At 72.7% G+C, this 55,529-nt stretch carries 53 protein-coding genes and 4 tRNA genes (2 of these 57 cut by a window edge); 20 read left to right on the forward strand and 37 right to left on the reverse strand.

What is annotated here, in order from left to right:
- Together JQT67_RS01405 and JQT67_RS01410 are read left to right on the forward strand one after the other, a co-directional pair.
- A protein-coding gene (locus tag JQT67_RS01405) for a peptidylprolyl isomerase (RefSeq protein ID WP_021009271.1) crosses the window boundary here: on the forward strand, positions 1-508 show its 3' portion. Its footprint begins 251 nt before the window's first position; only the last 508 of its 759 coding nucleotides appear in the window; the start codon falls outside the window, past its left edge; it ends in the stop codon at positions 506-508.
- A gap of 60 nt (positions 509-568) precedes the next feature.
- Positions 569-2,134, forward strand: coding sequence for a DUF349 domain-containing protein (locus tag JQT67_RS01410; RefSeq protein WP_243755494.1), 1,566 nt, complete (start codon positions 569-571; stop codon positions 2,132-2,134).
- 69 nt (positions 2,135-2,203) lie between these two features.
- Here JQT67_RS01410 and JQT67_RS01415 read toward each other — a convergent pair whose 3' ends face one another.
- The 7 genes from JQT67_RS01415 to JQT67_RS01445 form a co-directional block, all read right to left on the reverse strand.
- Positions 2,204-3,205: a sugar phosphate isomerase/epimerase gene (locus JQT67_RS01415; protein WP_208063172.1), complete on the reverse strand. Its 1,002-nt coding sequence runs from the start codon at positions 3,203-3,205 to the stop codon at positions 2,204-2,206.
- Positions 3,202-4,371: a Gfo/Idh/MocA family protein gene (locus JQT67_RS01420; protein ID WP_208063173.1), complete on the reverse strand. Its 1,170-nt coding sequence runs from the start codon at positions 4,369-4,371 to the stop codon at positions 3,202-3,204. Before JQT67_RS01420 ends, JQT67_RS01415 begins: the two co-directional genes overlap by 4 nt.
- Positions 4,368-5,222, reverse strand: a complete 855-nt coding sequence (locus tag JQT67_RS01425; RefSeq protein ID WP_208063174.1) for a sugar phosphate isomerase/epimerase — start codon at positions 5,220-5,222, stop codon at positions 4,368-4,370. Before JQT67_RS01425 ends, JQT67_RS01420 begins: the two co-directional genes overlap by 4 nt.
- Positions 5,223-5,298: 76 nt before the next feature.
- Positions 5,299-6,516 (reverse strand): substrate-binding domain-containing protein, encoded by a 1,218-nt coding sequence (locus tag JQT67_RS01430; protein ID WP_374222105.1) that lies wholly within the window; start codon positions 6,514-6,516, stop codon positions 5,299-5,301.
- Positions 6,513-7,571: an ABC transporter permease gene (locus JQT67_RS01435; protein ID WP_307864146.1), complete on the reverse strand. Its 1,059-nt coding sequence runs from the start codon at positions 7,569-7,571 to the stop codon at positions 6,513-6,515. The genes JQT67_RS01430 and JQT67_RS01435 overlap by 4 nt, the downstream gene beginning before the upstream one ends.
- Complete coding sequence (locus JQT67_RS01440; RefSeq protein ID WP_208063176.1) at positions 7,568-8,584, reverse strand: ABC transporter permease; 1,017 nt, start codon at positions 8,582-8,584, stop codon at positions 7,568-7,570. The genes JQT67_RS01435 and JQT67_RS01440 overlap by 4 nt, the downstream gene beginning before the upstream one ends.
- A complete protein-coding gene (locus tag JQT67_RS01445; protein ID WP_374222106.1) occupies positions 8,581-10,110 on the reverse strand; it encodes a sugar ABC transporter ATP-binding protein in 1,530 nt (509 codons plus the stop codon). The genes JQT67_RS01440 and JQT67_RS01445 overlap by 4 nt, the downstream gene beginning before the upstream one ends.
- A gap of 95 nt (positions 10,111-10,205) precedes the next feature.
- Here JQT67_RS01445 and JQT67_RS01450 point away from each other — a divergent pair, with 95 nt between their 5' ends.
- Entirely contained in the window at positions 10,206-11,360 is a 1,155-nt protein-coding gene (locus tag JQT67_RS01450) for an ROK family transcriptional regulator (RefSeq protein WP_243755495.1), read from the forward strand.
- 4 nt (positions 11,361-11,364) lie between these two features.
- Here JQT67_RS01450 and JQT67_RS01455 read toward each other — a convergent pair whose 3' ends face one another.
- From JQT67_RS01455 to ruvA, 6 genes are all read right to left on the reverse strand, one after another.
- On the reverse strand, positions 11,365-13,596 hold the full coding sequence (locus JQT67_RS01455; protein WP_208063178.1) for a bifunctional (p)ppGpp synthetase/guanosine-3',5'-bis(diphosphate) 3'-pyrophosphohydrolase: 2,232 nt from the start codon (positions 13,594-13,596) through the stop codon (positions 11,365-11,367).
- 18 nt (positions 13,597-13,614) lie between these two features.
- A complete protein-coding gene (gene secF / locus JQT67_RS01460) occupies positions 13,615-14,589 on the reverse strand; it encodes a protein translocase subunit SecF (protein WP_208063179.1) in 975 nt (324 codons plus the stop codon).
- Positions 14,589-16,250 (reverse strand): protein translocase subunit SecD, encoded by a 1,662-nt coding sequence (gene secD, locus JQT67_RS01465; RefSeq protein WP_208063180.1) that lies wholly within the window; start codon positions 16,248-16,250, stop codon positions 14,589-14,591. The genes secF and secD overlap by 1 nt, the downstream gene beginning before the upstream one ends.
- Positions 16,251-16,253: 3 nt before the next feature.
- Positions 16,254-16,628, reverse strand: coding sequence for a preprotein translocase subunit YajC (gene yajC, locus JQT67_RS01470; RefSeq protein ID WP_208063181.1), 375 nt, complete (start codon positions 16,626-16,628; stop codon positions 16,254-16,256).
- 63 nt (positions 16,629-16,691) lie between these two features.
- Positions 16,692-17,705, reverse strand: coding sequence for a Holliday junction branch migration DNA helicase RuvB (ruvB, locus tag JQT67_RS01475; RefSeq protein ID WP_021009283.1), 1,014 nt, complete (start codon positions 17,703-17,705; stop codon positions 16,692-16,694).
- A complete protein-coding gene (gene ruvA / locus JQT67_RS01480) occupies positions 17,702-18,301 on the reverse strand; it encodes a Holliday junction branch migration protein RuvA (protein ID WP_208063182.1) in 600 nt (199 codons plus the stop codon). Before ruvA ends, ruvB begins: the two co-directional genes overlap by 4 nt.
- A 98-nt stretch (positions 18,302-18,399) precedes the next feature.
- On the opposite strand from ruvA, the gene JQT67_RS01485 reads away from it, so the two are divergent.
- Complete coding sequence (locus JQT67_RS01485; protein ID WP_021009285.1) at positions 18,400-18,579, forward strand: hypothetical protein; 180 nt, start codon at positions 18,400-18,402, stop codon at positions 18,577-18,579.
- Here JQT67_RS01485 and ruvC read toward each other — a convergent pair.
- From ruvC to thrS, 8 genes are all read right to left on the reverse strand, one after another.
- The gene (ruvC, locus tag JQT67_RS01490) at positions 18,576-19,127 is read right to left on the reverse strand and encodes a crossover junction endodeoxyribonuclease RuvC (protein WP_208063404.1); all 552 of its coding nucleotides are present in this window, start codon (positions 19,125-19,127) and stop codon (positions 18,576-18,578) included. The two genes, JQT67_RS01485 and ruvC, sit on opposite strands and share 4 nt — an antisense overlap.
- A gap of 18 nt (positions 19,128-19,145) precedes the next feature.
- Positions 19,146-19,907 (reverse strand): YebC/PmpR family DNA-binding transcriptional regulator, encoded by a 762-nt coding sequence (locus JQT67_RS01495; RefSeq protein ID WP_021009287.1) that lies wholly within the window; start codon positions 19,905-19,907, stop codon positions 19,146-19,148.
- A gap of 70 nt (positions 19,908-19,977) precedes the next feature.
- Positions 19,978-20,586, reverse strand: a complete 609-nt coding sequence (locus tag JQT67_RS01500) for a hypothetical protein (protein ID WP_208063183.1) — start codon at positions 20,584-20,586, stop codon at positions 19,978-19,980.
- A gap of 26 nt (positions 20,587-20,612) precedes the next feature.
- Complete coding sequence (locus JQT67_RS01505) at positions 20,613-21,569, reverse strand: DMT family transporter (RefSeq protein WP_307864147.1); 957 nt, start codon at positions 21,567-21,569, stop codon at positions 20,613-20,615.
- A gap of 12 nt (positions 21,570-21,581) precedes the next feature.
- Positions 21,582-22,187 (reverse strand): pyridoxal 5'-phosphate synthase glutaminase subunit PdxT, encoded by a 606-nt coding sequence (pdxT, locus tag JQT67_RS01510; protein ID WP_208063405.1) that lies wholly within the window; start codon positions 22,185-22,187, stop codon positions 21,582-21,584.
- Positions 22,181-23,095, reverse strand: a complete 915-nt coding sequence (gene pdxS, locus JQT67_RS01515; RefSeq protein WP_307864148.1) for a pyridoxal 5'-phosphate synthase lyase subunit PdxS — start codon at positions 23,093-23,095, stop codon at positions 22,181-22,183. Before pdxS ends, pdxT begins: the two co-directional genes overlap by 7 nt.
- 59 nt (positions 23,096-23,154) lie before the next feature.
- Complete coding sequence (locus JQT67_RS01520; RefSeq protein WP_208063406.1) at positions 23,155-23,673, reverse strand: HIT domain-containing protein; 519 nt, start codon at positions 23,671-23,673, stop codon at positions 23,155-23,157.
- Positions 23,674-23,804: 131 nt separating this feature from the next.
- On the reverse strand, positions 23,805-25,715 hold the full coding sequence (gene thrS, locus JQT67_RS01525) for a threonine--tRNA ligase (RefSeq protein WP_243755556.1): 1,911 nt from the start codon (positions 25,713-25,715) through the stop codon (positions 23,805-23,807).
- A gap of 112 nt (positions 25,716-25,827) precedes the next feature.
- Between thrS and JQT67_RS13600 the strand changes: the two genes are divergently transcribed.
- Entirely contained in the window at positions 25,828-25,962 is a 135-nt protein-coding gene (locus JQT67_RS13600; protein ID WP_279537636.1) for a hypothetical protein, read from the forward strand.
- A 15-nt stretch (positions 25,963-25,977) separates the two neighbouring features.
- Here the strand turns inward: JQT67_RS13600 and JQT67_RS01530 are convergent, their stop codons facing one another.
- Positions 25,978-27,444 carry a YdiU family protein gene (locus JQT67_RS01530; RefSeq protein ID WP_208063186.1) on the reverse strand — a complete coding sequence of 489 codons (1,467 nt, stop codon included), beginning with the start codon at positions 27,442-27,444 and terminating at the stop codon, positions 25,978-25,980.
- A 126-nt stretch (positions 27,445-27,570) separates the two neighbouring features.
- On the opposite strand from JQT67_RS01530, the gene JQT67_RS01535 reads away from it, so the two are divergent.
- The gene (locus JQT67_RS01535) at positions 27,571-27,813 is read left to right on the forward strand and encodes a hypothetical protein (protein ID WP_208063187.1); all 243 of its coding nucleotides are present in this window, start codon (positions 27,571-27,573) and stop codon (positions 27,811-27,813) included.
- A gap of 70 nt (positions 27,814-27,883) precedes the next feature.
- Here the strand turns inward: JQT67_RS01535 and JQT67_RS01540 are convergent.
- The 3 genes from JQT67_RS01540 to JQT67_RS01550 all read right to left on the reverse strand — a co-directional run bounded on the left by JQT67_RS01540 (position 27,884) and on the right by JQT67_RS01550 (position 28,152).
- Positions 27,884-27,958: transfer RNA gene (locus JQT67_RS01540), tRNA-Val, on the reverse strand.
- A 14-nt stretch (positions 27,959-27,972) separates the two neighbouring features.
- A tRNA-Cys gene (locus JQT67_RS01545) sits at positions 27,973-28,043 on the reverse strand.
- Positions 28,044-28,080: 37 nt separating this feature from the next.
- Positions 28,081-28,152 (reverse strand) — tRNA-Gly (locus tag JQT67_RS01550).
- 159 nt (positions 28,153-28,311) lie between these two features.
- Between JQT67_RS01550 and JQT67_RS01555 the strand changes: the two genes are divergently transcribed.
- A tRNA-Val gene (locus tag JQT67_RS01555) sits at positions 28,312-28,384 on the forward strand.
- Positions 28,385-28,437: 53 nt separating this feature from the next.
- On the opposite strand, the gene JQT67_RS01560 is transcribed toward JQT67_RS01555, so the two are convergent.
- Positions 28,438-28,839: a four-helix bundle copper-binding protein gene (locus JQT67_RS01560; RefSeq protein WP_208063188.1), complete on the reverse strand. Its 402-nt coding sequence runs from the start codon at positions 28,837-28,839 to the stop codon at positions 28,438-28,440.
- Between the two features lie 93 nt (positions 28,840-28,932).
- Here JQT67_RS01560 and JQT67_RS01565 point away from each other — a divergent pair, with 93 nt between their 5' ends.
- The gene (locus JQT67_RS01565; protein ID WP_208063189.1) at positions 28,933-29,610 is read left to right on the forward strand and encodes an SDR family NAD(P)-dependent oxidoreductase; all 678 of its coding nucleotides are present in this window, start codon (positions 28,933-28,935) and stop codon (positions 29,608-29,610) included.
- Between the two features lie 149 nt (positions 29,611-29,759).
- On the forward strand, positions 29,760-31,316 hold the full coding sequence (locus JQT67_RS01570; RefSeq protein WP_208063190.1) for an HNH endonuclease signature motif containing protein: 1,557 nt from the start codon (positions 29,760-29,762) through the stop codon (positions 31,314-31,316).
- A gap of 81 nt (positions 31,317-31,397) precedes the next feature.
- Here the strand turns inward: JQT67_RS01570 and JQT67_RS01575 are convergent, their stop codons facing one another.
- Positions 31,398-32,630: an ammonium transporter gene (locus JQT67_RS01575; protein WP_021011777.1), complete on the reverse strand. Its 1,233-nt coding sequence runs from the start codon at positions 32,628-32,630 to the stop codon at positions 31,398-31,400.
- A 162-nt stretch (positions 32,631-32,792) separates the two neighbouring features.
- Between JQT67_RS01575 and JQT67_RS01580 the strand changes: the two genes are divergently transcribed.
- The gene (locus tag JQT67_RS01580) at positions 32,793-33,998 is read left to right on the forward strand and encodes a Na+/H+ antiporter NhaA (protein ID WP_208063191.1); all 1,206 of its coding nucleotides are present in this window, start codon (positions 32,793-32,795) and stop codon (positions 33,996-33,998) included.
- Positions 33,999-34,003: 5 nt separating this feature from the next.
- On the opposite strand, the gene zapE is transcribed toward JQT67_RS01580, so the two are convergent.
- Positions 34,004-35,005 (reverse strand): cell division protein ZapE, encoded by a 1,002-nt coding sequence (gene zapE, locus JQT67_RS01585; protein WP_021011775.1) that lies wholly within the window; start codon positions 35,003-35,005, stop codon positions 34,004-34,006.
- A 131-nt stretch (positions 35,006-35,136) separates the two neighbouring features.
- On the opposite strand from zapE, the gene JQT67_RS01590 reads away from it, so the two are divergent.
- A complete protein-coding gene (locus JQT67_RS01590; RefSeq protein WP_208063192.1) occupies positions 35,137-36,027 on the forward strand; it encodes a sulfurtransferase in 891 nt (296 codons plus the stop codon).
- Positions 36,024-36,449 (forward strand): SufE family protein, encoded by a 426-nt coding sequence (locus JQT67_RS01595; protein ID WP_208063193.1) that lies wholly within the window; start codon positions 36,024-36,026, stop codon positions 36,447-36,449. Before JQT67_RS01590 ends, JQT67_RS01595 begins: the two co-directional genes overlap by 4 nt.
- A 13-nt stretch (positions 36,450-36,462) precedes the next feature.
- Here JQT67_RS01595 and JQT67_RS13700 read toward each other — a convergent pair whose 3' ends face one another.
- On the reverse strand, positions 36,463-37,641 hold the full coding sequence (locus JQT67_RS13700; protein WP_208063194.1) for a S9 family peptidase: 1,179 nt from the start codon (positions 37,639-37,641) through the stop codon (positions 36,463-36,465).
- A 22-nt stretch (positions 37,642-37,663) separates the two neighbouring features.
- Between JQT67_RS13700 and JQT67_RS01605 the strand changes: the two genes are divergently transcribed.
- From JQT67_RS01605 to JQT67_RS01625, 5 genes are all read left to right on the forward strand, one after another.
- Positions 37,664-38,260 carry a DUF3000 domain-containing protein gene (locus tag JQT67_RS01605; RefSeq protein ID WP_021011771.1) on the forward strand — a complete coding sequence of 199 codons (597 nt, stop codon included), beginning with the start codon at positions 37,664-37,666 and terminating at the stop codon, positions 38,258-38,260.
- A gap of 43 nt (positions 38,261-38,303) precedes the next feature.
- Positions 38,304-39,503 (forward strand): HRDC domain-containing protein, encoded by a 1,200-nt coding sequence (locus JQT67_RS01610; RefSeq protein WP_208063407.1) that lies wholly within the window; start codon positions 38,304-38,306, stop codon positions 39,501-39,503.
- A gap of 93 nt (positions 39,504-39,596) precedes the next feature.
- Positions 39,597-40,781, forward strand: a complete 1,185-nt coding sequence (locus JQT67_RS01615) for a thiolase family protein (protein WP_208063408.1) — start codon at positions 39,597-39,599, stop codon at positions 40,779-40,781.
- On the forward strand, positions 40,781-42,922 hold the full coding sequence (locus JQT67_RS01620; protein WP_208063195.1) for a 3-hydroxyacyl-CoA dehydrogenase NAD-binding domain-containing protein: 2,142 nt from the start codon (positions 40,781-40,783) through the stop codon (positions 42,920-42,922). The genes JQT67_RS01615 and JQT67_RS01620 overlap by 1 nt, the downstream gene beginning before the upstream one ends.
- Positions 42,923-42,948: 26 nt before the next feature.
- Complete coding sequence (locus JQT67_RS01625; RefSeq protein WP_208063196.1) at positions 42,949-44,475, forward strand: methyltransferase; 1,527 nt, start codon at positions 42,949-42,951, stop codon at positions 44,473-44,475.
- A 16-nt stretch (positions 44,476-44,491) separates the two neighbouring features.
- Here the strand turns inward: JQT67_RS01625 and JQT67_RS01630 are convergent, their stop codons facing one another.
- From JQT67_RS01630 to dut, 7 genes are all read right to left on the reverse strand, one after another.
- Positions 44,492-45,292, reverse strand: coding sequence for an ADP/ATP-dependent (S)-NAD(P)H-hydrate dehydratase (locus tag JQT67_RS01630; protein ID WP_021011766.1), 801 nt, complete (start codon positions 45,290-45,292; stop codon positions 44,492-44,494).
- 57 nt (positions 45,293-45,349) lie between these two features.
- On the reverse strand, positions 45,350-45,760 hold the full coding sequence (locus tag JQT67_RS01635) for a hypothetical protein (protein WP_208063197.1): 411 nt from the start codon (positions 45,758-45,760) through the stop codon (positions 45,350-45,352).
- 63 nt (positions 45,761-45,823) lie between these two features.
- Positions 45,824-47,800 (reverse strand): 1-deoxy-D-xylulose-5-phosphate synthase, encoded by a 1,977-nt coding sequence (gene dxs, locus JQT67_RS01640; RefSeq protein WP_208063198.1) that lies wholly within the window; start codon positions 47,798-47,800, stop codon positions 45,824-45,826.
- Positions 47,801-47,876: 76 nt separating this feature from the next.
- On the reverse strand, positions 47,877-50,693 hold the full coding sequence (locus JQT67_RS01645) for an aconitate hydratase (protein WP_208063199.1): 2,817 nt from the start codon (positions 50,691-50,693) through the stop codon (positions 47,877-47,879).
- A gap of 107 nt (positions 50,694-50,800) precedes the next feature.
- Positions 50,801-51,541: a DUF3159 domain-containing protein gene (locus JQT67_RS01650; protein ID WP_208063200.1), complete on the reverse strand. Its 741-nt coding sequence runs from the start codon at positions 51,539-51,541 to the stop codon at positions 50,801-50,803.
- 2 nt (positions 51,542-51,543) lie between these two features.
- Entirely contained in the window at positions 51,544-52,146 is a 603-nt protein-coding gene (locus JQT67_RS01655) for a DUF3710 domain-containing protein (protein ID WP_021011761.1), read from the reverse strand.
- Positions 52,143-52,595: a dUTP diphosphatase gene (gene dut, locus JQT67_RS01660; protein ID WP_021011760.1), complete on the reverse strand. Its 453-nt coding sequence runs from the start codon at positions 52,593-52,595 to the stop codon at positions 52,143-52,145. The genes JQT67_RS01655 and dut overlap by 4 nt, the downstream gene beginning before the upstream one ends.
- 69 nt (positions 52,596-52,664) lie before the next feature.
- Here dut and JQT67_RS01665 point away from each other — a divergent pair, with 69 nt between their 5' ends.
- Positions 52,665-53,111, forward strand: coding sequence for a DUF3093 domain-containing protein (locus tag JQT67_RS01665; protein WP_021065146.1), 447 nt, complete (start codon positions 52,665-52,667; stop codon positions 53,109-53,111).
- Position 53,112: 1 nt separating this feature from the next.
- Here JQT67_RS01665 and JQT67_RS01670 read toward each other — a convergent pair whose 3' ends face one another.
- Positions 53,113-53,397 carry a DUF4193 domain-containing protein gene (locus tag JQT67_RS01670; RefSeq protein WP_021011759.1) on the reverse strand — a complete coding sequence of 95 codons (285 nt, stop codon included), beginning with the start codon at positions 53,395-53,397 and terminating at the stop codon, positions 53,113-53,115.
- 233 nt (positions 53,398-53,630) lie between these two features.
- Between JQT67_RS01670 and sepH the strand changes: the two genes are divergently transcribed.
- Positions 53,631-54,872 carry a septation protein SepH gene (gene sepH / locus JQT67_RS01675; RefSeq protein WP_208063201.1) on the forward strand — a complete coding sequence of 414 codons (1,242 nt, stop codon included), beginning with the start codon at positions 53,631-53,633 and terminating at the stop codon, positions 54,870-54,872.
- Between the two features lie 138 nt (positions 54,873-55,010).
- A protein-coding gene (locus JQT67_RS01680) for an MFS transporter (protein WP_208063202.1) crosses the window boundary here: on the forward strand, positions 55,011-55,529 show its 5' end (the start). 849 nt of this gene lie beyond the right edge of the window; only the first 519 of its 1,368 coding nucleotides appear in the window; the start codon lies at positions 55,011-55,013; its stop codon lies off the right edge, out of view.

Genomic DNA, 55,529 nt, shown 5'->3' on the forward strand with positions numbered 1-55,529 from the left:
CGAGGAGCGCACCTGGACGGGGTCGATGACGCTGAACGGCGTCGAGCTCGGCGTCGAGCTCGACGGCGCAGCGGCGCCGCAGGCCGTCTCGGCGGTGCTCTTCGACACGCAGCGCGACTACTACGACGGCTCGACGTGCCACCGCCTCACGACGAGCGAGGGCTTCTCGGTGCTGCAGTGCGGCTCGATCGACGGGCAGGGCGGCGGCGACCCGTCGTTCATGTACGGGCCGATCGAGAACGCGCCCGCCGACGACCTCTACGTCGAGGGCACGATCGCCATGGCGCGCCAGGGCAACAACGCCGAGTCGAACGGCCACCAGTTCTTCATCGTCTACGGCGACACGACGATCCCCTCCGACAGCGCCGGCGGCTACTCCGTCATCGGCCGCGTGACCTCGGGGCTCGACGCGCTCCGCGACGAGGTGATCGCGAAGGGCACCGAGGGCGGCGTGCCCGACGGACCGCCCGCCGAGCCGGTCACGATCGACGACTTCACGCTCGAGTAGCCGCCGCCGCGCATCGCGGTACGCTCGATGCGCCCCTCCCCTCGTCTGAGAGATCCCGTCATGACCGACTCCACCCAGCCCACCGACTCCGCCCCCGCGGAGGAGACCACCGTCGCCGCCGACAGCGCCGTCGCCGAGCAGCCGACGCCCGCCCCCGAGCCGCTCGACGACGCGCAGCCCGACGCCGAGGCAGGCGCCGCCGAGATGGCGGCGGCCGCCGACGCTGCGACGGGGATCCCGGTCGAGCACGCCGTCGCCGAGCTGTCGGCCGACGAGGCGCCGGTCGAGGCCGCGCCCGCCGACGAGGCGCCCGCGGCAGCCGCCGACGAGCCCTCGACCGACGCGGCGCCCGCCGCCGAGGCGGAGCAGCCCGCCGCGGAGGACGAGCCGCAGATGGGCGAGCCCGTCATCGAGCGCGGCCTCGGCCGCGTCGACGCCACCGGCACCGTCGCGGTGCAGGAGGGCGAGCGGTGGCGCATCGTCGGCCAGTTCCCCGACGTCGAGGCCACCGAGGCGCTCGCGTACTTCGAGCGCAAGTTCGCCGACCTCGAGGGCCAGGTGCGCCTGCTCGAGCAGCGCATCCGCGGCGGGGCGAGCGCGCGCGACGTCGCGAAGGCCGCTTCGCACCTCTACAGCACGGTGCAGGACGCGAGCGCCGTCGGCGACATCCCCTCGCTCCTCACGCGGCTCGACGCGCTGCGCGGCGAGCTCGGCGAGCTCGAGGCCCAGCAGCAGGCCGCGAGCCGCGCCGAGGTCGAGGCCGCGCTCGCCGAGCGCACGAAGGTCGTCGAGTCGATCGAGCAGCTCGCGAGCGGCGACCTCGCGAACGTGCAGTGGAAGCAGACGATGCAGAAGGTCGACGCGCTCTTCGCCGACTGGCAGCGGCTGCAGAAGGACGGCCCGCGGCTGTCGAAGAGCCAGGCGGACGCCCTCTGGAAGCGCTTCCGCGACGCTCGTGCGACGCTCGAGTCGGCGCGCCGCAAGTTCTTCGCCGAGCTCGACGCCTCCCACAAGGACGTGCGCGCGCGCAAGCAGGCGCTCGTCGAGCAGGCCCAGGCGCTCGCGTCGAAGGGCTCGGACGGCATCCCCGCCTACCGCGCGCTCCTCGACCAGTGGAAGGCCGCCGGTCGCGCCGGCCGCAAGGTCGACGACGCGCTGTGGGCGCAGTTCAAGGAGGCCGGCGACGTGCTCTTCTCGGCCAAGGCCGAGCAGGCGGCGATCGACGACGAGCAGTACGCCGGCAACCTCACCGCCAAGCGCGCCCTGCTCGACGAGGCGGCCCCGATCCTCGAGATGCAGGACCGCGCGAAGGCCCGCGAGGCGCTGCTCGGCATCCAGCGCCGCTGGGACGAGATCGGCCGCGTGCCCCGCGAGGCGCTGCGCGAGGTCGAGGACCGCATGCGGAAGATCGAGACGCACGTGCGCGAGCTCGACGAGCGGCACTGGAACGCCTCCAACCCCGAGCGGAAGGCGCGCTCCGAGGGCCTCGCCGGCCAGCTGGAGGAGGCGATCGAGAAGCTCGAGGCCGAGATCGCCGAGACGAGCGATGCGAAGAAGAAGGCCGAGCTCGAGGCCGAGCTGCAGACGAAGCGCTCGTGGCTCGAGGTCGTCGCCGCCGCAGGCTGAGCGGATAACTCGAGAGGGCCGGGATCGCGAGATCCCGGCCCTACGTCGTCCCCGCGGCCGACGGCCGGGTCAGGCCTGCTCGAACGCCGCGTCGAAGCGCGTCGTGGAGGGGTCGAGGTCGAAGCGCCGCAGCGCCGCGAGGGCCTCGGGCGCGCCCTGCAGCCGATCCATGCCCGCGTCCTCCCACTCGATCGAGATCGGGCCGTCGTAGCCGATCGCGGTGAGCGTGCGGAACGCGTCGCCCCACGGCACGTCGCCGCGCCCCGCCGAGACGAAGTCCCAGCCGCGGCGCGGGTGCCCCCACGGCAGGTGCGACGACAGGATGCCGTTGCGCCCGTCGCCCATCCGCATCCTCGTGTCCTTGCAGTCGACGTGGAAGATGCGGTCGGCGAAGTCGGAGAGGAACGAGACGGGGTCGATCCCCTGCCACAGCATGTGACTCGGGTCCCAGTTGAGGCCGAAGGATGCGCGGTGCCCGATCGCCTCGAGCGCGCGCACGGTCGACCAGTGGTCGTAGGCGATCTCGCTCGGGTGCACCTCGTGCGCGAAGCGCACGCCGCACTCCTCGAAGACGTCGAGGATGGAGTGCCAGCGCTCGGCGAAGTCCTCGTAGCCGCGCTGGATCACCGCGTCGGGCACGGGCGGGAACTGCGCGACGTACTGCCAGATCGACGAGCCGGTGAAGCCGACGACCGTGGTCACGCCGAGCGCGCGCGCCATCCGCGCGGTGTCCATGAGCTCGGCGGCGGCGCGCTGCCGCACGCCCTCCGGGTCGCCGTCGCCCCACACGCGCGGCCGCACGATCGCCTCGTGCCGGAAGTCGATCGGGTCGTCGCACACCGCCTGGCCGTGCAGGTGGTTCGAGATCGCCCACACGCCGAGGCCGTTGCGCTCGAGGATCTCGCGCCGGCCGGCGACGTAGTCGGCGTCGTCCCAGCGCGAGGCGTCGAGGTGGTCGCCCCAGCACGCGATCTCGAGGCCGTCGAAGCCCCACGAGCCCGCGAGCCGCGCCACCTCCTCGAACGGCAGGTCGGCCCACTGGCCGGTGAACAGGGTGAAGGGTCGCGTCATCGCGTCGTCTCCGCTCGGTCGTCGTGGCCCTGGTCGGTCTCGCTCAGGTCGATCCTCGCACCGCCCGCCGCGTCGCTGCGCCCGACGGCGTCGAGCACGCGCTGCACCGCGAGGCCGTCGGCGAACGACGGCTCGGGAGGAGCGCCCGCGGCGATCGCCCGCAGCAGGTCGGCCGCTTGCGCGGTGAAGGTGCTGTCCCAGCCGAGCACGTGCCCGGGCGGCCACCACCCCTCGAGCAGCGGGTGGTGCGCCTCGGTCACGAGCACGCGCGCGGGCCAGCCGTCGCGGCCCGAGGTGACCGTGAGCTCGTTGAGCCGCTCGAGGTCGAACGCGATCGCGCCGTCGGTGCCGTGCACCTCGAGCTCGAGCGCGTTCTTCCTGCCCGCCGCGACGCGCGAGACCTCGATCGAGGCGGTCGCGCCGCGAGCGAGGTCGAGCAGCGCCCACGCGGCGTCGTCGACGCTCACGCGCTCCGGCCCCGCCGGGCCCGGCCGCTCGTGCTGGAACGTGCGCAGCGCGCCCCGCACGCCGACGACCTCGTCGCCCGTGAGCGACCGCACCTGGTCGATGACGTGCGAGCCGAGGTCGCCGAGCGCGCCGGAGCCGGCGGTCTCGGCCCGCAGCCGCCACGTCATGGGCGCCTCGGGGTCGACGAGCCAGTCCTGCAGGTAGGCCGCGCGGATCGAGCGCACCTCGCCGATGCGGCCGTCGGCGATGAGCCGCCGGGCGAGCGCGAGCGCGGGCACGCGCCGGTAGTTGAAGCCGAGCATCGCGACGCCGGGCGCGCGCGCGGCGGTCGCGACCATGCGCTCGGCCTCGGCGGCGTCGAGCGCGAGCGGCTTCTCGACGAGCACGTGCTTGCCCGCCTCGAGCGCCGCGATCGCCATCTCGGCGTGCAGGTGGCCCGGCGTGCAGACGTCGACGACGTCGATGTCGTCGCGCTCGACGACGCTGCGCCAGTCGGTGGATGCCTCGTCCCAGCCGAGGGCGTCGGCGGCGGCACGGGTGCGCTCGGCGTCCGACCCGCACAGCACGCGCATCCGGACCTCCGGCACGTCGCGGAAGACCGCGCCGACGTTGCGCCACGCGCTCGAGTGGGCGCGGCCCATGAAGGCGGTGCCGAGCACCGCGACCCCGAGCGGGCGCTTCCCCTGCCGCGCGCTCATGCCGCTTCCAGCTCGCGGAGGAAGGCGAGGCCGTCGCGCGCGAGCGCGTCCTGCGTGGGCGCGAGCGGCCGCCAGATCGAGGCCGCGACGGCGATCGCCGCGTTGTCGGCCGTGAAGCTCTCGATGACGAGCGGGCCGGCGTAGCCCACCGCGTCGAGCGCCGCGCGCACGCCGGGCCAGTCGGTCTGGTCGCCGCCGGGCGCGCCGCGGTCGCTCCCGCAGACCTGCACGTGCACGAGGTGCTTGCCCGCCGCGCGGATCGCGGCGGGCGTCGAGCGCTCCTCGATGCCGAGGTGGTATGTGTCGAGCGCGAGCCCGAGGTGCTCGCCGAGCAGCGGCTCGAGCGCGTCGAGCGACTGCTCGACGGTGTTGAGCAGGCTCGTCTCGTAGCGGTTGAGCGGCTCGATGCCGATGCGCACGCCGCGCGCGGCGGCATGCTCGACGACGGTCGCGAGGCCGGTGCGCAGCCGCGCGATCGTCGCGGCGCGCTCGTCGGCGCCCTGGCGCCACGTGCGGCCCGTCTCGGCGGTGAACGGACCGCACACCGCGGGAGCGCCGATCGCGGCGGCGAGGTCGATGCACGCGGCGAGGTAGCCGCGCGTCGCCTCGACGACGTCATCGTCGTCGTCGACGAGCGAGCGGCCGGGGCCCATCGCGCCGACGACGCTCGCCCCGAGCCCGTGCCGCTCGAGCAGCGGCACGAGCGCCTCGGCGCTCAGGTCGCCCTCGCGCTCGAGCGGCAGCTCGACGACGTCGAAGCCGAGGTCGGCGACGCGGGCGATCGCCTCGGGTGCGCCGGCGTCGCGCAGCGGCGACGTCCACACCCACGTGTTGATCCCGATCGGGCGCACGCGCGCCCTCCTTCCGGCTCGCGGTGACGGTGGGACGGGGCGCCGGGGCCCGCGCGGAGCGGGCCCCGGCCCTCGATCAGCGGTCCTGCCAGGCCTCGGGGAACCCGGGGAGGTCCTCGCCGCCGAAGCGCGCGTAGTGCCCGTCGGGCATCCCCTCGTTGGCGGCGAGCGCGTCGGCGCGCTCGTCCTCCTCGATCGGCTCCTGCGGCAGCACCCACTCCGTCGGCACCGGCTCGCCGTTCGCGATCATCTCGACCGCGAGCAGCGGCGTGCGCCACTGGAAGTTGGAGTAGACCGGTGCGAGCGCCGTCATGCCGCGCTCGTCCCACGCGCGGAGGAAGCTCATCTCGTCCTCGCCCGTCATGACGGGCAGCTCGGCCCCCGCGTCCTCGAACGCCTCGATCGCCGCGACGGCGCCGTCGCCCGCGTCCATCCAGACGCCGTGCACCTCGCCCGCCGACAGCGCATCCGTGATGATGCTCTTGATCTCGGTCGGGTCAGCCCCCGTGAAGTGGTCGTCGACCGTCATGCCGGCCTCGGTGAGCAGCCGCTCCGCCGCCGCCCAGCGGTGCTCGAGCACGTCGACGCCCGGCAGGATGCGCAGCGCGACGATGTTGGAGCCCGGCTCGAGGTTGTCGATGAGGAACTCGGCGGTGTCGATGCCCCACGCGTACCCGCCGATGGGGTGGATGAACGTCGTCGCGCAATCGGTGTCGACGCCGCGGTCGAACACGATGACGGGCTTGCCCGTCTCGCACGCCCGGTCGACGGCGGGCGTGAGCGCCGCGGTCGAGTTGGGCGAGATGATGAAGACGTCGCAGTCGCCCTGCGCGATGAAGAAGTCGATGTCGGCGATCTGCGTGTTGTCGTCGTCGCCGGCGTCGCGCACCTCCATCGACTCGATGACGCCCGACTCCTGCAGCGCCGCGAGCTGCTGCTGCATCGTGATGAAGCCGGTCTGGCGCCACGGGTTCGAGATGGATGCGTTGGCGAAGCACACGCGCATCGGCTCGTCGGAGGCCCACTCGGCCGTGTCGGTCATGGGGCCGTCGATGTACTGCAGCCACGGCGTCTCGGGGTCGCCCTCGAAGGTCGCTGAGCGCTGCTCGAACTGCTCGTCGAAGACAGCCCGGTCGAACCACTCGCCGCCCGACGCCTGCGTCTCGGCGGGCGGCGGCGCGCTCGCGTCGCCGGTCGCCGAGGGGCTGACGCTGCCGTCGGTGCTGCATGCGGCGAGCATCGTCGCCGCCGCGAGGGCCGCGACGGTGAGGCCCATCCTGCGCTTGCGCATCATCGTTCTCCTGATCGTGTCGTGGTGGTTGGGATGGAGGTGGTCCCCGCCGGGCCGGTCGCGCCGGCGGGTCGTGACGGCTTGGGCTTCCGCGCCGAGCGCCACGCGACGGCGCCGAGCGCGACGGCGGCGATGATGATCGCCCCCTGCACGGTCGGCCGCCAGGTCGCGTCGATGCCGGCGATGTTGAGGAGCGTGAAGAGCAGCTCGAGCGAGATGGCGCCGGCCGCGGCCGAGAGCACCCAGCCCCGGCCGCCGCCGAGCACGGCGCCACCGAGCACGACCGCGGTGATCGCCTGGAACTCGTAGCCCTGGCCGACGCTCGGGTGCACGCCCGCGTAGCCCACGAGCAGGATGCCTGCGACGGTCGCCGCGAGCGACGAGAGCACGAAGGCCGAGGTCTTGACGAGCACGAGCCGCGTGCCCGCGAGGCGCGCCGTCACCGGGTTGTCGCCGACCGCGAGCAGCGTCTGGCCGAACGGCGCGCGCATGACGAGCCATGCGAGGAGGCCGACGGCGAGCAGGATGAGCACGGGGTACGGCACGACGCCGAACAGGGCGCCGCGGCCGATCTCGCGGAAGCTGTCGACGGGGTTGCCGGTCGCGGCGCCGCCCGTGAGGAAGCGCACGAAGCCGTAGAGGGCGAGCATCATGCCGAGGGTGACGATGAAGCTCGGCACCTTCGCGACCGTCGTGAGCAGCCCGTTCACGACGCCGACCACGACGCCGACGGCGAGCATGAGCGCGATGCCGGGCAGGATCATCGCCTCGTCCTGGCCGATGACGTTGCCGGCGATCACGACCTGCGTCGCGATCACCGCGCCCATCGAGAGGTCGAACTCGCCCGAGACGATGACGAAGAACTGCCCGATCGCCGCGATCGCGATGGGCGCCGTGCGCGAGAGGAAGCGCACGAGCTGGCCCGGCTCGGCGAAGTTGGGGTTCATGGCGATGACGCCGATGAGCAGCACGACGAGCAGCACGAAGACGGCGCCGCTCGGGGTCGCGAGGCCCGAGAGGAAGCGCTGGCCGAGCGAGCGCTGCGCGGTGGCGATCACGGGGCCGCCTCCTTCCCCGGTCGGAACCTCGGGGGCCTGCGCTGCACGCTCCGCCACGCGTAGAGGGCGACGGCGAGTACGATGACCGAGCCGCGGATGAAGTCCTTGAGGAACGGGTTGACCTCGAGCACGCTCATGACGTTGTCGAGCACCGCGAAGATCGCGACTCCGCCGATCGTGCCGAGCACGCTCCCGACGCCGCCCGCGAGCAGCGTGCCGCCGAGCACGACCGCGGCGATCGACATGAGGTCGTAGCCGCCCTGCGAGCCGATCGTCGGGCTGCCGACCGAGGTGCGCGCGAGCAGCAGCAGCCCCGCGAGGCCGGCGAGCATCGAGCACAGCGCGTGCGCGACGATGACGGGCACCTTCGTGCGCACGCCCGAGAGCCGCGCGACGCTCGCGCTGCCGCCGACCGCGTAGAGGTGGTGCCCGAGCCGGGTGCGGTGCAGCAGCAGCGCGGCGAGCGCGGCGCACGCGAGCATGATGATCGTCGAGAGCGGGACGCCCGCGACGAGCGTCGCGCCGATCACCCGGAACTCGGGCGGCGCGGAGCCGAACGAGCCCTGGAAGCTCGTGCCGAGCCAGCCCGAGATGATGAGGCCGACGCCGAGCGTCGCGATGAAGCCGTGCACGCGGAGCCCCGTGACGATGAGGCCGTTCACGGCGCCGATCCCGGCGGAGACGGCGAGCGCGGCGAGCACGCCCGGCACGATGCCGGCGGGCCCCTGCGCCATGACGCCCGCGCCGATGATGGATGCGGTGCTCACGACGTAGGGGACGGAGAGGTCGAGGCTGCCCGCGATGATCACGAGCGTCTGGCCGATCGCGACGAAGCCGAGGATCGACATGAGGGTCAGCACGGCCGCGAGGTTGCCGGCGGTGAAGAAGGGCTTCCCCGCCGCGGTGACGAGCACGGCGCTCAGCACGAGCACCGCGGCGAGCACGACGAAGACGATCGCGGTCGTCGAGAGCCGCCGGCGCCGCACGGGCCGCGCGCCCACGACGGCGCTCACGCCGCTGCCTCCGCGCCCTCGGCGCCCGCGGCGAGCGCGAGCACGTCCTCCTCGCTCGCCGAGGGCGGCAGCGCTCCGACGAGCCGCCCGTCGCGCATGACGAGCACGCGGTCGCTCATGCCGAGCACCTCGGGCAGCTCGCTCGAGGCCATGAGGATCGCGACGCCCGCGCTCGTGAGCCGCCGCATCACCTCGTAGACGCCGTACTTCGCGCCGACGTCGATGCCGCGCGTCGGCTCGTCCATGAGCACGACGCGCGGGGCGACCGCGAGCCAGCGCGCGAGCACGACCTTCTGCTGGTTGCCGCCCGAGAGGAACTGCACCTCCTGGTCGAGGCCGCGCGCGACGAGCGCGAGCTCCTCGAGCGTCGAGGGGAGCTCGGTGCGCGCCGCGGCGGTGCGGCCGGGGAAGACCGCCCGCACGACGCCGAGGGCGTTCTGCGCGACGGTGAGGCTGAGCGAGAGGCCCTGGCCCTTGCGGTCCTCGGTGATGAGGGCGAGGCCCGCGCGCACGCCGTGCCGAGGCGACCGGGGCCGCAGCGCCTCGCCGCCGACGCGCATCGAGCCGCGCGTGAACGGGTCGGCGCCGAAGATCGCGGACAGCAGCTCGGTGCGCCCGGCTCCCTGGAGACCGGCGAGCCCGACGATCTCGCCGGCGCGCACCTCGAGCGAGATGTCGTCGACGAAGCCGTTGCCGGCCCCCTCGAGCGCGAGCGCGACCTCGCCCGGGGCAGCGTCCGCAGCGCGGTCGGGAAAGAAGGCCGAGAGCTCGCGGCCCACCATGAGCCGCACGAGGCCGCGCTCGTCGAGCTCGGCCGCGGGGTACGTGCCGACCTGCCGGCCGTCCTTGAGCACGGTGATGGTCGAGCACAGGTCGAAGACCTCGCGGAGGCGGTGCGAGACGTAGAGGATCGCGATGCCGCGCGCGGTGAGCGCCTCGACGATGCGGTACAGCAGCGAGACCTCGTGGTCGGCGAGCGCGGCCGTCGGCTCGTCCATCGAGATGACCTTCGCGTCGAGGCTCACGGCCTTCGCGATCTCGACGATCTGCTGCTCGGCGACCGAGAGCTGCCGCACGGGCAGCGCGGGGTCGAGGTCGGGCACGCCGATGCTCGAGAGCAGCTCCCGCGTCTCGCGCAGCATGCGCGCGCGGTCGACGAGCGGTCCCCGGCGCGGCTCGCGACCGAGCCAGACGTTCTCGGCGATCGAGCGGTCGACGAGCAGGTTGAACTCCTGGTAGACCGTCGCGATGCCCGCTCGCTGCGCCTGCAGCGGAGACGAGAAGGAGACGCGCTCGCCGTGCAGCTCGATCGTGCCCTCGTCGGGGTGGTGCGCGCCGGCGAGGATCTTCATGAGCGTCGACTTGCCGGCCCCGTTCTCGCCGACGAGCCCGTGCACCTCGCCGGCGCGGAGCTCGATGCCGACGCCGTGCAGCACGGTCGTGCCGAGGAACGACTGCACGATGCCGCTCGCGCGCAGCACCGGCTCGCCGGTCGTCGCCGGAGCGGCCATGACGTCTTCGTCCACGCCGACACTGTGGCACGCATCCGCACTTTTGTCGAGCAACCGACGAAAGTTGTTCTGATCGTGTCGGAAGCCCGCGGATGTGCTTCACTGCACTCATGCGCACGAGCGAGCTGTTCGACCTGCTGCGCGACGGCCGGCCCCGCACGCGAGCGGAGCTCGCGCGCGCCGCCGGGGTCGCGCGCTCCTCGGTCGCCGCGCACATCGACGCGCTCACGCGGCTCGGCTACGTCGCGCCGGTCGGCGACGCGGCCTCGACGGGCGGCCGGCCCGCGTCGCTCTTCGCGCTCAACCCCGCGGCCCGCCTCGTCGTCGGCGTCGACGTCGGCGCGACGCACGTGCTCGTCGAGCTCGCCGACCTCGCGGGCGCGCCGCTCGGCGACGCGCGCGCCGACCTCGACGTCGCCGAGGGCCCCGAGGCGGTGCTCGGGTGGATCGTCGACGCCGTGCAGCGGCTCGTCGCCGAGCACGGCCGGGAGCCGCGCGAGGTCGTCGCGCTCGGCATCGGCCTGCCCGGCCCCGTCGAGCACGCGACGGGCATGCCGATCAGCCCGCCCATCATGCCGGGCTGGCACCGCTTCGACGTCGCGGGCCACTTGCGCGAGCGGCTCGGCTGCCCCGTGCTCGTCGACAACGACGTGAACATCATGGCGCTCGGCGAGCAGCGCACCGCGTGGCCCGAGACCGACGACTTCGTGCTCGTCAAGGTCGCGACGGGCATCGGCGCGGGCATCATCTCGGGCGGCCGGCTGCAGCGCGGCGCGCAGGGCACCGCGGGCGACCTCGGGCACGTGCGCGTGCCCGGCTCGAGCGCGCCGTGCCGATGCGGCAACGAGGGCTGCCTCGAGGCGGTCGCCGCCGGGCCCGCGATCGCCGCGGCGCTCCGCGAGCAGGGGCTCGAGGTCGAGGGCACCGGCGACGTCGTCGCGCTCGCGCGGCTCGGCTCCGCCGAGGCGGCGCGAGCGCTGCGGCAGGCGGGGCGCGACCTCGGCGAGGTGCTCGCGATGCTCGTGAACCTCGTCAACCCATCCGTCATCGTCATCGGCGGGCGGCTCGCGGGCGCGGGCGAGGAGCTGCTCGCGGGCATCAGCGAGGTCGTCTACCGGCGATCGCTCCCCCTCGCGACCGAGCACCTGCGGATCGCCGCGAGCACGACGCAGGCCGATGCGGCGGTGCGGGGAGCGGTCGCGCTCGCGATCGAGCACGCCCTCTCCCCCGAGGTGCTCGACGCCGAGACCCGCGCGATGGCGTGAGCGCTCAGCCGGTCGTGATGCGGTAGACGTCGTAGACGCCGTCGATGCGGCGCACGGCGTTCAGCACGCTGTCGAGGTGGGTCACGTCGCCCATCTCGAACGCGAAGCGGCTGATCGCGAGGGCGTCGCTGCCGGTGTGCACGCTCGCCGAGAGGATGTTGACGTGGTGCTCGCTCAGCACGCGCGTGATGTCGCTCAGCAGCCCGGAGCGGTCGAGCGCCTCCACCTGGATGTTGACGAGGAAGAGGCCCTTCGACGTGGGAGCCCACTCGACCTCGATCATGCGCTCCGGCTCCTGCAGCAGCCCCTGCACGTTCGGGCACGAGCGCTGGTGCACGCTCACGCCCTGGCCGCGCGTGACGAAGCCGACGATGTCGTCGCCCGGCACGGGCGCGCAGCACTTCGAGAGCTTCACGAGGATGTCGTCGGCGCCGCGCACGAGCACGCCCGAGGCACTGGACGCCGGCCGGGGCGCGCGCGTCGGGATCATCGGGATCGGCTGGTCGTCCTCGTCGGCCGACTCCTCCGCACGCACCGCCGCGACGACCTTCTCGAGCACCGACTGCGTCGAGACCTGGCCCTCGCCGACGGCCGCGTAGAGCCCCGTGACGTCGTCGTACTTGAGCTGCGCGGCCACCTGGGCGAACGCATCCCGCCCCATGAGCTTCTGCAGCGGCAGGTCGTGGCGGCGCATCGCCTTCGCGATCGCCTCCTTGCCGACCTCGACCGCCTCGTCGCGCCGCTCGCGCTGGAACCACTGGCGGATCTTGCTGCGCGCGCGCTGCGAGGTGACGAAGCCCTGCCAGTCCTGGCTCGGCCCCGCGTCGGGGCTCTTCGACGTGAGCACCTCGACGACGTCGCCGGTCGCGAGCTTCGTGTCGAGCGGCACGAGCCGGCCGTTGACCTTCGCGCCCATCGTGCGGTGGCCGACCTCGGTGTGCACGGCGTAGGCGAAGTCGACGGGCGTCGCGCCCGCGGGCAGGCCGATGACCTTCCCCTTCGGCGTGAAGACGTAGAGCTCCTTCGCGCCGATCTCGAAGCGCAGCGACTCGAGGAACTCGCCGGGGTCGGTCGTCTCCTCCTGCCAGTCGTTGATGTGCTGCAGCCACGCCATGTCGGTCGGCGACATCGCGCCGCCGCCCTGCTTGTACTTCCAGTGCGCCGCGACGCCGTACTCGGCGCGGCGGTGCATCTCCTCCGTGCGGATCTGGATCTCGACGTGGTGGCCGCGGGGGCCGATGACGGTCGTGTGGAGCGACTGGTAGAGGTTGAACTTCGGGGTGGCGATGTAGTCCTTGAGGCGCCCCGGCATGGGCTGCCAGCGCGCGTGGATCGCGCCGAGCACGGCGTAGCAGTCGCGCACCGTCGGCACGATGACGCGCACGCCCACGAGGTCGTAGATGTCGGCGAAGTCGTGGCCGCGCAGCCGCATCTTGTTGTAGATCGAGTAGTACTGCTTCGGCCGGCCCGCGATGCGGCCGCGGATCCGCTGCGCCCGCATGTCCTCCGTGAGGCCCGCGACGACCTCGTCGAGGTAGCGCTCGCGCTCGGGGGCGCGCGCCTCGACGAGGTTCTTGATCTCGAGGTAGACCTTCGGCTGCAGCACCGCGAACGAGAGGTCCTCGAGCTCGACCTTGATCGTCTGGATGCCGAGCCGGTGCGCGAGCGGCGCGTAGATCTCGATCGTCTCGCGCGCCTTGCGCTGCGCCGACTCGTCCGAGACGAAGCCCCACGTGCGCGCGTTGTGGAGGCGGTCGGCGAGCTTGATGACGAGCACGCGGATGTCCTTCGACATCGCGACGACCATCTTGCGCACGGTCTCCGCCTGAGCGGATTCGCCGTACTTGAGCTTGTCGAGCTTCGTGACCCCGTCGACGAGCATCGCGATCTCGTCGCCGAAGTCGGCGCGGCACTGCTCGAGGGTGTAGCTCGTGTCCTCCACCGTGTCGTGCAGCAGGGCCGCCGCGACCGTGATCGCGCCGATGCCGAGGTCGGCGAGGATCTGCGCGACGGCGACGGGGTGGGTGATGTAGGGCTCGCCCGACTTGCGGTACTGGCTGCGGTGCGCCTCCTCCGCGACGATGTACGCGCGCTGGATGAGGCCCGTGTCGGCCTTGGGGTGCTGCGCCTTGACGGTGCGGATGAGCTCGTCGACGGCGCCCGCGCGGTGCGAGCGCGAGAAGAGGAAGGGCAGGAGCGTGCGGAAGCCGCCCGAGGACTGCTGGGTGTCGCTCATCGCCCTTCCCCCTCCCTGCTAGACGACCGCCCCGCGCTCGCTCGCCGCGGGCTTCGCCTTCGCCTCGGCGATCGTGTCGCCCTGCCGCAGCTGCGCGTAGACGGGAGCGGCGACGAAGATCGACGACCAGGTGCCGACGATCGTGCCGATGAAGAGCGCGAGCGAGATGTCGCGCAGCGTGCCGGCGCCGAGCAGCAGGGCGCCGATGAAGAGCACCGACGCGATCGGGAGCGTCGCGACGATCGACGTGTTGATCGATCGGACGATCGTCTGGTTGACCGCGAGGTTGATGTTGTCGAGCAGCGCCCCGCTCGTGCCGGGCGCGGTGTTCTCGCGCACCTTGTCGAAGACGACGACGGTGTCGTAGAGCGAGTAGCCGAGGATCGTGAGGAAGCCGATCACGGCGGCCGGCGTCACCTCGAAGCCGACGATGCCGTAGACCCCGGCGGTCACGAGCAGGTCGAACGCGAGCGAGGCGAGCGCCGCGACGGCCATCTTCCACGTGCGGAAGTAGACGGCGAGCACGATCGACACGAGCACGAGGAAGACGACGAGCGCGCGCAGCGCCTGCTGCGAGACGTCGGCGCCCCACGACGGGCCGATGAACGAGAACGCGACCTCGCCGCTCTCGACCCCGTAGAGGTCGGCGAGCGCGGTGCGCATCTCGGCGGCCTGCTCCTCCGTGACGGCGTCGGTCTGCACGCGCACGGTGTCGGCGCCGAGCGTGACGGCGCGCGCCTCGGCCTCGGGTGCGACCGACTCGACGGCCTCGGCGGCGCCCTCGGCGGATGCCGACGAGAGCCCCGTGACGCGGAACTCGCTGCCGCCGGTGAACTCGATGCCGAAGACGAAGCCGCCGCGGATCACGGTGCCGACCGCGAGCAGGATGAGCACGCCGACGGCGACGGCCATCCAGAGCTTGCGCTTGCCGACGACCGGGAGCGATCGCTCGCCGGTGTAGAGCTCGTTGCCGATCGTGGTGAGCGAAGCCATCAGTCCTCCTTGGCCGTCGCGTCGGCCATGGCGGCCTTCCGCTCGGCGATCGTCTGGCGGCGCTGCGCCTCACCGGCGGAGCGGGCGGCCTTGCCCTCCGCCACGGGCGTGCGCCACTGGGCGCGGCCGCGGTAGACGGCGCCGAGCGCTTGCGGGTCGAGCCCCGAGAGCCGGTGCCCCTGCGAGAAGAAGCGCGTGCGCGAGAGGAGCCGGAGCAGCGGATGCGTGAAGAGCGCGACGACGACGATGTCGATGAACGTCGTGATGCCGAGCGTGTAGGCGAAGCCGCGCACGTTGCCGACCGAGAGCAGGAAGAGGATGACGGCGGCGAGGAAGCTCACGGCGTCCGAGACGAGGATCGTCCGGAAGGCGCGCTTCCAGCCGGTCTCGAGCGCGCTCGAGAGGTGCTTGCCCTCGCGCAGCTCGTCGCGGATGCGCTCGAAGTACACGATGAACGAGTCGGCGGTGATGCCGATCGAGATCACGAGTCCCGCGATGCCCGCGAGCGAGAGCCGGTAGCCCTCGGTGCTCGAGAGGAACGTCACGACGAGGTAGGTCAGCACCGCCGCGATCGCGAGCGAGAGCACGACCACGAGGCCGAGCGCGCGGTACTGGAAGACCGAGTAGACGACGACGAGCACGAGGCCGATGAGGCCCGCGAGCAGGCCGGCGCGCAGCTGGTCGGCGCCGAGCGTCGCCGAGATCGTCTCGTTCGACTGCACCTGGAAGCCGATCGGCAGCGCGCCGAAGCGCAGCTGGTCGGCGAGGCTCTGCGCCGCCTCCTGCGTGAAGCCGCCGGTGATCTGCGCGTTGCCGTCGGTGATGATGACGTTCGACGTGATCGGCATGAGCACGGTCTGGTCGAGCACGACCGCGAACTGGTTCTGCGGCTCGGGCAGGTTCGTGATGCCGCGCGTCGTGGCCTCGAAGCCGGCCGGTCCCTCGCCGTCGAGCTCGAGGTTGACGGCCCAGCCGCCGGTCGCCTGGCCCTGCGAGTTCGTCGCGGCCGAGACCTGCGCGTCGGCGATGTCGGCGCCCTCGACCGTCACCGGTCCCAGGATGAAGCGCGCGGTGCCGTCCGTCGAGCACGTGATGAACGGCTGGTCGGCGGGCGCGATCGTCGTCGTGTCGACGTCGGCGCACTGGAACGCCTCGAACTCGGAGAAGAGCTCCGGCGTGATCCACGCCTGGTCCCACGCGGTCTCGGGCATCGCGGCAGGCTCGCTCGGCGCGGGGGTCTCGGCGGGTGCGGGCGTCGCGCCGGGCGCGTTCGCGGGCGCCGAGGCGAGCACCGGGCGGAACTCCATCTTGGCGCTCGCCTGGATGCGCTGCATCGTGGCCGCGTCGGGCTCGCCCGGGAGGGCGACGACGATGTTGCGGCCGCCCTGGGTCGTGATCTCGGCCTCGGAGACGCCGGAGGCGTCGACGCGCTGGCGGATGATCGCCACCGCCTGGTCGAGCTGCTCCTGGGAGACGGAGGCGCCCTCGGCCACGACGGGCTCGAGCACGATCTGCGTGCCGCCCTCGAGGTCGAGCGCGAGCTGCGGGGCCCACGAGCCGCCGCCCCACTGCACGGCGCCGAAGTTGACGCCGATGAGGCCCGCGATGAGCACCACGAGCCAGATGAGGGCGCGCGCCCCCTTCGATCGAGCCTTCGCCACGGGTCAGGCGCGGCCGCGCGGCTCGCCGGCGTCGCCGGCGTCGTCGATCGAGGTGTCCGAGGTCTCCTCGACGTGGTCGTCGACCACGCGGGCGAGCGTCTGGCGGTGCACGCGCACGATCGTGCCGGGCGAGACCTCGATGAACGCCTCGTTGCGCTCCTCGTCGATCGAGCGCAGCTCGCCGAACAGGCCGAAGTTCGTCATGACCTCGGAGCCGGGCACCATCTTCGACTGGAGCTCCTCAGCCTGCGCCTTGCGCTTCTTGTTGCTGCGGAACATGAAGAAGATCATCGCCGCGAGGACGAGGAGCATGATGATGGTGAGCGGGTCGAGGGCGAACCCGGTCTGGGCGGCGGGCGTCGTCTGCAGGAACAGCATCGTCGTGAAGGGACCTCTCGGGGTGGTTCGCCGGGCGCGGCTGCGCGCTCGACCAAGGGCCCATCATACCCCGTCGAGCGTCGCGTCCAGGTGCTCGGCGCCCGCGTGCCGCATGCCCGCGGGCGTCGCGACGCGGCCGCGCGGGGTGCGGCCGATGAGGCCCTCGCGCACGAGGAAGGGCTCGACGACCGACTCGATCGTGTCGGCCTCCTCCCCGATCGCCGCGGCGAGCGTCGAGAGCCCGACGGGACCGCCGCGGAAGCGGTGCGCGATCGCGTGCAGCACCGCGCGGTCGATGCGGTCGAGCCCCGCCTCGTCGACGTCGTAGAGCTCGAGCGCCGCGCGCACGCCGTCGAGGTCGCTCGAGCCGGCGTGCACGAGCAGCCAGTCGCGCACGCGCCGCAGCAGCCGGTTGGCGATGCGGGGCGTGCCGCGCGAGCGGCGCGCGAGCTCGGCGAGCGCGGCGCGCTCGATCTCGACGTCGAGCAGCCGCGCCGAGCGGGCGAGCACGCGCTCGAGGTCGTCAGGCTCGTAGAACTCGAGGTGCGCGGTGAAGCCGAAGCGGTCGCGGAGCGGCGCGGGCAGCATGCCCGAGCGCGTCGTCGCGCCGACGAGCGTGAACGGCGCGAGCTCGAGCGGGATCGAGGCGGCCCCTGCGCCCTTCCCGACCATGATGTCGATGCGGAAGTCCTCCATCGCGAGGTAGAGCATCTCCTCGGCGGAGCGCGCCATGCGGTGGATCTCGTCGACGAAGAGCACCTCGCCTGGCACGAGCGCCGAGAGCACCGCGGCGAGGTCGCCCGCGTGCTGGATGGCGGGGCCCGAGGAGTAGCGGATGGGTCGGCCGGTCTCGGCGCCGATGATCGTCGCGAGCGTCGTCTTCCCGAGCCCGGGAGGGCCGGCGAGCAGGATGTGGTCGGGCGTGCGCTCCTGCAGCCGCGCCGCCTGCAGCAGCACCTCGAGCTGTCCGCGCACCTTCGGCTGGCCGACGAACTCCGCGAGGCTCGTGGGGCGCAGCGCGCCCTCGAACGCGAGCTCGTCGGGCGTCGCCGCCGGGTCGGTCAGCGGGTCGGTCACGGTCGGGCTCCGGGCCCGAGGATCGCGAGGGCGGCGCGCAGCAGCGAGCCGGTCGAGGCGGCGGCCTCCGGCGCGGCGACCGCCGCGCGCTCGATCGCGTCGGCGGCGGTGCGCTCGGGCCACCCGAGCCCCGTGAGCGCCGTGAGCACGTCGGCCCGCGCATCCGCACCGGGCGCGACGGGCTGCGGCGCCGCCGGTGCGGCGAGCTTGCCCGTGAGCTGCAGGATGATGAGCTTCGCCGTCTTCGGACCGATGCCGCTCACGGCCTTGAACGCCTTCTCGTCCTCCGCCGCGACCGCCCGCGCGAGCTCGTCGGGCGAGAGGTGCGCGACCACGCCGAGCGCCGACTTCGGGCCGACGCCCGAGACGGCGATGAGCAGCTCGAACGCGTCGAGCTCGGCCTCGGTCTCGAAGCCGTAGAGCGAGAGCTCGTCGTCGCGCACGACGAGGTGGGTGCGCAGCGACACGGGCGCGCCGACGCGCGCGGCGAGCGACGTCTGCGGCGTGACCGCGACCGCGAAGCCCACGCCGCCGACGCCGACGACGAGGCGCTGGCCGCGCGCGGCGAGCACCGTGCCGTCGAGGGAGGAGATCACCCGATCAGCCTATGCCGGGCCCCTCGAGTCACGGCGCCGGCCGCGCCGCGCGCTGATAGCCTTGCAGCGCCCGTTGCCGGTCCGACCCGAGAGATCCCATGCGCTACATCCAGTTCCTGCTGCTCATGATCGTGATGATCGGTTCGTTCGTCGTCATGGGCTCGGCGGCGCAGTTCGTGGGCTTCGAGGGCATCGTCTTCTCCGCCGGCCTGCTCGCCTTCTGCCTCGTCGTGCTCATCGCCGTCGAGATCGGCCGCCGGGGCCTCCGCCAGCGCTAGCGACGAGCGCGCGCCTCGGCCGCGGCCCACGCGCGCTGCGCCGGGGTCGCTGAGCCGCTCGGCGTCCCGCTCACGGGCACGCGCGTGCGCCAGCCCTCGGCGATCGCGATCGCGAGCGCATCCGCGGCATCCGCCGGCTTCGGCGCGGCGTCGAGCCGCAGGAGCCGGCGCACCATCTCCCCCACCTGGCGCTTGTCGGCGGCGCCGTAGCCCGTCACCGACGACTTGACCTCGGTCGGCGTGAGGAGCGAGATCGGGATGCCGCGCTCGGCGGCCGCGCGCAGCACGACGCCCGAGATCTGCGCGACGCCCATGACGCTGCGCAGGTTCGCCTGTGCGAACACCCGCTCGAGCGCGATGGCGTCGGGCCGGTGCTCGTCGATCGCCGCCTCGACGCCCCGCGCGATGCGCAGCAGCCGCTGCTCGATCGCCTCATCGGCGCTCGAGCGCACGACCTCGACGTGCACGAGCGTCGGCGTGCGCCGCTCGACGTCGACGACGCCGACGCCGCAGCGCGTCAAGCCCGGATCGACCCCGAGCACGCGCATGGCGCCGGGGCGCACGGCCTACTCCTCCTCGTCGAGCTGCGCCTGCACCTCGGCCGGGATGTCGTAGTTGGCGTAGATGCTCTGCACGTCGTCGAGCTCGTCGAGCGCGTCGACGAGCCGCAGCACCTTCCGCGCCGTCTCGAGGTCGACCTCGACCTTGAGGTTCGGCACGAACTCGGCCTCGGCGGAGTCGTAGTCGATGCCCGCCTCCTGCAGCGCCGTGCGCACCTGCACGAGGTCGCTCGGCTCCGAGAGCACCTCGAAGCCGCCGCCCTGGTCGACGACCTCCTCGGCGCCCGCGTCGAGCACGGCCTCGAGGATGGAGTCCTCGTCGACGCCGTCGGTCTTCTCGATCGAGACGACGCCCTTGCGCGTGAAGTTGTAGGCGACCGAGCCCGGGTCGGCCATCGTGCCGCCGTTGCGGCTCATCGCGACGCGCACCTCGGCCGCCGCGCGGTTCTTGTTGTCGGTGAGGCACTCGATCATGAGCGCGACGCCGCCGCTCGCGTAGCCCTCGTACATGATGGTCGTGTAGTCGACCGACTCGCCCGTGAGCCCCGCGCCGCGCTTGATCGCGCGGTCGATGTTGTCGTTCGGGACGCTCGTCTTCTTCGCCTTCTGCACGGCGTCGACGAGGGTCGGGTTGCCCGAGAGGTCGGCGCCGCCGATCTTCGCGGCGACCTCGATGTTCTTGATGAGCTTCGCGAACGACTTGGCGCGGCGCGCGTCGATGACGGCCTTCTTGTGCTTGGTCGTGGCCCACTTGGAGTGTCCGGACATGCTGCTTCCTGATCGCGGGAGGGGGGTGTCCATCCTACGACCGCCCGGCCGGACGGTCGCGCGGGCGCGCTCACGCTGTGGGCGCGCGCACCCCGGCGCTCCGCAGCTCGAGCGCGGCGAGCGCGCCCAGCGCCGCCTCGTCGCCCGAGCGCAGCGCCGCGACGGGGTCGTCGACCGCCCGCAGGAGCCGCGACGTCGGCTGCCCGACGATCGCGCGCATCGCGAGCAGGTCGCGACCGGCGCGCGTCGCCGCGAGCCGGCGGCTCGAGCGGGCGCGGAAGACGAACCGCAGTCGCGGCACGAGCCAGATGAGCACGACGAGCAGCGTCGGCAGCAGCCACAGCGCCGTGCCGACCGCGGCCGCGAGCGCCTCGACGCCGCTCGAGAGCGCGACGCCCGCCGCCGCGAGGTCGTCGGCCGAGCCGGAGGCATCGCGGAACGGCGCCGCGATCCCCTCGCCCACGAACGGCACCTGCTCGAGCGCCGTCCCCGCGTCGGCGAGCGTCGTCGAGAAGCCGCTCCCCGCATCCTCGATCTGCCGGCCGAAGCCGCCGAGCGAGCGGATGGCCTCCGCCACCTGCTGCGAGACCCAGACGGCGACGACGATGGTCGCGATGGCGGCGAGATCGGCGACGACCTGCCAGAGCGCTGCCGATGGACGGCTGGAGTAGAGCTGCACGGCTCGATCGAACCATGCGCCCTGCGTCACGCGGTCGCGGCTCGCGCCTTCGGTCGCTGCCCGACGAGCACACCGGCGCCGATCACGACCGCCGCGCCGACGACCTCCCACACCCCGAGCCGCTCGCCGAGCACGAGCACGCCGAGCGCGACGGCGACGACCGGGATGAGGTACGTCACGGTCGCGGCGACGGTCGGGCCGACGGCGCGCACGACCTCGAACTGCAGCACGTAGGCGAGCCCGGTGCCGAGCACGCCGAGCGCGATCGTCGCCACGAGCGCGAGCGGGAGCGCCTCGGGCGCGTGCGAGCCGATCGGCGACCAGCCCTCGATCGCGCTCCAGGCGAGCAGCGCGACGAGCACCATCGGCAGGCCCGTGACCATGAGCGCCGTCGGGTGCGCGATGCCGGGCACCTCGCGGTGCGCGAGCAGGCGCCGGTTGAGCGTCCACCCGACGCCGTACGACGCGGCGCCACCGACGGCGATGAGGAAGCCGACAACGTCGGGCCCCGAGTGCGCCGTCCACGGCTGCGCGATGAGCACGACGCCGACGAGACCGAGCAGCACGGCGCCGAGCTTCCGCGGCGTGAGCCGATCGCTCGGCAGCAGCAGGAGCGCGAAGACCACCGTCGCGATCGGCGTCGCGGCGTTCGCGAGCCCCGTGAGGCTCGACGAGATGCGCGTCTCGGCGACGACGAAGAGCGTGAACGGCAGCGCGGTGAGGAAGAACGAGCACACGGCGAGCAGCCCCCACGTGCGCGCGTCGCGGGGCAGCCGCACGCGCATGGCGAGGGCGAGGAGCACGAGCGTGACCGCGGCGACGCCGATGCGGAGCATCGCGATCTGCATCGGGTGGAGCGCGTCGAGGCCGAGCTTCATGAGCAGGAACGACGAGCCCCAGATGAGGGCGAGCGAGATCCAGAGGGCCTGCCACGGCAGGCGCGCGAGGCCGCGCGCGGGTGCCTCGAGCTCGGTGACGGTCACCGGCGCACCCGATCACGCACGCCCGACACGCTCCACGCGATCGAGGAAGCGGCGGTGGAAGCGGGGCTCGCCGCCGACCTCCGGGTGGAAGGCGATGCCGGTGGCGGTGCCTTGCTCGACCGCGACGATCCGCTCCCCCACGGCTGCGAGCACCTCGACGCCCTCGCCGACGCGCTCGACGACGGGCGCGCGGATGAAGGTCGCGTGCACGGGCTCGTCGCCGAGCGCGGGGACGTCGAGCTCCGTCTCGAACGAGTCCACTTGGCTGCCGAAGGCGTTGCGCCGCACGTCGACGTCGAGGCCGCCGAAGGGCAGCTGGGTCGGCAGCCCGTCGAGGATGCGCTCGGCGAGCAGGATGAGGCCCGCGCACGTGCCGAGCACGGGCATGCCCGCCGCGATCCGCTCGCGGATCGGCTCGCGCAGCTCGAGCTGCCGCGCGAGCTTGTCGATGACGCTCGACTCGCCGCCCGGCAGCACGAGGCCGTCGACGGCCGCGAGCTGCGCGGGCGAGCGCACGAGCGACACCTCGGCCCCGAGCGACTCGAGCATCGCCGCGTGCTCGCGGACGTCGCCCTGGAGAGCGAGCACGCCGACGCGCGGCGCGCCGGTGGTCACCAGCCGCGCTCGGCGAGCCGGTGCGGCGCGGGGAGGTCGGCCACGTTGATGCCGACCATCGCCTCGCCGAGGCCCCGCGACGCATCCGCGATCGCCTTGGGGTCGTCGAACGCGGCCGTCGCCTTGACGATCGCGGCCGCGCGGCGCTCGGGCTCGCCGGACTTGAAGATGCCGGAGCCTACGAAGACGCCATCGGCGCCGAGCTGCATCATCATCGCCGCGTCGGCGGGCGTCGCGACGCCGCCGGCGGTGAAGAGCACGACGGGGAGCGACCCGCGCTCGGCGACCTCGGCGACGAGGTCGAACGGCGCCTGCAGCTCCTTCGCCGCGACGTAGAGCTCGTCCTTCGACAGGCCCTGCAGCCGACGGATCTCGCCCTTGATGGTGCGGATGTGCTTGGTCGCCTCGGAGACGTCGCCCGTGCCGGCCTCGCCCTTGGAGCGGATCATCGCCGCGCCCTCGGTGATGCGGCGGAGCGCCTCGCCGAGGTTGGTCGCGCCGCACACGAACGGCACCGTGAAGGGCCACTTGTCGATGTGGTTGACGTAGTCGGCGGGGCTCAGCACCTCCGACTCGTCGATGTAGTCGACCTCGAGCGCCTCGAGCACCTGCGCCTCGACGAAGTGGCCGATGCGCGCCTTCGCCATCACCGGGATCGAGACCTCGGCCTTGATCGCGTCGATGAGGTCGGGGTCGGACATGCGGGCGACGCCGCCCTGCGCGCGGATGTCGGCGGGCACGCGCTCGAGCGCCATGACCGCGACCGCGCCCGCGTCCTCGGCGATGCGGGCCTGCTCTGGGGTGACGACGTCCATGATGACGCCGCCCTTCAGCATCTCGGCGAGGCCGCGCTTCACGCGAGCGGAGCCGGTCGTGGGGGTGCTGGGGGTGCTGGTGCGGTTCTCGGTCACGTCTGCTGATGCTACGCCCATGCGGGGCCGGCGACGCGCACGCGGCGCGTCACGGAGCGTCACACGGGCCAGGCGGCCTGGATGTCCTGGCGCATGTCCTCGAGCAGGACCGGGAGCGCCTTCGTCTTCGCGATGATCGGGAAGAAGTTCGAGTCGAGCGACCAGCGCGGCACGATGTGCTGGTGCAGGTGGTCGGCGATGCCCGCGCCGGCGATGCGGCCCTGGTTCATGCCGATGTTGAAGCCCTGGCAGCGCGTCACCTGCGAGAGCACGCGCATCGCGGTCTGCGTGAGCACGGCCATCTCGGCGACCTCCTCGGTCGTCGCCTGGTCGTACATGCCGACGTGCCGGTATGGGCACACCATCATGTGCCCCGTGTTGTACGGGTAGAGGTTCAGCAGCACGAAGCACGTCTCGCCGCGGTGGACGATGAGGCCCTGGTCGTCGGCGAGCTCGGGCGCGCGGCAGAACGGGCACGCGTGCTCATCGGGCATCTGGCCGTTCTGGATGTAGACCATCCGGTACGGGGTCCACAGGCGCTGGAACGCATCCGGCACGCCGGGGAGCTCGCTCGACATCTGGGTCGGCGCGCCCCACGCGTGCTCGGCGACGAGCGGCTCCTCGGGCGGCTCGGCCGGGTCGAACGCCGGGAGCGCGTCGCGGTGGAGCGCCGCGCGCTCGGCCGGCTCGTCGAGGTGCCGCTCGTCGGTCATACGTGCGCCTTCGTCTCGATCGCCTCGACGATGCGGCGGATCGCCTCGTCGACCGGCACGCCGTTGTCCTGCGTGCCGTCGCGGAAGCGGAACGAGACGCTGCCCGCGTCGCGGTCCTTCTCCCCCGCGATGAGCTGGAACGGCACCTTCATGAGCGTGTGCGTGCGGATCTTCTTCTGCATGCGCTCGTCGGAGCGGTCGACCTCGACGCGCACGCCCTTGGCCCGCAGCTGCGCCGCGATGTCCTCGAGGTAGTCGGCGTAGTCCTCGGCGACCGGCACGCCGACGACCTGCACCGGCGCGAGCCACACCGGGAAGGCGCCCGCGTAGTGCTCGAGCAGGATGGCGAAGAAGCGCTCGATCGAGCCGAACAGCGCGCGGTGGATCATGATGGGCCGCTGCTTCGAGCCGTCGGCCGCGGTGTACTCGAGCTCGAAGCGCTCGGGCAGGTTGAAGTCGAGCTGCACCGTCGAGAGCTGCCACGAGCGGCCGATCGCGTCCGTCACCTTGAGGTCGATCTTGGGGCCGTAGAAGGCGGCCTCGCCCGGCTCCTCCACGACCTCGAGCCCGGAGGCGCGCGCGACGCGCCGCAGCGCATCCGTCGCCGTCTCCCACACGGCCTCGTCGCCGATCCACTTCTCCTTCTCGTCGTCGCGCATCGAGAGCTCGAGGCGGAAGTCGGTGAGCCCGAAGTCCTTGAGCAGCGAGAGCACGAACTCGAGGACCTTCGTCGTCTCCTCCTCGAGCTGCTCGGGGGTGACGAAGAGGTGCGCGTCGTCCTGCGTGAAGCCGCGCACGCGCGTGAGGCCGTGCAGCGCGCCCGAGAGCTCGTTGCGGTAGACCGTGCCGTTCTCTGCGAGCCGGAGCGGCAGGTCGCGGTAGCTGCGCGAGCGATCCTTGTAGATGAGGATGTGCATCGGGCAGTTCATGGGCTTGAGGTAGTAGTCGACGCCCTGCTTCGTGACGTTGCCCTCGTCGTCGCGCTCCTCGTCCATGTGGATCGGGGGCCACATCCCCTCGCCGTAGGTGACGAGGTGGTTGGAGGTGACGAAGAGGTCGCGCTTCGTGATGTGCGGGGTGTAGACGTAGCTGTAGCCCTGCTCGATGTGGCGGCGGCGCGCGTGCTGCTCCATCTCGCCGCGCGCGATCGCGCCGCGCGGGTGCCACACCGACAGGCCAGAGCCGATCTCGTCGGGGAACGAGAAGAGGTCGAGCTCGCGGCCGAGCTTGCGGTGGTCGCGCTTCGCGGCCTCCTCGAGGCGCTGCTGGTAGGCGCGCAGCTCGTCCTTCGACGGCCACGCGGTGCCGTAGATGCGCTGGAGCTGCGGCAGGTCGGTCTTGCCGCGCCAGTAGGCGCCGGCGACGCGCGTGAGCGCGAAGCCGTTGCCGATGAGTCGGGTGCTCGGCAGGTGCGGGCCGCGGCAGAGGTCCTTCCACGCCACCTCGCCCGTCTTCGGGTCGACGTTGTCGTAGATCGTGAGCTCGCCCGCGCCGACCTCGACCGAGGCGCCCTCGGCGGCCTTCTCCGCGCCGCCCTTGAGGCCGATGAGCTCGAGCTTGTAGGGCTCGTCGGCGAGCTCGGCGCGCGCCTCCTCGTCGGTCACGACGCGGCGCACGAAGCGCTGGCCGGCCTTGACGATGCGCTCCATCTCCTTCTGCAGCGCCTTGAGGTCGTCGCTCGAGAACGCCTCGGGGAGGTCGAAGTCGTAGTAGAAGCCGTCCTGCACGGGCGGGCCGATGCCGAGCCGCGCCTCCGGGTTGACGCGCTGCACGGCCTGAGCGAGCACGTGCGCGGCGGAGTGGCGCAGGATGTCGAGGCCGTCGGGGCTGTCGATCGTCACCGGCTCCGCGCTCGCGCCGTCGGGCACCTCGCGCGCGAGGTCCTGCAGCTCGCCGTCGACGCGCATGGCGACGACGGCACGGTCGGAGAAGAGGTCGAATCCGGTGGTCACCGCTCCATCGTAGATCGCCGCCCGCGCGCGCCCGGTCAGCGTCAGTGGCGGGTGATGGGATGCGGCCATGGGGAATGACGAGACGGATGCGGTGGTCGAGCCCGAGCTGCACGACGGCTGGGCGACGAGCACGGACCTCTTCCAGCTGGACGTCTGGATGGCGCGGCACGCCGCACCGGATGCCGAGGCGAGCGACGAGTAGCGCGGTCGCGGCGCGTCAGGTGCCGCAGTAGGTGCGGTAGGCGCGGAAGTCGGCCTCGGGGCCGGGCTCGGCGTAGCGCTCGAAGCCCTCGCGCTCGTCGAAGGGCAGGCGCACGGCGTCGAGCAGCCGCTCGAGCGGGGCGAGGTCGCCCTCCGTCGCTGCGGCGAGGGCCTCCTCGACGAGGTGGTTGCGGGGGACGTAGACGGGGTTCACGCGGCCCATCGCCTCGGCGTCGGGGCGCAGGGCGAGCCAGCGCTCCGCCCACGCGTCGAAGGCGGCCCGGTGCACGAACCGGTCGCGCGTCGCGTCGGCGCGGCCACGCGCGACGCCGCTCAGCCCGCGGAAGAAGGTCGTGAGGTCGACGCGGCTCGACTCGAGCATCGCGAGCAGCTCGTCGACGAGCAGCGCGGCGGCCTCGTCGTCGACGTCAGACCCGAGGCCCAGCTTCGCGCGCATCCCGGCGAGCCACGCCGCGCGGTACTGCGGCGCGAACCCCTTGAGCGCGCCGACCGCGAGCTCGAGCGCCTGCTCCTGATCGTCGGCGAGCAGCGGCAGCAGCGCCTCGCCGAGCCGCGCGAGGTTCCACTCGGCGATCGCCGGCTGGTTGCCGTAGGCGTAGCGCCCGCGGTGGTCGATCGAGCTGAAGACCGTCGCCGGGTCGTACGCCTCCATGAACGCGCACGGCCCGTAGTCGATCGACTCGCCCGAGATCGTCATGTTGTCGGTGTTCATGACGCCGTGGACGAATCCCACGAGCATCCACTTGGCGACGAGCTCTGCTTGCGCCGCGATCACGGCGCGGTAGAGCTCGACGTATGGCTCGGGGCTCTCGGCTGCGGCCGGCGCGTGACGGGCGATCGCGTGGTCGGCGAGGCGGCGGAGGACGCCCGCGTCACCCGTCGAGGCGGCGAGCTGGAAGGTGCCGACCCGGAGGTGGCTGCTCGCGACCCGCGCGAGCACGGCGCCCGGCAGCCACTCGTCGCGCCGCACGAAGCGGCCGGTCGAGACGACCGCGAGCGAGCGCGTCGTCGGGATCCCGAGCGCGTGCATGGCCTCGCTCACGACGAGCTCGCGCAGCATCGGCCCGATCGCGGCGAGGCCGTCGCCGCCGCGCGCGAAGCGGGTCGGGCCGGATCCCTTGAGGTGCAGGTCGCGGAGCTGCCCCTCGCGGTCGACGAGCTCGCCGAGCAGCAGCGCCCGGCCGTCGCCTAGCACGGGTGAGTAGGCGCCGAACTGATGCCCGGCGTAGGCCTGCGCGACGGGCGTCGCTCCCTCGGGCAGCGCGGTGCCGACGAGCAGGCGCACGCCGTCGTCGCTGCGCAGGAAGTCGGGGTCGAGGCCCAGCTCGGCCGCGAGCGCGTCGTTGAGCACGAGCAGCTTCGGCTCCGGCGGCTCGACGGCCTGCCACGGCATCGCGAGCTCCGGGAGCTCGCGAGCGAATCGCGCGTCGAGCGCGACGGCCGTGCCGGGGAGTGCGATCACGCGGCGAGGCTAGCCCCGCATCCTGATCGCGCGCCGGGCCGGCGCCGTCGATCCGATCCGCATCGCTCGCGCTGCCGGTCGCCACGAGCCACGCGTGGCTCGACCGAGCGGGCATAGGCTCCGGACATGAGCCACCCCACGCAGCACACCGTCTACTCCGCCGCCGACATCGCTGCGGTGCTCGACGGGCTGCGGGAGTGCGGGCCAGACCCGCTCGCGCTGCGCCGCTGGGCGGCGCGCCGCGAGGTGCGCACGGCGCTCGTGCGCGCGAGCCGGCTCGTGAGCTCCGTGCGGCTGCCCGGCAAGACGCCGGGCGGCGGATGGGTCGAGTTCTCGCTCATCGACGGCGCCTGGTCGCGCACCAGGTAGCCGCCCGCGGTCGCGCTCGACGCATCCGCCTCGAGGAACACGAAGACCCCCAGTCGAGCTGGGGGTCTGATGGTGGGCGATACTGGGTTCGAACCAGTGACCTCTTCCGTGTCAGGGAAGCGCGCTACCGCTGCGCCAATCGCCCTAGGAGGGGAATCGAGGTGGAGACGGGATTCGAACCCGCGTAGACGGCTTTGCAGGCCGCTGCCTCACCACTCGGCCACCCCACCAGGTGGTGTGAGATTCGCTCTCATGAGATTGCTCTCGAGCGGATGACGAGATTCGAACTCGCGACCCTCACCTTGGCAAGGTGATGCGCTACCACTGCGCCACATCCGCGGGGCTCATCGCTGAGCGCCTTGGAAGACTATACCCACGGCTCCGGCGCGATGCAAAATCGAGCCCGCGTCGTAGCGTCGGCGCCCTCCTGGTCATGCGCGGGGCTCCGGATGTGGCACACTGGATCGGTCCGCACGCGCCTCGCGCGCTGAGCGGCACGGGCGATTGGCGCAGTTGGTAGCGCGCTTCCTTCACACGGAAGAGGTCATCAGTTCGAGTCTGGTATCGCCCACCGGCAGGGCCCGCACCGTCATGGTGCGGGCCCTCACTCGTTCCGGTCGGCGCCTACGCGGCAGCTGCCTCGCAGTGCTCGGCGCAGCGCTCGCACGCCTCCGCGCACTCGCGGCAGTGGTCCATGTCGTGACGGCGGCACTCGGCCGCGCATGCGCGGCACATCGACGCGCACGCCTCGAGCAGCGCGCTCACCGTCTCCGGCGGCAGCGCGGCGCCGCGTCGCAGGATGCCCGCGACAGCGGTGCAGAGCTCGGCGCACGCCTCGCACATCGCGGCGCAGTCGAGCATCCCCTCGCGCACATCGGCGGCGGCGCACTCGCGGCACGCCGTCGCGCAGCGCTCGAGCTCGGCGATGTGCGCGCTGTGGTCGACGGCCTGCCCTCCGGCTCCTCCGGCGCCTGCTCCCCCGGCGCCTGCTCCCCCGGCGTGCTCCTCCTCGTGACCGTGGTGCATCGTCCCTCCTCTCGGCGGGCCGGCGCCCGCGCATCGGTTGCCCGCGACCGTACGCGCGGATGCTGGGCGCGCGGTGAGCGCTAGCGTCGAGCCATGGATCTCCAGCTCTCAGACCGGGTCGTGCTCGTCGTCGGCGGCACGGGCTTCATCGGCAGCGCGATCGTCGACACGCTCCTAGCCGAGGGCGCGACCGTCGTCGCCGCCGCGCGCGGCGAGTCGGCCGACGTCGTCCTCGACGCGTCCGACGACGCATCCATCGCCCGGGCGCTCGAGCGCGTGCGCTCGGAGCACGGGCGGCTGGATGCGGTGGTCGTCACCGCCGCCCCCGCCGCGCAGACGCTCGACCAGTCGCGGCTGAGCGACCCCGTGCAGGTCGCCGAGGCGGTCGAGGGCAAGGCGATGGCGTTCCTTCGGGTCGCGAACGCCGTCATCCCCGGCATGCGCGAGGCCGGCTTCGGCCGGGTCATCGGCGTGAGCGGCCAGAACGCCCTGCTGACGGGCAACATCACCGGCTCGGTGCGGAACGCCGCGCTGCTGATCGCGGCGAAGAACCTCGCCGACGAGCTCGCCGGCACGGGCGTCGCGGTCAACATCGTCAACCCCGGTCCCGTGACGGAGTCGCCGAGCGCGGAGGTCGCCGCGGGCAAGCCCGGGGAGTCGTCGCCGCAGCAGATCGCCGACCTCGTCGCGTTCCTCGTCTCGCCGCGCTCGAGCCTCTCGGGCGAGTCGATCGCGACGGGCCACAAGGTGCGCGGCGCCGTCTTCCTCTGACCCGGCCACGCTCGCTGATTCCGGCCCGGGCGCGATGCGCAGAGCGTGTCGAACGGCACTGCACTCGGCAGTTGACCGGGCCAAAACGGTTCTCCACAACCTGCTCCCGCGCCCGCTCGCGTGTCAGTGGTGCGTGGTGGAATGCGTGCATGGATGACTGGGCGGGGCTCGATGCGGAGGAGTACATCGCGTCGATCCGTGCGGGGGCGATCGACCCGCGCGGCCGCACCGCCGATGAGCTCGAGGAGGAGCTCGCCGCCTACGACCGCGAGTGGGCCGAGCGGCTCGCTCGCTTGAGCAACGCCGAGGTCGAGGAGGTCATCGCCGGCCGCATGGAGGTGCCGCCGCTGCCCGGCACGGTGCCGGCGGTCGAGCGGCCGGCGTCGGTGCGGCGGCAGGAGGCGCTCGCCGGCCGGATCCGGGCGATCGAGCAGCGCCGCGCCCGGCTCGAGGCCGAGCACCGGGAGGTCCTCGCCGCCGAGCTCCAGCACTTGCGCGACGCTGGCGGCGACGTCGGCATGGCCGTGAAGGAGAGCGCCTCGATCCTCGCGGCCGAGCTGCGCCTCTCCGACCGCGCGATGGAGCGGAAGCTGGTCGAGGCGTGGACGACCATCACCGACCTGCCAGCCGCGCACGCGTCCCACAAGGCCGGCCGCATCACCGGTACGCACTTGCGGGCGATCGAGCAGGCCACCGAATCGCTTCGCTCCGATCCCTCGGTCGACCCCGACGATAGGGCTCGAGTCGAGGCGGAGCTGGTGGAGATCGCCGAGCGGGTCACCCCCTCGCAGCTGCGCTCGCGTGCCCGGCGGATCGTGGATCGGGCGATGGCGGAGCCGCTGCAGCGCCGTCACGACCAGGCGGTCGAGCAGCGCCGCGCGTGGGTCGAGGACGGCGATGGCGGGATCTCGACGCTCTCGCTCTCGGGCCCCTCGGTGACCATCCACGGCGCGTTCAACCGGGCGACCGACGCCGCACGTGGGAAGCCGAAGGACGATCCGCGCAGCTTCGACCAGTACCGGCTCGATGCGCTCATGGAGCTGCTGGTCACCGGGCAGGCGCCGGCGAACCTGCACCGCATCAACCCGATCTCGGCAACGGTCACGATCACCATCCCGGCGACCGAGCTGCTGAAGCAGACCGACGAGGACGAGCCGCAGCTGCGCTTCTCGGGTGCCCTCGAGGGCGGGGCGCTCGTCGACGCGGCCACGGTGCGAGCCCTGGCCTCGGAGACGATCACCTGGGAGCGGCTGTTCCTCCACCCCGTCACCGGGGTCCCGGTCGCGGTCGACACGTACAAGCCCAACCGGGCCATGCGCCGCTGGCTCCAGCGCCGCGACGGCCGCTGCCGCTGGCCCGGCAGCACCAACCGCGTCTCCCGCGCCGACGCCGACCACACCATCGCCCACGCCGACGGCGGACCCACGACCCTCTCGAACCTCGCGCACCTGTGCCGTCGCCACCACCTCATGAAGCACGCCACCGCCTGGACCGTCCGCCAGCTCGACCAGGGCGTGCTCGAATGGACCAGCCCCACAGGGAAGATCTACCTCGACGAGCCAGAGCCCGCCGGACCCGCGTTCGTCGACCGCGGCGTCGACATCTGGGACCTCTCGCGCGACCAACCCGCCAAGTGCACCGCGAGCGATCCGCCATGGGCACACCTCAAGGACTGCACCTGCGACCTCACCGGCGCCGCCCGCTGACCCGTCCTTCCAAGCGCTCGACACGCACCCGGCGCGCGACGAGGCCCCGGGCGTGCGCCCGGGGCCCCGACCGAGATCTGCTCAGGCGTTCGCGCGCTCGAGCTCGTACTCGTAGGCCTCCTCGCCGTGCACGATGAGGTCGACGCCCGCGAGCTCGTCCTCGTGCTTCACGCGGAACCCGATCGTCTTCTCGATCGCGAAGCCGATCGCGAACGCGACCACGAAGGCGTAGAGCATCACGCCGAGCGAGGCGATGAGCTGCACGACGAGCTGGCCGATGCCGCCGCCGACGAGCATGCCCGTGTCGGTCGCGAAGAAGCCGAGGTAGACGGTGCCGAGCATGCCGCCGACGAGGTGGATGCCGACGACGTCGAGCGAGTCGTCGAAGCCGAGCTTGAACTTCAGCTCGACCGCGAGGGCACACAGCGCTCCGGAGAGCGCCCCGAGCAGCAGCGCCCAGCCGGGCGTGAGGTTGGCGCACGCCGGCGTGATCGCGACGAGGCCCGCGACTGCACCCGAGGCGGCGCCGACCGAGGTGGGCTTGCCGTCCTTGAGCTTCTCGACGAGCAGCCAGGCGCAGATCGAGGCGGCGGTCGCTCCGATGGTGTTGAGCGTGATGAGGCCCGCGTTGCCGAGGCCGTTCAGCCACTCCGCACCGACGTTGAACCCGAACCATCCGAACCACAGGATGGAGGCGCCGAGGATGACGAACGGCACGTTGTGCGGCTTGTGCTCACCCTTCCCGAAGCGGATGCGCTTGCCGAGCACGAACGTGAGGGCGAGCGCCGCGGCGCCGGCGTTGATGTGCACGGCAGTGCCGCCCGCGTAGTCGATGACAGCCGGCAGGCCGAGCAGCTCGCCGAGCGAGTACGCCCAGCCGCCGCCCCACACCCATGCGGCGATCGGGAAGTAGCCGAGCGTCGCGAAGGCGCCCGCGAAGAGCATCCACGCGCCGAACTTCGCGCGGTCGGCGATCGCGCCCGAGATGAGCGCGACGGTGATGATCGCGAAGGTCGAGCCGTAGGCGACGCCGACGAGATCGGTGTTCGCGCTCTCGCCTGCCGCGAGCGCCGCGAGACCGAAGTCGCTGAACGGGTTGCCCGAGAAGGCGAGCGGCGACTCGACCGCCGCCATGTTGAACCCGTAGAGGATCCAGAGGGTGCCGACGAGGCCGATGGCCCCGAACGACATCATCATCATGCTGATGACGCTCTTCGCACGCACGAGGCCGCCGTAGAAGAACGCGAGCCCGGGCGTCATGAACAGCACGAGGGCTGTCGCCACGACGCCGAAGGCGATGCTGCCTGCATCCATGGGGTGCTCCTTGAGGGTCTTGGAAGGGACGTGAGCCGAGCATCCTCCCGCCCTGTTTCGCCGGGCCGCGCGCGTGCGTTTCGAGTTCGTGAACGGATGCGCGGGGCTGTTACGGGCGCGTTTCGGGCGCCGGGCGCTCCCCTGGATGAAAGGATCGAAAGCATGGCGCTCTCCTGGATCCGCAACCCGCAGGTGTCGGCGATGCTGCTGCTGGGAGCGGCGATCCTCGGCCTCGTGGTCGCCAACACGGGACTCGGACCGGGCCTGCAGGAGCTCAAGGGCGCCCACCTGCCGTTCACCGTCTTCGGGCTCGACCTCTCGGCCGCGCACTGGGTGACCGACGGCCTGCTCGTCGTCTTCTTCTTCGTCGTCGCGGTCGAGCTCCGCTACGAGTTCACGCAAGGCGAGCTCAACTCCCTGTCGAAGGCGGCGGTGCCGACGATCGCGGCGCTCGGCGGCGTCGCGCTGCCGGCGCTCATCTACTTCAACGTCGCGGGCGCCGACGGCGCGCAGGGCTGGCCCATCCCGACCGCGACCGACATCGCGTTCGCCCTCGGGGTGCTCGCACTGTTCGGCAAGCGCCTGCCGCCGCGCGTGCGCGCGCTGCTGCTCGCGCTCGCGGTCATCGACGACCTCATCGGCATCCTCTTCATCGCCGTCTTCTTCACCGAGTCGCTCTCGATCCCGCACCTCGGCGCCGCGGCCGTCGGCGTCGCCGTGTTCTGGCTGCTCGGCCGCGTGTACCGCTCCCGCCGCGGGAGCGTCGCCTTCAAGGCGCTCCTCGTCGTCGTCGCGCTCGTGACGTGGTGGCTCGTGGCGATGAGCGGCATCCACGCGACGATCGCGGGCGTCGCGCTCGGCCTCGTGCTCTCCCCCGCACCCGCCGAGTCGGGTCGCGTGCAGCTCGAGCCGCTCTCGAACGGCATCGTGCTGCCGCTGTTCGCGTTCGCCTCCGCCTCCGTGGCGATCCCGCAGGTGCCGCTCGGCGAGCTGAGCCCCGTCTTCTGGGCGATCGTGATCGCACTGCCGGTCGGCAAGCTCTTCGGCATCGGCATCGCCGGGCTCATCGGCCAAGCGGCGCTGCGCGTGCCGCGCGAGTCGCGCGTGCGGGTGCCCGAGCTCATCGGCGTCGGACTCCTCGGCGGCATCGGCTTCACCGTCTCGCTGCTCATGAACGAGCTCGCGCACCGCTCGACGCCCGAGCTCATCGTCGAGGGCACGCTCGGCGTGCTCGCGGGCTCGCTCATCTCGGCCGTCGTCGGCGGCACCTACATCGCGCTGCTCGACCGCCGCTACCCCTCTGTCGACACGGGCGAGCGCGCGGCGCTCGACGCCGACGAGCAGCGGCGCCGCACCGACGCGGAGTAGCCGGCTCAGCCCTCGCCGGCGAGCGCGTGCAGGCGCGAGATCGCCCGCAGGTACTTCTTGCGGTAGCCGCCGCCGAGCATCTCGTCGCTGAAGACGCGGTCGAGGCTCACGCCGCTCGCGCGCAGCGCGACCTGCGCGTCGTAGAGCCGGTCGACGAGCGCGACGAGCCGCAGCGCGTCGTTCTGGTCGGTCAGCACGCGCACGCCGCGGAGCCCGAGCGCCCGCACGCCGTCGACGAGGCCGACGTAGCGCGAGGGATGCACGTGCGAGAGGTGCGCGATGAGCGCGTCGAAGTCGTCGAGCGCGACCGTGCCTCCGATGCGCTCGAGCTCGCCCGCGATGGCGTCGTCGTCGGTGACGGGCGCGTGGCCCGAGACGTCGCGGTGCCGGTAGTCGTCGCCGTCGATCCGCATGATCTGGAAGCGATCCGCGATCGCCTGGATCTCGCGCAGGAAGTCGGCGGCCGCGAAGCGGCCCTCGCCGAGCGCGTTCGGGGGTGTGTTGCTCGTCGCGGCGAGCTTCGTGCCGTTCGCGACGAGCTCGCCGAGCAGGCGGGTCATGACCATCGTGTCGCCCGGGTCGTCGAGCTCGAACTCGTCGATGCACACGATCGTCGAGCCCTGCAGCGCGCGCACCGTCTCGGCGTAGCCGAGCGCCCCGACGAGCGCCGTGTACTCGATGAACGTGCCGAAGCGCTTCGGCCCGGGCATCGACTTCCAGAGGGCCGCGAGCAGGTGGGTCTTGCCGACGCCGAAGCCGCCGTCGAGGTAGATGCCGGGCTTGACCTCGGGCGCGCGGCGCTTGAAGAGGCCGCGCTTGGGCGACGTCCACACGGTCGCGAGCTCGCGCATCCGCTCGAGCGCCTCGGACTGCGACGGATGCGCGGGGTCGGGCCGGTAGGAGTCGAACGTCGCGCCGTCGAACTGCGGCGGCGGCACGAGGCTCGCGACGATCTGCTCCGCGTCGGCCTGCGGCCGGCGATCGACGAGCGAGATCGGTGCGGACATGCGCGCTCCTTCATCGGCGCCGAGCGCCGCGGGGAAGATGGAGTGGGAGGATGGCGTTCTCCCATCGCAGAAGCCTACCGAGGGCGCGATCCGCCCCTCGACGTCACGCCAGCCCCGCAGGAGGAGCATCCATGCCCGAGTCCGAGCCCCGCTTCGCCGAGTACGCCGCGCCCGAGCGGCTCGTGTCGACCGAGTGGGTGGCCGCGCACCTCGACGACCCCGATGTCGTGATCGTCGAGTCCGACGAGGACGTGCTGCTCTACGAGGTCGGCCACATCCCCGGCGCCGTGAAGATCGACTGGCACACCGAGCTCAACGACGCCGTGCTGCGCGACTACGTGAGCCCCGAGGAGTTCGCGCGACTGCTGGGCTCGAAGGGCATCGGCCGCGACACGACGGTCGTCTTCTACGGCGACAAGGCGAACTGGTGGGCGACCTACGCGCTGTGGGTGTTCGCGCTCTACGGCCACGACGACGCCCGCATCATGGACGGCGGCCGCGACAAGTGGATCGCAGAGGGCCGCGAGCTCACGCGCGAGCGCCCGACGCGTCCCGCGGTCGACTACCCCGTCACGCCGCGCGACGACGCGACGCTCCGCGCCTTCCGCGACGACGTGCTGCAGCACCTCGGCAAGCCGCTCGTCGACGTGCGCAGCCCCGAGGAGTACTCGGGCGAGCGCACGACCGCGCCCGCCTACCCCGAGGAGGGCGCGCTGCGCGCCGGCCACATCCCGACCGCGGCGAGCGTGCCGTGGGGCAAGGCGGTCAACGAGGACGGCACGTTCCGCTCGCGCGAGGAGCTCGAGTCGATCTACCTCGACGGCGCGGGCCTGCGGGGCGCCGACGACGTCATCGCCTACTGCCGCATCGGCGAGCGCTCGAGCCACACGTGGTTCGTGCTGCACCACTTGCTGGGGCTGCCGCGCGTGCGCAACTACGACGGCTCGTGGACGGAGTGGGGCTCGCTCGTCGGCGTGCCGATCGCGATCGGCGCCGAGCCCGGGGCGGTGCCGTCGCGATGAGCCTCACGCCCGCGCTCCAGGACGCGGTGGATGCGTTCCAGTCGATGGCCGAGCAGGACCGGCTGCAGCTGCTGCTCGAGTACGCCGACGACCTGCCGCCGCTGCCCGAGCGCTACGCCGACCACCCCGATCTCGGGGAGCGCGTCGCCGAGTGCCAGTCGCCCGTCTTCCTCTTCGTCGAGGTCGACCAGGCGGTGCACGTGCACGCGACGGCGCCCGAGGAGGCGCCGACGACGCGCGGCTTCGCGTCGATCCTCGTGCAGGGACTCGAGGGCGCGAGCGTCGACGAGGTGCTCGAGGTGCCCGCCGACATGCCGCGGCTGCTCGGCCTCGACCGCGCCGTCTCACCGCTGCGCCTGCGCGGCATGGCGGGCATGCTCGGGCGCATCCAGCGGCAGGTGCGCGAGCAGTCCGCCGGCTGAGCCTGCCGCGGCCTCAGGCCCCCGCGCGGGCGAGCGTCTCGTCGAGCCACTCGCCCACCTCGCGCTCGTAGCGGGCGCGGTCGAGGTTCCACAGCTTCGTGTGCCGCGCCACCGTCCACTCGCGGTAGTCGACGAGGTCGGGCCGCGCCTCGGCGAGCGACCGCGACGCATCCGGCGGCACGAAGCCGTCGTCGGCCGAGTGGAGCAGCAGGATCGGCTGCGAGAGCGCGTCGGCGTGCAGCACGTTGTCGAGCTCGTCGAAGTCGAGGCTGCGGCTGCCGCTCAGCAGCGACGCGGGCGACTCGAGCAGCCGCACGGCGCTCGAGGCGAGCCACGCGGGCAGCTTCAGCAGCCCGACCTGCAGCAGCAGCGTCGGCCGCCAGCCGACGACGGGCGAGTCGAGCACGACCGCGGCGATGCGCCGTCGGTGGCGCGAGCGGCGCGCGACCTGCAGCGCGATCTGCCCGCCCATCGACCAGCCGTGCAGCACGATCCGCCGTGCCCCGCGCGCGACGGCGAGCCCGATCGCGTCGTCGACGTCGCGCCACTCGTCGAGCCCGAGCCGCAGCTTGCCGTCGCGGCTGGGCGGCGCCTCCGAATCGTTGCGGTACGACACCGCCACGACGGGGATCCCGCGCGAGAGGTAGATGGACGCCGCGCGGATCGTCTCGTGCCGCGTCACACCGCGCCCGTGCACCTGGATGCACCACGTCCCGGCCGCCTGGTCGCCCATGACCCACGCCGGGGCGCCGCCCACCTCGGTCGGCACGACCGCGTGCTCCACCGCATCCGCCACCTGCTCCGGCTCGTGCAGCACGTAGCCCGACCAGCGCGCCGCCGAGACGCCCTCGAGCACCGCGCGCGCCTCGTCGTCGACCTGGCGCACGACGCTCGAGCCGTCCGCCTCGACGACCGCGCCGAGCACGACGATGCGCTCGCTGACCCGCAGCGCATAGGCGCCGGGCAGCGCTGTGTCGAGCGTGCGCGCGAGCCGCACGCCGCGCTCCTCGAGGCCGAGCACCGCGACGTCGTCGGCCTGCTCGCGCGGCAGCGTCACGAGCATCGAGGCGAGCACGGCGGAGGCGCCCGTCACGGCGAGCGCGGCGCCCGCGACGACCGCGCCGCCGGCGGCGAGGGCCACGCGGCCCGCTCGCCGGTCTCGGGCGGCGGCGCGCCTCGCCTGGTCGGTCACCCTCGAATCGTAGTCTTGCCGGGTGGACACGAGCAGTGCAGCACCCGGTGCGGAGCCCGAGGCCTTCCGCGCTGCGATCGACCAGCTGCGGCGCGCGGAGCTGCGCAGCGAGCTGTCGGTGCGCGAGATCCCGGCCCCCGGCCGCATCGCGCCGCACTCCTTCGCCATCGCGGCCGATGTCGGCGTGCCCGTCCACGGCCGCGACTCCGACATCGGCACCGGCCGCTTCATCCTCATGCACGACCCCGAGGAGCCCGAGGCGTGGGGCGGCGACTTCCGCATCGTGAGCTTCACGCAGGCGTCGCAGGACCCCGAGATCGGCGTCGACCCGTTCCTCGCCGAGGTCACGTGGACGTACCTGCTCGAGGCCCTCGAGCAGCGGCACGCCGAGTACCACTCCGAGTCGGGCACCGCGACGAAGATCCTCTCGAGCGGCTTCGGCGAGCTCGCCGCGCAGGGCGACGGCGCGCAGATCGAGCTGCGCGCCTCGTGGACGCCGACGGGTCGCGACTTCGGCGCGCACCTCACCGCCTGGACCGACCTGCTGTGCGCGATCGCCGGCCTCCCCGTGCAGCCCGGCGCCGCCGGCCTCGACGCCCACAGGCGATCGCGTGGCTGAGGCGGCCGAGCCCGAGACCGAGGCGCCGCAGCTGCCGCACGCGGTGGCGCAGGGCCCGTTCGACGTCATCGTCGACGCGGATGCGCTGCGGCGCGCGGCAGATCGGCTCGCGGCGGGCACGGGGCCGGTCGCCGTCGACGCCGAGCGGGCGAACGGCTTCCGCTACAGCTCGCGCGCCTACCTCGTGCAGCTGCACCGGCGCGGGAGCGGCACCGTGCTCATCGACCCGATCGCGGTCGACGACCTCTCCCCCGTGCAGGAGGCGATCGGCGCCGAGGAGTGGATCATCCACGCCGCGAGCCAGGATCTCCCGTGCCTGCGCGAGATCGGGCTCGAGCCCGCGACCCTCTTCGACACCGAGCTCGGCGCCCGGCTCGCCGGCTTCGAGCGCGTCGGCCTCGCCGCCGTGACCGAGCGGCTCGTCGGCCTGCGGCTGCGCAAGGAGCACGGCGCGAGCGACTGGTCGACGCGGCCCATCCCGCAGTCGTGGCTCGAGTACGCCGCGCTCGACGTCGAGGTGCTCCCGGATGCGCGCGACGCGCTCGCGGCGGAGCTCGAGTCGCAGGGCAAGCGGGAGATCGCCGAGCAGGAGTTCGCCTACGCCCTCGAGCGGCGCCCGAAGCCGCCCGCCGCGGAGCCGTGGCGCCGCCTCTCGGGCCTCCACACCATCCGCGACCGCCGCCAGCTCGCCGTCGCGCGCGAGCTGTGGCTCGCTCGCGACGCGCTCGCGCGCGAGACCGACACCGCGCCCGGCCGGCTCGTGCCCGACCGCTCGCTGCTCGTCGCCGCGACCGCCGGCATCGACGCGAAGCAGCGCCTCGCCGCGCGCAAGGACTTCACCGGTCGCGCGAGCCGGGCGGAGCTCGACCGCTGGTGGAGGGCGATCGAGGCGGGCCGCTCGAGTGATGACCTGCCGGCGCTGCGCGTCAAGAGCGACGAGCCCCCGCCCCCGCGCTTCTGGCGCCAGCGGCGCCCCGAGGCCGACGCGCGGCTCAAGGCGGCGCGCGCCGTGCTGCAGCAGGTGTCGGAGGAGCTCGCCATCCCGGCGGAGAACGTGCTCATGCCCGACACGCTGCGGCGCCTCGCGTGGGACCCCATCGATGCCACGCCCGATGCGATCGCCGAGGCCCTGCGCGCCCGCGAGGCGAGGCCGTGGCAGGTTGCGGCGACCGCACAGAGGATCGCCGACGCCTTTGTAGAGGCCGACCAAGCGCCCGCCGAGGCGGCCGAGGCCGACTCGTAGGAAGCGGCAACCGCCGCACGGCGTGCAGCGCGGGCTTCCTACACTGATGCCGCAACCACCCAACCAGGAGGCACAGTGGCCAACGACGACGTCGTGTTCGTGGACGGCGTCCGCACCCCATTCGGGCGCGCGGGCGAGAAGGGCATGTACTGGCAGACCCGAGCGGATGACCTCGCGGTCAAGGCGCTCACGGGGCTCCTCGAGCGCAACCCGAGCCTGCCGCTCGACCGGGTCGACGACGTGGCGATCGCCGCGACGACCCAGACCGGCGACCAGGGCCTCACGCTCGGGCGCACCGTCGGCATGCTCGCCGGCCTCCCCGTGACGGTGCCGGGCTACGCGCTCGACCGCATGTGCGCGGGCGCGATGACCGCCGTGACGACCGTCGCGGGCGGCATCGCCTTCGGCGCCTACGACGTCGCGATCGCCGGCGGCGTCGAGCACATGGGCCACCACCCGATGGGCCTTGACGCCGACCCCAACCCGCGCTTCGTCTCCGAGAAGCTCGTCTCGATGGACGCGCTCAACATGGGCAAGACCGCGGAGCGCATCCACGACCGCTACCCGCACCTGACGAAGGAGCGCTCGGACCGCTACGCGATGGCGTCGCAGCAGAAGTACGCGGCAGCCCTCGCGGCCGGCCACATCACGCCCGACCTCATCCCGGTCGCGACCCAGACCCCCGAGGGCTGGGGCCTCGCGACCGCCGACGAGGCGCCCCGGCCCGAGACGACCATGGAGGGCCTCGCGGGCCTGAAGACCCCGTTCCGGGACCACGGGCGCGTGACCGCCGGGAACGCATCCGGCCTCAACGACGGCGCGACGATGTCGATCGTCGCCTCCGCCTCGGCCGCGAAGGAGCTCGGCCTGTCGACCAAGATGCGGATGGTCTCGTTCGCGTTCGCGGGCGTCGACCCCGACATCATGGGCATCGGCCCGGTGCCCTCGACCGAGAAGGCACTCCGCAAGGCGGGCCTGTCGATCGACGACATCGGCCTGTTCGAGCTCAACGAGGCCTTCGCGGTGCAGGTGCTCGCGTTCACCGACCACTTCGGCATCGCCGACGACGACCCGCGCGTCAACCCGTGGGGCGGCGCGATCGCGATCGGCCACCCGCTCGCCTCGTCGGGCGTGCGCCTCATGCTGCAGCTCGCGCGGCAGTTCGAGCAGCGCCCCGACGTGCGCTACGGCGTCACCGCGATGTGCGTGGGCCTCGGCCAGGGCGGCACCGTCATCTGGGAGAACCCGCACCACAAGCGCTACGGGAAGGGCAACTGATGGCGATCCGCGACGAGTTCCCCCGCCTCGCCTCCGCGGCGTTCGACGAGGTCGTGACCCACAGCCACGTGCGCGACGTGCGGCTCGCATCCGGTCGCACCCTCGCGCTCGTGACGCTCGACAACGGCCGCGACCACACGCGTCCCTCGACGCTCGGCCCCGAGACGCTCTTCGAGCTCGGTGACGTGCTCGAGGCGCAGCGCGCCCGCGGCGCGGCGGGCGAGATCGACGCGATCGCCGTGACCGGGAAGCCCTACTTCCTCGCCGCGGGCGTCGACCTCTCGAACGTCGCCGACATCCCCGACCGGGCGACCGCGGCCGAGCTGCCGCGCCTCGGCCACCGGGTGCTCGGGCTCCTCCACGAGGCCCCGGTGCCGACGTTCGTGTTCATCAACGGCCTCGCGCTCGGCGGCGGCCTCGAGATCGGCCTCAACGCCGACTACCGCACGATCAACGCGGCGGCCCCCGCGGTCGCGCTGCCCGAGGTCTTCCTCGGGCTCATCCCCGGCTGGGGCGGCGCGACGATCCTGCCGAACCTCATCGGCATCGAGAGCGCCCTCAAGGTCGTGATCGAGAACCCGCTCAAGCAGAACCGCATGCTGAAGCCCGCGGAAGCGTTCGAGCTCGGGATCGCCGACGCGATGTTCGGGCCGGCGACGTTCCTCGAGTCGTCGCTGCGGTGGGCCGACGAGGTGCTCGGCGGCAAGAAGGTCGAGCGGCGCCACGTGCCCGGCACGATCGAGCGGACGGTCAAGTGGCCCGTCGCGCTGCGGATCGCGCGCGAGTCGCTGCAGAAGCGCATCGGCACCGTGCCGGCCGCGCCGTACCGGGCGCTCGAGCTGCTCGAGCTGGCCCGCAAGAACGACCGGAAGGCGGGGTTCGCGGCCGAGGACGAGGCGATCGCCGACCTCGCCTCGGGCGACCAGTTCGTCGCGTCGATCTACGCGTTCAACCTCGTGCAGAAGCGCGCGAAGCGGCCCGCGGGCGCGCCCGACAAGGAGCTCGCGAAGAAGGTGTCGAAGGTCGGCATCATCGGTGCCGGCCTCATGGCGAGCCAGTTCGCGCTGCTCTTCGTGCGCCGCCTGCAGGTGCCCGTCGTCATCACCGACCTCGACCAGTCGCGCGTCGACAAGGCGCTCGAGGGAATCCGCGGCGAGATCGACAAGCTCGCCGACAAGGGTCGCATCTCGAGCGACGAGCAGCAGCGCCTCCGCGCGCTCGTGAGCGGCACGGTCGACAAGGCCGACTTCGCCGATTGCGACTGGGTCATCGAGGCCGTCTTCGAGGAGCTCGCCGTCAAGCAGCAGGTCTTCGCCGAGGTCGAGCCGCACCTGTCGGAGACGGCGGTGATCGCGACGAACACCTCGAGCCTCTCGGTCGAGCAGATCGGAGCGAAGCTCGCGCACCCCGAGCGCCTCGTGGGCTTCCACTTCTTCAACCCCGTCGCGGTCATGCCGCTCATCGAGGTCGTGAAGACTCCGCAGACGGACGACGCGACGCTCGCGACCGCGATGCGGGTCGCGAAGGACCTGAAGAAGAACGCCGTCATCACGCGCGACACCCCCGGCTTCGTCGTCAACCGCGTGCTCGCGAAGCTGCTCGGCGAGGCGATGCACGCGGTCGAGCAGGGCACGCCGTTCGAGTCGGTCGTCGAGGCGCAGCAGGCGTTCGGGTTCCCGATGGACCCGTTCGTGCTCCTCGACCTCGTCGGCCTCAAGGTCGGCGCCCACGTGCTCGACACGCACCACGGCGCCTTCCCCGACCGCTTCTTCGAGTCGAAGGCGCTCCACGAGCTCGCCGAGCAGGGCGTCCTGCTCGAGAAGGACTCGAAGGGCGAGGCGAAGGGCATCGACAAGCGCGCCCGCAAGATCGTCGCGAAGCACACGCCCAAGGGCGCCGTGCCGCTCTCGGTCGACGAGCTGCGGCTGCGCATCGAGGACGGCCTCGCCGACGAGATCAAGCGCATGCTGGACGACCGCGTCGTCGAGGCTGCCGAGGACATCGACCTGTGCATGATCCTCGGCGCGGGCTGGCCGTTCCAGATGGGCGGCATCACGCCCTACCTCGACCGCGTCGGCGCATCCGAGCGCGTCTTCGGCGGCACGTTCCACGACCCGCGGATCGAGGGCGTCAAGGCCTGACCCGCACCGTCGGGCAGACTGGCGGGATGCACCCCGCGCACATCGATGCCCTCGCCCGAGACCTCGCGACCGCGAGCCTCACGGGCGAGGGCATCCGTGCGCTCGTGGGCGTCGACGCCGAGGCGGCGCTCGCGCGCGCCGTCGCGGCACCCGCCCGCCGGGCGGCGCTGCGCTCTCCCGGCACCCGTTCGACGCTGCTGCGAGCGCTCGTGCTCGGCGACCCCGTGCCGACGGACGAGCTGGCGGATGCGCTCCCCGCGCTCGGCGTCGACGGTGCGGTCGCGCTCGGCCTCGTCGAGCTCGACGGCGACTCGGCCCGACCCCGCTTCGCGATCCGGCCCCACGCCTACCGCGACGCGCTCGGCGAGGGCGAGTGGTGGATCGCGAGCGACCTCGACGAGCTCGCCGGCGTCGCCCCGCTGCGGCCCGACCACGTGCTCGGCATCGGCGGCGCCGCGCGCACGCTCGCGTCGCTCCTGCCGCCCGCGGACGCGCCCGTGGATGCCGCGCTCGACCTCGGCACGGGCTGCGGCGTCATCGCGCTGCACCTGCGGCGCTTCGCGCGGCGCGTCGTCGCGACCGACGTCTCCGAGCGCGCGCTGCGCTTCGCCGCGCTCAACGCGCGGCTCAACGGCGTCGACGGCATCGAGACCCGGCTCGGCTCGCTCTTCGAGCCGGTCGCGGGCGAGCGCTTCGACCTCATCGCCTCGAACCCGCCGTTCGTCATCACGCCGCGCGAGCCGGACGTGCCGGCGTTCGAGTACCGCGACGGCGGCCGGACGGGCGATGCGCTCATGGGCGAGGTCGTCGCCGGGCTCGCCCAGCACCTGACGCCTTCCGGCGAAGCTCGACTGCTCGGCAACTGGGAGTCGGTCGTCGGTGCTGATGGGATCTACCGCGCCGACGGCCTCGAGCGCGCCGGCGCGTGGGCGAGCGACGACCTCGACCTCTGGGCGATCGAGCGCGAGTCGCTCGACCCCGTGCGCTACGCCGAGCTGTGGCTCCGGGACGGCGGCACGCTGCCCCGCGACGCCGACTTCCCGCGGCTCGCGGACGCGTGGCTCGACGACTTCGACGCCAGGGGCGTGAGCGCGATCGGCATGGGCTGGATCGCGGCTCGCGCGAGCGGCGGGCGCCCGCCGCTGCGGCGCCTCGAGCGCGTCGGCCAGCCGGTCGCCCTCGAGCACGTCGGGGCGCACCTGCGGGCGGCGCTCGACGACGCGGCATGGCTCGCTGGCGTCGACGACGACGGGCTCCGCGAGACCGTGCTCGTCGCCTCGCCCGACGTCACCGAGGCGCGGCACCAGCTGCCCGGCGCCGCCGGGCCCAACGTCATCGAGCTGCGCCAGGGCGGCGGGCTCGGGCGCTCCCTCTCGGTCGACACCGCGCTCGCCGCGCTCGTCGGCGCGAGCGACGGCGAGCTGCCGGTCGGCACGCTGCTCACGGCGATCGCCGGCCTGCTCGAGGTCGACGAGGCCGTGCTCGCCGCCGACGTGCTGCCGCGCGTGCGCGAGCTCGTGCTGACGGGATTCCTGCGCCGGCTCGAGGACTGACGCCGCGGCGACCGGCTCAGCGCTCGAGCCGCGCGGCGATCACGGCCGGCACGTGCTCGGCGACGTCGAGCGCGGCGATCGGTCGGTCGCCCTCCGCTGCTGCCGCTGCCGCTTGCCCGTGCAGCGCGACGCCGAGGGCGGCGATCGACGCGAGCCGCTCCGACTCGCGCGTCGCATCGGGGTTCGCGGCGACGAGGGCGCCCAGCATGCCGGCCAGCACGTCGCCCGTGCCGGCGGTCGCGAGGCGGTGCGTCGCCGCCTCGACGGTCGTCGCGGCGCCGCTCGGCTCGACGACGTGGGTCGCGGCGCCCTTCGCGACCACGACGGCGTCGAGCGCTGCCGCGGCGGCCGCCGCGCGCATCCGCGCGTCCGCTTCGACCGGCGCGCCGAGCTGCTCGAGGATGCGCTCGAGCTCGCGCCCGTGCGGCGTGACGACGGCGGGCCCGGCGTGGCCAGGAACGAGGTCGAGCGCGCCCGCGTCGACGACGCACGGGGCTCCGGCGGCCAGCGCCTCGAGCAGCGCCGAGCGGAGCGCCGGGTCGCGCTCGCGCGCGTCCTGGCCCGAGCCGAGCAGCCACGCGTCGACCCCGTCGGCGGGCTCGTCGAGGGCGTGGCAGACCGTCTCCGGCCGCCTCGCGAGCACGAGGTCCTGCACGCGGCGCGGTGCCCACAGGCGCACCATCCCGATGCCTGTGCGCCATGCCGCCTCGACCCCGAGCACCGCGGCGCCCGGGTAGCGCTCCGAGCCGGTGATGACGCCGAGCACCCCCATCGAGCGCTTGTCGTCGTCGGAGCCCGGCACGCGCAGCCACTGCATCCCGCCACCCTACGGCGCTCGCCTCGGCAGTCGCCGGACGGCCGCCGCTGCGCTCGCTCACCAGAGCGCGTCGACGCCGCGGCCGTGCGCGAGCAGCACACCGAGCAGCTGCACGCCGGGCGTGCGGCCGGCGGCGCGCACGAGCGCGTCGGCCCAGGCCAGGTCGTCGGGCGTGGCGCGCGCCGAGCCCGACCGCTCGAGCACGACCGCGACGTGGGCCGCGACCTCCGCGACGCCGGTGAGGAGCGCGGCGAGCGTCGCGGCCGTGCCGGCGTCGGGCGAGACGGGCGTGCCCTCGATCTGCGGCAGGAGCGGCAGCTGGCGGCGCTCCTCGTCGAGCAGCAGGAGCCACATGCGGCGCACGGCACCGCGCTCGATGAGCGTCGTGGCGCGGTCGAGCAGCGCGTCGTCGTCGAGGATCGGCAGGTCGCCGAGCTCGAGCAGGCGTTCGGTCGTGAGTTCGTCCATGGCGGCAGGGAACCGCAACCTCGACCGACGCCGGGCGGCGTGCGCGCCGGCCTGTGGAGAGCGTCAGTCGGCGACGGTGCCCGGTCGCGACGCGTCGGCCTCGTCGGGGGTGCCCAGGACGAGCGGTCGCTCCTCGGGCAGCGGCCGAGCGACCGGCACGCGACCGGTGCCGAGCACCTGCTGGATGACGTTCCGCGCGATCGTCTGCGCCGAGAGCCCGACCTCCTCGAGGATCTCGGAGCGCTCCGCGTGGTCGATGAATGCATCCGGGAGGCCCAGCTCGTCGACCGGCGTGTCGACGCCCGCGGCGCGGAGCTCCTGCCGCACGCGCGTGCCGATGCCGCCGACGCGCACGCCGTCCTCGAGCGTGATGACGATGCGGTGGTCGCGCGCGAGCTCGACGATCGACGGCGCGACCGGCACGACCCAGCGCGGGTCGACGACCGTCACGCCGATCCCCTGCGCCTGGACGCGCTGGGCGACGTCCATCGCGAGGTGCGCGAACGAGCCGATCGCGATGATGAGCACGTCGCGGTGCGGAGCCTCGAGCAGCAGGTCGACGCCGTCGTCGGTGCGGCGCACCGCCTCGATCTCGTTGGGCACCGAGCCCTTCGGGTAGCGGATGACCGTCGGCGCGTCCTGCACCGCGACGGCCTCGCGCAGCTCCTCCTGCAGGCGTGCGGCATCGCGGGGCGCGGCGAGCCGGATGCCGGGCACGAACTGCAGCAGCGCGAGGTCCCACATGCCGTGGTGGCTCGGCCCGTCGGGGCCCGTGACCCCGGCCCGGTCGAGCACGAAGGTCACGCCCGCCTTGTGCAGCGCGACGTCCATCAGCACCTGGTCGAACGCTCGGTTGACGAACGTCGCGTAGATCGCGACGACGGGGTGGAGGCCGCCATAGGCGAGGCCGGCTGCCGTCGTGACGGCGTGCTGCTCGGCGATGCCGACGTCGAGCACGCGCGAGGCGTCGTAGGCGGCGAGCCGGTCGAGGCCCGTCGGGCGCAGCATCGCGGCCGTGATCCCGACGATGCGCTCGTCCTGCTTCGCGAGCGAGACGAGCTCGTCGGCGAACACGGACGTCCACGCGGGGCGGCCCGCGCTCGAGAGCGGCTCGCCCGTCTCGGGGTCGATCTGCCCGACGGCGTGGAACTGGTCGGCCTCGTCGCGGATGGCGGGGTCGAAGCCCTGCCCCTTCTGCGTGATGACGTGCACGATGACGGGAGCGCCGAAGTCGCGCGCCTGCGTGAGCGCCTCCTCGAGCGCCTCGAGGTCGTGCCCGTCGATCGGGCCGAGGTACTTGATGTCGAGGTTCGAGTAGAGCGCCTCGTTGTTGACGAAGCGCGTGAGGAAGCCGTGCGTCGCGCCGCGGACGCCGCGGTACACGGCGCGACCGGGACGGCCGAGCTTCGCGAAGGCCCGCTCGCTCGAGGTGCGCAGGTTCGCGTAGGAGCGGCGCGTGCGCACGCCGTTGAGGAACCGTGCCATGCCGCCGATGGTCGGCGCGTACGAGCGGCCGTTGTCGTTCACGACGATGACGAGCCGGCGGCTGTTGTCGTCGGAGATGTTGTTGAGCGCCTCCCACGTCATGCCGCCCGTGAGGGCGCCGTCGCCCACGACCGCCACGACCGCCCGGTCGTGCTGGCCCGTGATGTCGAACGCCCGGCTGATGCCCTCGGCCCACGAGAGGGACGAGGATGCGTGGCTCGACTCGACGATGTCGTGCTCGCTCTCGGCGCGCTGCGGGTAGCCCGCGAGGCCGCCCTTCTGCCGCAGGCGCGAGAAGTCCTGCCGGCCCGTGAGGAGCTTGTGCACGTACGACTGGTGCCCGGTGTCGAACACGAACGCGTCGCGCGGCGAGTCGAAGACCCGGTGCATCGCCATCGTGAGCTCGACGACGCCGAGGTTGGGGCCGAGGTGGCCGCCCGTGCGCGCGACCTCGCGGATGAGGAACGCGCGGATCTCCCCCGCCAGCTCGGTCAGCTCGGTCTGCGAGAGCCGGTCGAGGTCGCGCGGGCCGTGGATCTGATCGAGGAGCGCCATAGTCCCCCAATGCTACCGAGCGACATGGGAAAGGCCCCCAGCCGGGGCTGGGGGCCTTCCATGAGTCGCTGCTCGATCAGACGAGCGAGCGCAGCACGTACTGCAGGATGCCGCCGTTGCGGTAGTAGTCCGCCTCGCCCGGGGTGTCGATGCGCACGACCGCGTCGAACTCGATTGTCTGCTTGCCCTCGGGGCTGTGCTCGCTCGGCTCGGCGGTGACGCGCACGGTCTTGGGCGTGCGGCCCTCGTTGAGCTCCGTGAGGCCCGAGATCGAGATGACCTCGGTGCCGTCGAGGCCGAGGCTCTCCCAGCTCTCGCCCTCGGGGAACTGCAGCGGCACGACGCCCATGCCGATGAGGTTGGAGCGGTGGATGCGCTCGAACGACTCGGTGATGACCGCCTTGACGCCCAGCAGGTTCGTGCCCTTGGCGGCCCAGTCGCGGCTCGAGCCCGAGCCGTACTCCTTGCCGCCGAGCACGACGAGCGGGATGCCCTGCTCCTGGTAGTGCTGCGACGCGTCGTAGATGAAGGCCTGCTCGCCCTCGGGGGTCGTGAAGTCGCGGGTGTAGCCGCCCTCCACGCCGTCGAGCAGCAGGTTCTTCAGGCGGATGTTCGCGAACGTGCCGCGGATCATGACCTCGTGGTTGCCGCGGCGCGAGCCGTAGGAGTTGAAGTCCTTGCGGTCGACGCCGTGCTCGGTGAGGTACTTGCCCGCGGGGCTGTCGGCCTTGATGCTGCCGGCCGGCGAGATGTGGTCGGTCGTGACCGAGTCGCCGAGCTTCGCGAGCACGCGAGCGCCCTGGATGTCCTCGACCGGCGTGAGCTCCATCGTCATGCCCTCGAAGTACGGGGGCTTCCGCACGTACGTCGACTGCTCGTCCCACTCGAAGACGTCGCCGTCGGGCGTGGGCAGGCTGCGCCAGCGCTCGTCGCCGTCGAAGACGGCCGCGTACTGCTTCGTGAACATCTCGGTGTCGATCGACGAGTCGATCGTCTGCTGCACCTCGTCGGCCGACGGCCAGATGTCGGCGAGGAAGACGTCCTGGCCGTCCTTGCCCTTGCCGAGCGGCTGGGTCTCGAAGTCGAAGTCCATCGTGCCGGCGAGCGAGTAGGCGATCACGAGCGGCGGCGACGCGAGGTAGTTCATCTTCACGTCGGGGTTGATGCGGCCCTCGAAGTTGCGGTTGCCCGAGAGCACCGCGGTGACGGCGAGGTCGTGCTCGTTGACGGCGGCCGAGACCTCGTCGATGAGCGGTCCCGAGTTGCCGATGCACGTCGTGCAGCCGTAGCCGACCGTGTAGAAGCCGAGCTCGTCGAGGTCCTTCGTGAGGCCCGACTTGTCGTAGTAGTCGGTGACGACCTTCGAGCCGGGCGCGAGCGTCGTCTTGACCCACGGCTTCGCCTTCAGGCCCTTCTCGACCGCCTTGCGGGCGAGCAGGCCCGCGGCGAGCATGACGGACGGGTTCGACGTGTTCGTGCACGACGTGATCGCGGCGATCGTGACGGCGCCGTTGTCGAGCGTGTAGGTCTCGCCGTCGGGCGTCGAGACCGTGACGGGCTTCGAGAACTCGACCGGGCCTCCGCCGTTGATGTGCACCTCGCGCGTGTCCTCGTCCTCCTCACCGGGCACGTTGCCGGGGTCGGACGCCGGGAAGGAGTGCTTCGCGATGAGGTCGGCCGTCTCGTGCGTCGTCGAGGGCGACGCGTAGTGGACGATGTCCTCCGCGAACTGCTCCTTGGCGCGCGTGAGCTCGATGCGGTCCTGGGGGCGCTTCGGGCCGGCGATCGACGGCACGACGGTGCTGAGGTCGAGCTCCATGTACTCGGAGAAGACCGGCTCGACCGACGGGTCGTGCCACAGGCCCTGCTCCTTCGAGTAGGCCTCGACGAGCGCGATCTGCTGCTCGTCGCGACCGGTGAAGCGCAGGTAGTCGAGCGTGACGTCGTCGATCGGGAAGATCGCAGCGGTCGAGCCGAACTCGGGGCTCATGTTGCCGATCGTCGCGCGGTTGGCGAGCGGCACGGCGCCGACGCCGGTGCCGTAGAACTCGACGAACTTGCCGACCACGCCGTGCTGACGCAGCATGTCGGTGATCGTGAGCACGACGTCGGTCGCGGTGACGCCCGTCGCGATCTCGCCCGTGAGCTTGAAGCCGACGACGCGCGGGATGAGCATCGACACCGGCTGGCCGAGCATCGCGGCCTCGGCCTCGATGCCGCCGACGCCCCAGCCGAGCACGCCGAGGCCGTTGACCATCGTCGTGTGCGAGTCGGTGCCGACGACCGTGTCGGGGTATGCGGTGAGCTCGCCGTCGAACGTGCGGGAGTAGGTGACCTTCGCGAGGTTCTCGATGTTCACCTGGTGGACGATGCCCGTGCCCGGCGGGACGACCTTGAAGTCCTGGAACGCCGTCTGGCCCCAGCGGAGGAACTGGTAGCGCTCGCCGTTGCGCTCGTACTCGATCTCGACGTTGCGCTCGAACGCGTCGGCCGTGCCGAACAGGTCGGCGATGACGGAGTGATCGATGACGAGCTCGGCGGGCGCGAGCGGGTTGATCTTCGTCGGGTCGCCGCCGAGCTCGGCGACGGCCTCGCGCATCGTGGCGAGGTCGACGATGCAGGGCACGCCGGTGAAGTCCTGCATCACGACGCGAGCCGGCGAGAACTGGATCTCGACGTTCGGCTCGGCCGATGCGTCCCACGACCCGAGCGCCTCGATCTGGGTGCTCGTGACGTTCTTGCCGTCCTCGGTGCGGAGCAGGTTCTCGAGCAGCACCTTGAGGCTGAACGGCAGGCGCTCGTGGCCCGCGACCCTGTCGATCCGGTAGAACGTGTAGTCGGTGCCGCCGACCGACAGCGATGCCTTGCTGTCGAAGCTGTTCGGGTTCGCCATCGTGACTCCTTCTGGGTCTCACGGGTTGCGCTGGCTGCGCGTGCAGTCTATGCCTGCGCCCTCCGCCATGGGCGGGCGGGCGCGGAATATCTTGACGTCAAGATATCTTACCGCGACGGCTCGTCGACCGCATCCGCAGGTGTGTCGAGCACGGCTCGCACCATGAGCCACGTGACCCAGAGCGTCGCGAGGTAGAGCGGGACTCCCATGAGCAGCTTCGTCGCGGCGAGCGCCTCGACGGCGCCCGCGAGGTACATCGGCACCTGCACGGCGAGCCGCGCGCCGATCACCGCGAGCCACAGCAGCGACGCGCGCCACGCGACCGCGCGCTTCGCGCGCTCCGTGCGCCACGCGAACGGCTTCGCCGTGAGGGCGCCGGCGATGATGCCGACGAGCGGCCGGCGGGCGAGCATCGACGCGAGCAGCACGAGGATGACCACGGTGTTGACCGTGAATCCCCACAGGAAGTTGTCCTCGCCCTGCCCCGTGATGAGGGCGATCGCCGCCGAGATGCCGACGCCGATGAGGCCGGCGAAGGCGAGCACGGGCTGGCCCTTCTGGAGCACGCGCCATGCGACGAAGCCGACGGAGACGACGAGCGGCACGAGCACCGAGACGAGCACGTCCTTCGTCGTCGCGTAGAGGACGAGGAAGAGGATGCCGGGCAGCAGCGACTCGACGAGCCCGCGCACGCCGCCCATCGCGCCGAGCAGCGCGCCGGCGCTCGGCTTCGCGGCCGGGTCGAGGTGACCGAGCTTCGAGCCGCGGATCGCGGCCCCGACCTGCTCGGAGAAGGATGCCTCGGCGGACTCGGCCTCGCCTGCGGGACCGGGCTGCTCGGCGGGCACCGTCAGACGGCCTTCGGCGCGCTGAGCGGGATGAGCTCGCGCGGGGGCATCGGCTGCGCGCCGCGGCACACGACCGTCGAGCGGAAGAGCTCGAACGCCTTCGCCGCCTCGTCGTCGTCGAGCGCCGCCTTGCCGCCGATGAGGCCCTGCAGCATCCAGCGCGGTCCGTCGACGCCGATGATGCGCACGGCGCGAGGCGCGCCGTCCGGCCCGACGGTCAGCCGGGCGCGGAGCTCGGGGCCGAGCGGGCCCTCGGCCTCCTCGACCGCGGCGCCCTGGCGCTCGAGCTGGCCTCGCAGGACCTCGCGCACGGGCAGCCAGATGCCCTCGCTCCGCGGAGCGGCGAACGGCTGCAGTTGCACCGTCGAGCCCTCGTGCTCGAGCGTCACCGCGACGATGCGCTTGGTCTTCTCCTCGACCTCGAGACGCATCTGCATGCCGGGGCGCGGGACGATGCGGAGCCCGCCGAGATCGACGTAGGGGCGCACGGGTGCCTCGGCCTCGTCGAGCGGGCCCGCGACGGCGCGGTCCTCGGGGGCCGTCTTCTCGACGAGCGCCTCCTCGTCGATCGGCTGCTCGTCCGCGCTGTCGGTCGTGTCGGTCATCGTGCGATCCCCTCTTGGACTGCGCTCAGGCCGGTCGATCCGTGCCCGCGCTCCCCTCGGTCCGAGCCCGGCAGCCGCTCGACCTCGATGAAGCGCACGCGCTCGACGCGCTGCACGACGAGCTGAGCGATGCGGTCCCCGACCTCGATCCGGTGCGGCTCTCCGCCGGTGTTGAGCAGGTTGACCTTGATCTCTCCGCGATAGCCCGCGTCGACGGTGCCGGGCGCGTTCACGATCGTGATGCCGTGCTTGGCCGCGAGGCCGCTGCGCGGGTGCACGAACGCGGCGTAGCCGTCGGGCAGCGCGATCGCGACGCCCGTGCCGACGAGCGATCGCTCGCCCGGGCCGAGCGTGACCGCCTCCGCGGCGTGGAGATCGGCACCGGCGTCACCCGGGTGCGCGTATGCGGGCACCGGCGATCCGGTGATGAGGACTTCGACCTGCTCCATCGCACTCGAGGCTAGCCGAGCGAGGGCGCGCGGGAGAACCGCGCCCGCGCATCGCGAGAGGATGGGGGCATGGAAACCGCCCCCTCGTACCGCGAGCGGCTCGTGCCGCCGTGGTGGCTCCCGCTCGTGCTGCTGCTCATCGTGCCTGCGGTGCTGCTCGTCTTCCTGCCGGTCAACCTGCAGGTCGGGATCGCGATCGCGATCGCGCTCTACGTCGCCGTCGTGGCGCTGCTCTGGCTCGGCGCCCCCGTCGTCGCCGTCGAGGGATCGCAGCTGCGCGCGGGCCGCGCGCGCATCCCGGTCGACCAGCTCGGCGCGCCCGAGGTGCTCCGCGGCGACGCCGCGCAGTCGGCGCTGCGGGCCGGCTGGGACCCGGCCGACCACCACGTGGTCTCGCCGTGGACGCGCGCGCTCGTGCGCGCCGCCGTCGAGGACCCGGAGGACCCGACGCCGGCGTGGCTCATCAGCTCGCGGCGCCCGGAGGCGCTCGCGGCGGCGATCGAGGCGGCTCGCTAGCTCAGGCGCACTCGCGGCAGATCGGGCCGAGCTTCGACTCGTGGTCGAACTGCAGCCGGTGCTTCACGAGGAAGCAGCTGACGCACGTGAACTCGTCCTCCTGGGGCGGGAGCACCACGACGTCGAGCTCGACGTCTGCGAGGTCGGCGGCCGAGAGGTCGAAGCTGCCGGGGTTGTCGGCGTCCTCGTCCGTGGAGACGCTCTTCGCAGGCACGCGCTCCTTGAGCGCCTCGATCGACTCGCTCTCGTCGTCGGTCTTGCGGGGGGCGTCGTAATCGGTGGCCATGCGGCAGTCCTTCGAGGGGGGTTCGGGGTCGGCGTCGGCGCACATTCTGCACGAAACAGGACACCGGAGCAAATCAGATATCAGCGACGGCTCCGCGACTGCGCCGGTGCGGAGCGGCAGGCGGTGCCTGCATCCGACGGAACGCGCGGCGCGCCCGCACCATTCCCGATCGCAGCGCGGGTCGCGTGGGATGCTGACGCGACCCGACACCGGCAAGGAAGGACCGACGAATCATGCAGCAGCTGAGCGTCATCGGCATCGAGGACGAGGTGCTCATCCTCGAGTCCGAGTCGGGTGAGCGCTACCGCGTGCCCGTCGCCGACCTCCCGGAGCACCGCAAGCCCGCGACGGCCGTCCCGCACCGCGAGCGCAAGGCCACGCCGCGCGAGATCCAGGCCCTCATCCGCGGCGGCATGACCGCCGAGCAGGTCGCCTCCTCCACGGGCGAGGAGCTCGCCTACGTCGAGCGCTTCGAGGGCCCCGTGCTCGCCGAGCGCGCGCACATGCTCGACTCCGCGCTCTCCATCCCGGTCGCGACAGGCGACATCGACCCGCTCGCCGGCGAGACCGCGTTCGGCGCCGCGATCGGCGAGCGCCTCGACGACCTGCGCGCGATCGAGCGCTCGTGGGCCGCGTGGAAGGACGCCGACGGCGGCGCCTGGACCGTCCGGCTCCGCTTCACGACCGAGGGCATCCAGCACGAGGCGCTGTGGGGCTACGAGCCGAAGAAGGCCACGCTGACCCCGCGCGGCAAGGAGGCGACCTCGCTGAGCCAGTCGAGCGACGCGACGAGCGTGCTCGTGCCTCGCCTGCGCGCGATCGACCGGCAATCGCGGCCGACGACGCCCGATGCCGCGGCCACGGCCCCCGCGGTCGAGGCGCCGACCGAGCAACCGGCCGCCCCGCCCATCTCCCAGCGCGCGGCGACGCACGACACCGGTCGGCACGACGCAGCTCGACACGACACCGGCCGCTTCGACTCCGACGCCTTCCGCATCCAGCGGGGCACGCAGCGCTCGGCACCGAGCCCGGTCGAGCCGGGCGTCGGCCTCGAGGATGCCGTCGCCTCTGCGACCCTCACCGAGGGCGCCCCGGACGAGCGCCCCAAGGAGCCGACCCGCGCCGAGAACCCGTGGCTGCGCCGTCGCACCGGCGAGGTCGGCAGCCAGCCCGAGAACGTGCAGGCCGCGGCGATCAACCGCCCGGCAGCCGCGACGCAGCCGAACCACACGGCCGAGCTGCTCGACGCGCTGCGGCGCCGGCGCAGCGAGCGCGAAGCGGCCCTGCGCACCGCGGAGAGCGACCCTGCACCCATCGAGCCGGAGCAGCCCGCCGCTCGCACCGCGGAGGCGGAGGAGCCTCAGCGACCCGCTCGCGCGCAGGCGACGGGTCCCGTCGCGGGCAAGAAGCGCGGCTCTCGCGCGGCGATGCCGAGCTGGGACGAGATCGTCTTCGGCTCCCGCAGCGACGACTGACGGCAGAGGAACGCAGCAGAGGCGGGTGCCGGGGACGGCGCCCGCCTTCTTGCGTCTCCGCGCGTCCCCGCGACCTGAACGCGTCGTCATGTTACATTCTCGGCGCACAGTCCCGTGCACACCTACAAGGAGGTAGGCATGAGCGCACCCGCGCATGACACCGCTCGAGACAACGACCGCAAGGGCCTCGGCCGAGTCGTCACGGCCGCGATGGCCGGCACGGTCGTCGAGTGGTACGAGTTCTTCCTGTACGCCACGGCGTCGACGATCGTCTTCAACCTGATCATGTTCCCCGCGAGCGATGATCCGTACTTCCCGATCATCAGCGCGTTCCTCACCTACGCGGTCGGGTTCATCGCTCGCCCGCTCGGCGGCATCGTCTTCGGCCACTTCGGCGACAAGTACGGCCGCAAGAAGATGCTGCAGTTCGCGATCATCCTCGTCGGCGTCTCGACCTTCCTGATGGGCTGCCTGCCCACCTTCGACGTCATCGGCTACTGGGCGCCCGCGCTCCTCGTGCTGCTCCGCTTCGCGCAGGGCTTCGCGGTCGGCGGCGAGTGGGGCGGCGGTGTGCTGCTCGTGGCCGAGCACTCCCCCAACAAGGAGCGCGGCTTCTGGTCGTCGTGGCCGCAGGCCGCGGTGCCGGCCGGCAACCTC

It is taken from the genome of Agrococcus sp. TF02-05, assembly GCF_017565345.1.
Taxonomy (GTDB): Bacteria; Actinomycetota; Actinomycetes; order Actinomycetales; family Microbacteriaceae; genus Agrococcus; species Agrococcus pavilionensis.

What these genes read in the sequence shown, in the direction of transcription:
- JQT67_RS01410 (WP_243755494.1), top strand. Translation starts at nt 569, where the DNA reads ATGACCGACTCCACCCAGCCCACCGACTCCGCCCCCGCGGAGGAGACC.
- JQT67_RS01415 (WP_208063172.1), bottom strand. Translation starts at nt 3,205, where the DNA reads ATGACGCGACCCTTCACCCTGTTCACCGGCCAGTGGGCCGACCTGCCG.
- JQT67_RS01420 (WP_208063173.1), bottom strand. Translation starts at nt 4,371, where the DNA reads ATGAGCGCGCGGCAGGGGAAGCGCCCGCTCGGGGTCGCGGTGCTCGGC.
- JQT67_RS01430 (WP_374222105.1), bottom strand. Translation starts at nt 6,516, where the DNA reads ATGATGCGCAAGCGCAGGATGGGCCTCACCGTCGCGGCCCTCGCGGCG.
- JQT67_RS01450 (WP_243755495.1), top strand. Translation starts at nt 10,206, where the DNA reads ATGCGCACGAGCGAGCTGTTCGACCTGCTGCGCGACGGCCGGCCCCGC.
- JQT67_RS01455 (WP_208063178.1), bottom strand. Translation starts at nt 13,596, where the DNA reads ATGAGCGACACCCAGCAGTCCTCGGGCGGCTTCCGCACGCTCCTGCCC.
- secF (WP_208063179.1), bottom strand. Translation starts at nt 14,589, where the DNA reads ATGGCTTCGCTCACCACGATCGGCAACGAGCTCTACACCGGCGAGCGA.
- yajC (WP_208063181.1), bottom strand. Translation starts at nt 16,628, where the DNA reads ATGCTGTTCCTGCAGACGACGCCCGCCGCCCAGACCGGGTTCGCCCTC.
- JQT67_RS01485 (WP_021009285.1), top strand. Translation starts at nt 18,400, where the DNA reads ATGCGCTACATCCAGTTCCTGCTGCTCATGATCGTGATGATCGGTTCG.
- ruvC (WP_208063404.1), bottom strand. Translation starts at nt 19,127, where the DNA reads ATGCGCGTGCTCGGGGTCGATCCGGGCTTGACGCGCTGCGGCGTCGGC.
- JQT67_RS01495 (WP_021009287.1), bottom strand. Translation starts at nt 19,907, where the DNA reads ATGTCCGGACACTCCAAGTGGGCCACGACCAAGCACAAGAAGGCCGTC.
- JQT67_RS01520 (WP_208063406.1), bottom strand. Translation starts at nt 23,673, where the DNA reads ATGTCGAGCGAGCTCCCCGGCGTGCCGGATGCGTTCCAGCGCCTGTGG.
- thrS (WP_243755556.1), bottom strand. Translation starts at nt 25,715, where the DNA reads ATGCGCGTCGACGGCGAGCTGCAGGACCTCGCGCGCGAGGTGCCCGAC.
- JQT67_RS13600 (WP_279537636.1), top strand. Translation starts at nt 25,828, where the DNA reads ATGGGGAATGACGAGACGGATGCGGTGGTCGAGCCCGAGCTGCACGAC.
- JQT67_RS01535 (WP_208063187.1), top strand. Translation starts at nt 27,571, where the DNA reads ATGAGCCACCCCACGCAGCACACCGTCTACTCCGCCGCCGACATCGCT.
- JQT67_RS01560 (WP_208063188.1), bottom strand. Translation starts at nt 28,839, where the DNA reads ATGCACCACGGTCACGAGGAGGAGCACGCCGGGGGAGCAGGCGCCGGG.
- JQT67_RS01565 (WP_208063189.1), top strand. Translation starts at nt 28,933, where the DNA reads ATGGATCTCCAGCTCTCAGACCGGGTCGTGCTCGTCGTCGGCGGCACG.
- JQT67_RS01570 (WP_208063190.1), top strand. Translation starts at nt 29,760, where the DNA reads ATGGATGACTGGGCGGGGCTCGATGCGGAGGAGTACATCGCGTCGATC.
- JQT67_RS01575 (WP_021011777.1), bottom strand. Translation starts at nt 32,630, where the DNA reads ATGGATGCAGGCAGCATCGCCTTCGGCGTCGTGGCGACAGCCCTCGTG.
- JQT67_RS01580 (WP_208063191.1), top strand. Translation starts at nt 32,793, where the DNA reads ATGGCGCTCTCCTGGATCCGCAACCCGCAGGTGTCGGCGATGCTGCTG.
- zapE (WP_021011775.1), bottom strand. Translation starts at nt 35,005, where the DNA reads ATGTCCGCACCGATCTCGCTCGTCGATCGCCGGCCGCAGGCCGACGCG.
- JQT67_RS01590 (WP_208063192.1), top strand. Translation starts at nt 35,137, where the DNA reads ATGCCCGAGTCCGAGCCCCGCTTCGCCGAGTACGCCGCGCCCGAGCGG.
- JQT67_RS01595 (WP_208063193.1), top strand. Translation starts at nt 36,024, where the DNA reads ATGAGCCTCACGCCCGCGCTCCAGGACGCGGTGGATGCGTTCCAGTCG.
- JQT67_RS01620 (WP_208063195.1), top strand. Translation starts at nt 40,781, where the DNA reads ATGGCGATCCGCGACGAGTTCCCCCGCCTCGCCTCCGCGGCGTTCGAC.
- JQT67_RS01625 (WP_208063196.1), top strand. Translation starts at nt 42,949, where the DNA reads ATGCACCCCGCGCACATCGATGCCCTCGCCCGAGACCTCGCGACCGCG.
- JQT67_RS01630 (WP_021011766.1), bottom strand. Translation starts at nt 45,292, where the DNA reads ATGCAGTGGCTGCGCGTGCCGGGCTCCGACGACGACAAGCGCTCGATG.
- JQT67_RS01635 (WP_208063197.1), bottom strand. Translation starts at nt 45,760, where the DNA reads ATGGACGAACTCACGACCGAACGCCTGCTCGAGCTCGGCGACCTGCCG.
- dxs (WP_208063198.1), bottom strand. Translation starts at nt 47,800, where the DNA reads ATGGCGCTCCTCGATCAGATCCACGGCCCGCGCGACCTCGACCGGCTC.
- JQT67_RS01645 (WP_208063199.1), bottom strand. Translation starts at nt 50,693, where the DNA reads ATGGCGAACCCGAACAGCTTCGACAGCAAGGCATCGCTGTCGGTCGGC.
- JQT67_RS01655 (WP_021011761.1), bottom strand. Translation starts at nt 52,146, where the DNA reads ATGACCGACACGACCGACAGCGCGGACGAGCAGCCGATCGACGAGGAG.
- dut (WP_021011760.1), bottom strand. Translation starts at nt 52,595, where the DNA reads ATGGAGCAGGTCGAAGTCCTCATCACCGGATCGCCGGTGCCCGCATAC.
- JQT67_RS01665 (WP_021065146.1), top strand. Translation starts at nt 52,665, where the DNA reads ATGGAAACCGCCCCCTCGTACCGCGAGCGGCTCGTGCCGCCGTGGTGG.
- JQT67_RS01670 (WP_021011759.1), bottom strand. Translation starts at nt 53,397, where the DNA reads ATGGCCACCGATTACGACGCCCCCCGCAAGACCGACGACGAGAGCGAG.
- sepH (WP_208063201.1), top strand. Translation starts at nt 53,631, where the DNA reads ATGCAGCAGCTGAGCGTCATCGGCATCGAGGACGAGGTGCTCATCCTC.